Annotated in this window: 56 protein-coding genes and 5 pseudogenes (2 of these 61 only partly in view); 40 read left to right on the forward strand and 21 right to left on the reverse strand. The window is 74.7% G+C overall.

The genetic code is table 11. The features are described from left to right. Nucleotides 1-791 carry the 5' portion of an FAD-binding oxidoreductase gene (locus tag BJF81_RS13200; protein ID WP_075958730.1) on the reverse strand. Its footprint begins 580 nt before the window's first position, so the window shows 791 of its 1371 coding nt (coding positions 1-791); it begins with the start codon at nucleotides 789-791; the stop codon falls past the left edge of the window. A gap of 522 nt (nucleotides 792-1313) precedes the next feature. Between BJF81_RS13200 and BJF81_RS13205 the strand changes: the two genes are divergently transcribed. The 3 genes from BJF81_RS13205 to BJF81_RS13215 all read left to right on the forward strand — a co-directional run bounded on the left by BJF81_RS13205 (nucleotide 1314) and on the right by BJF81_RS13215 (nucleotide 7127). After that, entirely contained in the window at nucleotides 1314-1862 is a 549-nt protein-coding gene (locus tag BJF81_RS13205) for a DUF559 domain-containing protein (protein ID WP_075958731.1), read from the forward strand. A gap of 409 nt (nucleotides 1863-2271) precedes the next feature. Then, nucleotides 2272-5667, forward strand: a complete 3396-nt coding sequence (gene ileS / locus BJF81_RS13210) for an isoleucine--tRNA ligase (protein WP_075958732.1) — start codon at nucleotides 2272-2274, stop codon at nucleotides 5665-5667. Next, nucleotides 5664-7127 carry a bifunctional folylpolyglutamate synthase/dihydrofolate synthase gene (locus BJF81_RS13215; RefSeq protein WP_075958733.1) on the forward strand — a complete coding sequence of 488 codons (1464 nt, stop codon included), beginning with the start codon at nucleotides 5664-5666 and terminating at the stop codon, nucleotides 7125-7127. Before ileS ends, BJF81_RS13215 begins: the two co-directional genes overlap by 4 nt. Nucleotides 7128-7169: 42 nt before the next feature. Here BJF81_RS13215 and BJF81_RS13220 read toward each other — a convergent pair whose 3' ends face one another. Together BJF81_RS13220 and BJF81_RS13225 are read right to left on the reverse strand one after the other, a co-directional pair. After that, entirely contained in the window at nucleotides 7170-7991 is an 822-nt protein-coding gene (locus BJF81_RS13220; protein ID WP_075958734.1) for a DUF305 domain-containing protein, read from the reverse strand. After that, entirely contained in the window at nucleotides 7988-8599 is a 612-nt protein-coding gene (locus BJF81_RS13225) for a DUF3105 domain-containing protein (RefSeq protein ID WP_075958735.1), read from the reverse strand. The genes BJF81_RS13220 and BJF81_RS13225 overlap by 4 nt, the downstream gene beginning before the upstream one ends. A 268-nt stretch (nucleotides 8600-8867) precedes the next feature. On the opposite strand from BJF81_RS13225, the gene BJF81_RS18120 reads away from it, so the two are divergent. The 15 genes and pseudogenes from BJF81_RS18120 to BJF81_RS13305 all read left to right on the forward strand — a co-directional run bounded on the left by BJF81_RS18120 (nucleotide 8868) and on the right by BJF81_RS13305 (nucleotide 23795). After that, the gene (locus tag BJF81_RS18120; protein WP_158068694.1) at nucleotides 8868-9194 is read left to right on the forward strand and encodes a DUF4233 domain-containing protein; all 327 of its coding nucleotides are present in this window, start codon (nucleotides 8868-8870) and stop codon (nucleotides 9192-9194) included. A gap of 79 nt (nucleotides 9195-9273) precedes the next feature. Further along, nucleotides 9274-10104, forward strand: a complete 831-nt coding sequence (locus BJF81_RS13235; RefSeq protein ID WP_075958736.1) for an undecaprenyl-diphosphate phosphatase — start codon at nucleotides 9274-9276, stop codon at nucleotides 10102-10104. A gap of 42 nt (nucleotides 10105-10146) precedes the next feature. Next, complete coding sequence (ndk, locus tag BJF81_RS13240) at nucleotides 10147-10584, forward strand: nucleoside-diphosphate kinase (RefSeq protein ID WP_075958737.1); 438 nt, start codon at nucleotides 10147-10149, stop codon at nucleotides 10582-10584. A gap of 7 nt (nucleotides 10585-10591) precedes the next feature. Beyond that, nucleotides 10592-11614, forward strand: coding sequence for a sucrase ferredoxin (locus BJF81_RS13245; RefSeq protein WP_083664226.1), 1023 nt, complete (start codon nucleotides 10592-10594; stop codon nucleotides 11612-11614). A 70-nt stretch (nucleotides 11615-11684) separates the two neighbouring features. Continuing rightward, entirely contained in the window at nucleotides 11685-12740 is a 1056-nt protein-coding gene (mreB, locus tag BJF81_RS13250; protein ID WP_075958738.1) for a rod shape-determining protein, read from the forward strand. Continuing rightward, nucleotides 12737-13582, forward strand: a complete 846-nt coding sequence (gene mreC, locus BJF81_RS13255; RefSeq protein WP_075958739.1) for a rod shape-determining protein MreC — start codon at nucleotides 12737-12739, stop codon at nucleotides 13580-13582. The genes mreB and mreC overlap by 4 nt, the downstream gene beginning before the upstream one ends. 225 nt (nucleotides 13583-13807) lie before the next feature. After that, a complete protein-coding gene (locus BJF81_RS13260) occupies nucleotides 13808-14113 on the forward strand; it encodes a hypothetical protein (protein WP_075958740.1) in 306 nt (101 codons plus the stop codon). A gap of 140 nt (nucleotides 14114-14253) precedes the next feature. After that, nucleotides 14254-15513: pseudogene (locus BJF81_RS20415) on the forward strand (penicillin-binding transpeptidase domain-containing protein); the annotation flags it as partial. A gap of 248 nt (nucleotides 15514-15761) precedes the next feature. Beyond that, a complete protein-coding gene (locus BJF81_RS20420; RefSeq protein ID WP_269087343.1) occupies nucleotides 15762-16208 on the forward strand; it encodes a penicillin-binding transpeptidase domain-containing protein in 447 nt (148 codons plus the stop codon). Nucleotides 16209-16290: 82 nt separating this feature from the next. Continuing rightward, nucleotides 16291-17697: an MBL fold metallo-hydrolase gene (locus BJF81_RS18700; RefSeq protein WP_075958836.1), complete on the forward strand. Its 1407-nt coding sequence runs from the start codon at nucleotides 16291-16293 to the stop codon at nucleotides 17695-17697. Nucleotides 17698-17820: 123 nt separating this feature from the next. Continuing rightward, nucleotides 17821-18414, forward strand: a complete 594-nt coding sequence (locus BJF81_RS13285; protein WP_075958741.1) for a rhodanese-like domain-containing protein — start codon at nucleotides 17821-17823, stop codon at nucleotides 18412-18414. A gap of 59 nt (nucleotides 18415-18473) precedes the next feature. Next, nucleotides 18474-19382, forward strand: a pseudogene (locus BJF81_RS13290) (sulfite exporter TauE/SafE family protein). Between the two features lie 64 nt (nucleotides 19383-19446). Next, nucleotides 19447-22218: a phosphoenolpyruvate carboxylase gene (gene ppc, locus BJF81_RS13295; RefSeq protein ID WP_075958742.1), complete on the forward strand. Its 2772-nt coding sequence runs from the start codon at nucleotides 19447-19449 to the stop codon at nucleotides 22216-22218. A 60-nt stretch (nucleotides 22219-22278) separates the two neighbouring features. Next, nucleotides 22279-22890 carry a PepSY domain-containing protein gene (locus BJF81_RS13300; protein ID WP_075958743.1) on the forward strand — a complete coding sequence of 204 codons (612 nt, stop codon included), beginning with the start codon at nucleotides 22279-22281 and terminating at the stop codon, nucleotides 22888-22890. Nucleotides 22891-22955: 65 nt separating this feature from the next. Next, nucleotides 22956-23795 (forward strand): Fpg/Nei family DNA glycosylase, encoded by an 840-nt coding sequence (locus BJF81_RS13305; protein WP_075958744.1) that lies wholly within the window; start codon nucleotides 22956-22958, stop codon nucleotides 23793-23795. Nucleotides 23796-23813: 18 nt separating this feature from the next. On the opposite strand, the gene BJF81_RS13310 is transcribed toward BJF81_RS13305, so the two are convergent. Beyond that, nucleotides 23814-24578 carry a PIG-L deacetylase family protein gene (locus BJF81_RS13310; RefSeq protein ID WP_075958745.1) on the reverse strand — a complete coding sequence of 255 codons (765 nt, stop codon included), beginning with the start codon at nucleotides 24576-24578 and terminating at the stop codon, nucleotides 23814-23816. 139 nt (nucleotides 24579-24717) lie between these two features. Here BJF81_RS13310 and rpsO point away from each other — a divergent pair, with 139 nt between their 5' ends. Further along, nucleotides 24718-24987 (forward strand): 30S ribosomal protein S15, encoded by a 270-nt coding sequence (gene rpsO / locus BJF81_RS13315; protein WP_075958746.1) that lies wholly within the window; start codon nucleotides 24718-24720, stop codon nucleotides 24985-24987. A 167-nt stretch (nucleotides 24988-25154) separates the two neighbouring features. Next, a pseudogene (locus BJF81_RS13320) lies at nucleotides 25155-27712 on the forward strand (polyribonucleotide nucleotidyltransferase). Nucleotides 27713-27794: 82 nt separating this feature from the next. On the opposite strand, the gene BJF81_RS18125 reads toward BJF81_RS13320, so the two are convergent. From BJF81_RS18125 to BJF81_RS13345, 6 genes are all read right to left on the reverse strand, one after another. Beyond that, nucleotides 27795-27956 carry a hypothetical protein gene (locus BJF81_RS18125; protein ID WP_158068695.1) on the reverse strand — a complete coding sequence of 54 codons (162 nt, stop codon included), beginning with the start codon at nucleotides 27954-27956 and terminating at the stop codon, nucleotides 27795-27797. Nucleotides 27957-28135: 179 nt separating this feature from the next. After that, the gene (locus tag BJF81_RS13325) at nucleotides 28136-28489 is read right to left on the reverse strand and encodes a GntR family transcriptional regulator (RefSeq protein ID WP_075958747.1); all 354 of its coding nucleotides are present in this window, start codon (nucleotides 28487-28489) and stop codon (nucleotides 28136-28138) included. 25 nt (nucleotides 28490-28514) lie between these two features. Then, the gene (locus BJF81_RS13330) at nucleotides 28515-29684 is read right to left on the reverse strand and encodes a heparan-alpha-glucosaminide N-acetyltransferase domain-containing protein (RefSeq protein WP_075958748.1); all 1170 of its coding nucleotides are present in this window, start codon (nucleotides 29682-29684) and stop codon (nucleotides 28515-28517) included. Continuing rightward, complete coding sequence (locus tag BJF81_RS13335; protein WP_075958749.1) at nucleotides 29675-29980, reverse strand: AzlD domain-containing protein; 306 nt, start codon at nucleotides 29978-29980, stop codon at nucleotides 29675-29677. Before BJF81_RS13335 ends, BJF81_RS13330 begins: the two co-directional genes overlap by 10 nt. Next, a complete protein-coding gene (locus BJF81_RS13340; RefSeq protein WP_075958750.1) occupies nucleotides 29977-30783 on the reverse strand; it encodes an AzlC family ABC transporter permease in 807 nt (268 codons plus the stop codon). The genes BJF81_RS13335 and BJF81_RS13340 overlap by 4 nt, the downstream gene beginning before the upstream one ends. Further along, nucleotides 30780-31388: a GNAT family N-acetyltransferase gene (locus tag BJF81_RS13345; RefSeq protein WP_075958751.1), complete on the reverse strand. Its 609-nt coding sequence runs from the start codon at nucleotides 31386-31388 to the stop codon at nucleotides 30780-30782. Before BJF81_RS13345 ends, BJF81_RS13340 begins: the two co-directional genes overlap by 4 nt. 271 nt (nucleotides 31389-31659) lie before the next feature. Between BJF81_RS13345 and paaA the strand changes: the two are divergent. The 6 genes and pseudogenes from paaA to paaE form a co-directional block, all read left to right on the forward strand. Continuing rightward, nucleotides 31660-32279: pseudogene (paaA, locus tag BJF81_RS13350) on the forward strand (1,2-phenylacetyl-CoA epoxidase subunit PaaA); the annotation flags it as partial. Nucleotides 32280-32401: 122 nt separating this feature from the next. Further along, nucleotides 32402-32545: a hypothetical protein gene (locus BJF81_RS21620; RefSeq protein WP_446740562.1), complete on the forward strand. Its 144-nt coding sequence runs from the start codon at nucleotides 32402-32404 to the stop codon at nucleotides 32543-32545. Next, nucleotides 32542-32826, forward strand: a complete 285-nt coding sequence (paaB, locus tag BJF81_RS13355) for a 1,2-phenylacetyl-CoA epoxidase subunit PaaB (protein WP_075958752.1) — start codon at nucleotides 32542-32544, stop codon at nucleotides 32824-32826. The genes BJF81_RS21620 and paaB overlap by 4 nt, the downstream gene beginning before the upstream one ends. Further along, complete coding sequence (paaC, locus tag BJF81_RS13360) at nucleotides 32823-33584, forward strand: 1,2-phenylacetyl-CoA epoxidase subunit PaaC (protein WP_075958753.1); 762 nt, start codon at nucleotides 32823-32825, stop codon at nucleotides 33582-33584. The genes paaB and paaC overlap by 4 nt, the downstream gene beginning before the upstream one ends. Nucleotides 33585-33601: 17 nt before the next feature. After that, nucleotides 33602-34141 (forward strand): 1,2-phenylacetyl-CoA epoxidase subunit PaaD, encoded by a 540-nt coding sequence (gene paaD / locus BJF81_RS13365; RefSeq protein ID WP_075958754.1) that lies wholly within the window; start codon nucleotides 33602-33604, stop codon nucleotides 34139-34141. An 8-nt stretch (nucleotides 34142-34149) separates the two neighbouring features. Further along, nucleotides 34150-35271, forward strand: coding sequence for a 1,2-phenylacetyl-CoA epoxidase subunit PaaE (gene paaE / locus BJF81_RS13370; protein ID WP_075958755.1), 1122 nt, complete (start codon nucleotides 34150-34152; stop codon nucleotides 35269-35271). On the opposite strand, the gene BJF81_RS13375 is transcribed toward paaE, so the two are convergent. The 3 genes from BJF81_RS13375 to BJF81_RS13385 all read right to left on the reverse strand — a co-directional run bounded on the left by BJF81_RS13375 (nucleotide 35259) and on the right by BJF81_RS13385 (nucleotide 38970). Next, complete coding sequence (locus BJF81_RS13375) at nucleotides 35259-36641, reverse strand: NAD(P)/FAD-dependent oxidoreductase (RefSeq protein WP_237770239.1); 1383 nt, start codon at nucleotides 36639-36641, stop codon at nucleotides 35259-35261. The genes paaE and BJF81_RS13375 overlap by 13 nt on opposite strands. Nucleotides 36642-36760: 119 nt before the next feature. Then, nucleotides 36761-37393, reverse strand: coding sequence for a Maf family protein (locus BJF81_RS13380; RefSeq protein WP_075958757.1), 633 nt, complete (start codon nucleotides 37391-37393; stop codon nucleotides 36761-36763). Further along, nucleotides 37390-38970 carry a DUF885 domain-containing protein gene (locus tag BJF81_RS13385; RefSeq protein ID WP_342447146.1) on the reverse strand — a complete coding sequence of 527 codons (1581 nt, stop codon included), beginning with the start codon at nucleotides 38968-38970 and terminating at the stop codon, nucleotides 37390-37392. Before BJF81_RS13385 ends, BJF81_RS13380 begins: the two co-directional genes overlap by 4 nt. 167 nt (nucleotides 38971-39137) lie before the next feature. On the opposite strand from BJF81_RS13385, the gene BJF81_RS13390 reads away from it, so the two are divergent. Beyond that, entirely contained in the window at nucleotides 39138-39917 is a 780-nt protein-coding gene (locus BJF81_RS13390; protein ID WP_075958837.1) for a methyltransferase domain-containing protein, read from the forward strand. A gap of 56 nt (nucleotides 39918-39973) precedes the next feature. Beyond that, nucleotides 39974-40633 (forward strand): MOSC domain-containing protein, encoded by a 660-nt coding sequence (locus BJF81_RS13395; protein WP_075958758.1) that lies wholly within the window; start codon nucleotides 39974-39976, stop codon nucleotides 40631-40633. 12 nt (nucleotides 40634-40645) lie between these two features. On the opposite strand, the gene BJF81_RS13400 is transcribed toward BJF81_RS13395, so the two are convergent. Together BJF81_RS13400 and BJF81_RS13405 are read right to left on the reverse strand one after the other, a co-directional pair. Beyond that, a complete protein-coding gene (locus tag BJF81_RS13400; RefSeq protein WP_075958759.1) occupies nucleotides 40646-40906 on the reverse strand; it encodes an acyl-CoA carboxylase subunit epsilon in 261 nt (86 codons plus the stop codon). Then, nucleotides 40903-42531, reverse strand: coding sequence for an acyl-CoA carboxylase subunit beta (locus tag BJF81_RS13405; protein WP_075958760.1), 1629 nt, complete (start codon nucleotides 42529-42531; stop codon nucleotides 40903-40905). The genes BJF81_RS13400 and BJF81_RS13405 overlap by 4 nt, the downstream gene beginning before the upstream one ends. Before the next feature lie 24 nt (nucleotides 42532-42555). On the opposite strand from BJF81_RS13405, the gene BJF81_RS13410 reads away from it, so the two are divergent. The 5 genes and pseudogenes from BJF81_RS13410 (at nucleotide 42556) to BJF81_RS13430 (ending at nucleotide 46030) form a co-directional block, all read left to right on the forward strand. After that, nucleotides 42556-43368 (forward strand): biotin--[acetyl-CoA-carboxylase] ligase, encoded by an 813-nt coding sequence (locus tag BJF81_RS13410; protein ID WP_075958761.1) that lies wholly within the window; start codon nucleotides 42556-42558, stop codon nucleotides 43366-43368. A 38-nt stretch (nucleotides 43369-43406) separates the two neighbouring features. Continuing rightward, nucleotides 43407-43655, forward strand: a complete 249-nt coding sequence (locus tag BJF81_RS21140; RefSeq protein ID WP_342447147.1) for an enoyl-CoA hydratase/isomerase family protein — start codon at nucleotides 43407-43409, stop codon at nucleotides 43653-43655. A gap of 53 nt (nucleotides 43656-43708) precedes the next feature. After that, a pseudogene (locus BJF81_RS21145) lies at nucleotides 43709-44134 on the forward strand (enoyl-CoA hydratase-related protein); the annotation flags it as partial. Nucleotides 44135-44287: 153 nt separating this feature from the next. Further along, entirely contained in the window at nucleotides 44288-44962 is a 675-nt protein-coding gene (locus BJF81_RS13425; RefSeq protein ID WP_274703403.1) for a response regulator transcription factor, read from the forward strand. Between the two features lie 6 nt (nucleotides 44963-44968). Next, nucleotides 44969-46030, forward strand: a complete 1062-nt coding sequence (locus tag BJF81_RS13430) for a sensor histidine kinase (protein ID WP_075958763.1) — start codon at nucleotides 44969-44971, stop codon at nucleotides 46028-46030. Here BJF81_RS13430 and BJF81_RS13435 read toward each other — a convergent pair. Beyond that, the gene (locus tag BJF81_RS13435) at nucleotides 46003-46539 is read right to left on the reverse strand and encodes a GtrA family protein (RefSeq protein ID WP_075958764.1); all 537 of its coding nucleotides are present in this window, start codon (nucleotides 46537-46539) and stop codon (nucleotides 46003-46005) included. The two genes, BJF81_RS13430 and BJF81_RS13435, sit on opposite strands and share 28 nt — an antisense overlap. A gap of 41 nt (nucleotides 46540-46580) precedes the next feature. On the opposite strand from BJF81_RS13435, the gene BJF81_RS13440 reads away from it, so the two are divergent. The 6 genes from BJF81_RS13440 (at nucleotide 46581) to BJF81_RS13465 (ending at nucleotide 51757) form a co-directional block, all read left to right on the forward strand. Beyond that, nucleotides 46581-47813: a 5-(carboxyamino)imidazole ribonucleotide synthase gene (locus tag BJF81_RS13440; protein WP_075958765.1), complete on the forward strand. Its 1233-nt coding sequence runs from the start codon at nucleotides 46581-46583 to the stop codon at nucleotides 47811-47813. Between the two features lie 41 nt (nucleotides 47814-47854). Then, on the forward strand, nucleotides 47855-48337 hold the full coding sequence (gene purE, locus BJF81_RS13445) for a 5-(carboxyamino)imidazole ribonucleotide mutase (RefSeq protein WP_075958839.1): 483 nt from the start codon (nucleotides 47855-47857) through the stop codon (nucleotides 48335-48337). A gap of 47 nt (nucleotides 48338-48384) precedes the next feature. Next, entirely contained in the window at nucleotides 48385-49404 is a 1020-nt protein-coding gene (locus tag BJF81_RS13450) for an LLM class F420-dependent oxidoreductase (RefSeq protein ID WP_075958766.1), read from the forward strand. A gap of 55 nt (nucleotides 49405-49459) precedes the next feature. After that, nucleotides 49460-50617 (forward strand): acyl-CoA dehydrogenase family protein, encoded by a 1158-nt coding sequence (locus BJF81_RS13455; RefSeq protein WP_075958767.1) that lies wholly within the window; start codon nucleotides 49460-49462, stop codon nucleotides 50615-50617. Nucleotides 50618-50696: 79 nt separating this feature from the next. After that, nucleotides 50697-50993 (forward strand): serine hydrolase, encoded by a 297-nt coding sequence (locus BJF81_RS20425; protein ID WP_075958768.1) that lies wholly within the window; start codon nucleotides 50697-50699, stop codon nucleotides 50991-50993. Continuing rightward, nucleotides 50990-51757, forward strand: a complete 768-nt coding sequence (locus BJF81_RS13465; RefSeq protein WP_083664232.1) for a serine hydrolase — start codon at nucleotides 50990-50992, stop codon at nucleotides 51755-51757. The genes BJF81_RS20425 and BJF81_RS13465 overlap by 4 nt, the downstream gene beginning before the upstream one ends. Nucleotides 51758-51799: 42 nt before the next feature. Here BJF81_RS13465 and BJF81_RS17660 read toward each other — a convergent pair whose 3' ends face one another. The 4 genes from BJF81_RS17660 to BJF81_RS13475 are packed head-to-tail and all read right to left on the reverse strand — an operon-like array spanning nucleotide 51800 to nucleotide 54934. Further along, nucleotides 51800-52456, reverse strand: coding sequence for a hypothetical protein (locus BJF81_RS17660; RefSeq protein WP_143780855.1), 657 nt, complete (start codon nucleotides 52454-52456; stop codon nucleotides 51800-51802). Then, the gene (locus BJF81_RS13470) at nucleotides 52441-53595 is read right to left on the reverse strand and encodes a serine/threonine-protein kinase (RefSeq protein ID WP_075958770.1); all 1155 of its coding nucleotides are present in this window, start codon (nucleotides 53593-53595) and stop codon (nucleotides 52441-52443) included. The genes BJF81_RS17660 and BJF81_RS13470 overlap by 16 nt, the downstream gene beginning before the upstream one ends. Further along, complete coding sequence (locus BJF81_RS19860; RefSeq protein ID WP_237770240.1) at nucleotides 53592-53783, reverse strand: hypothetical protein; 192 nt, start codon at nucleotides 53781-53783, stop codon at nucleotides 53592-53594. The genes BJF81_RS13470 and BJF81_RS19860 overlap by 4 nt, the downstream gene beginning before the upstream one ends. Beyond that, the gene (locus BJF81_RS13475; RefSeq protein WP_237770241.1) at nucleotides 53717-54934 is read right to left on the reverse strand and encodes an LCP family protein; all 1218 of its coding nucleotides are present in this window, start codon (nucleotides 54932-54934) and stop codon (nucleotides 53717-53719) included. The genes BJF81_RS19860 and BJF81_RS13475 overlap by 67 nt, the downstream gene beginning before the upstream one ends. Before the next feature lie 91 nt (nucleotides 54935-55025). Between BJF81_RS13475 and BJF81_RS13480 the strand changes: the two genes are divergently transcribed. Beyond that, nucleotides 55026-56009, forward strand: coding sequence for a glycosyltransferase family 2 protein (locus BJF81_RS13480; RefSeq protein WP_269087340.1), 984 nt, complete (start codon nucleotides 55026-55028; stop codon nucleotides 56007-56009). Between the two features lie 13 nt (nucleotides 56010-56022). Here the strand turns inward: BJF81_RS13480 and BJF81_RS13485 are convergent, their stop codons facing one another. Continuing rightward, a protein-coding gene (locus BJF81_RS13485) for a 3-oxoacid CoA-transferase subunit B (RefSeq protein ID WP_075958772.1) crosses the window boundary here: on the reverse strand, nucleotides 56023-56194 show its 3' end. 503 nt of this gene lie beyond the right edge of the window; the window shows 172 of its 675 coding nt (coding positions 504-675); the start codon falls outside the window, past its right edge; the stop codon is at nucleotides 56023-56025.

The raw sequence follows: 56194 nt of genomic DNA on the forward strand, positions 1-56194 counted from the left end.
CCGTAGGCCTGGACCGCGGCGACGCTCGGCCCGTCCAGCAGCTCCACCAGGCTGGGGGTATGGCGCTGCTCCCGCAGGGCGGCGACGCCCGCCACGGTGCGCTCCAGGGTGGGGAAGACCGCGAGCACGGTCAGCGCCGGGTCGCCGAGCGGGACGAGTCGCAGCACCGCCTCGGTGACCACGCCGAGGGTCCCCTCCGAGCCGACGAACAGCCCGGTGAGGTCGTAGCCGGCGACCCCCTTGGCCGTGCGGCGGCCGGTGCGCAGCACCTCGCCCCCCGGCAGCACGACCTCCAGGCCGCGGACGTAGTCGGCCGTCACGCCGTACTTGACGCAGCACAGGCCCCCGGCGTTGGTCGCGACGTTGCCGCCGATGGTGCACATCGAGGCGCTCGCCGGGTCCGGCGGGTAGGCCAGGCCGTGCTCGGCCGCCGCCAGCTTCAGGTCCGCGTTGACCACGCCCGGGCCGACGACCGCGATCCGCTCGACGGGGTCGACCAGCAGGTCGGTCATCGCCGCGGTCGAGAGCACGATGCCGCCGGCCAGCGCCTCGGCCGCCCCCGTCGTGGCGGTGCGCGCCCCCTGGGGCACGACCGGCACCCGGTGCTGCGCGGCATACCGGAGCGTGGTGGCGACGTCGTCCCTGGAGCGGGCCCGCACCACGGTGAACCGGTCACCGGGCAGCGCCTCCGCCTGCGGCGACGCGTCGACGGCGAAGCCGGCCGCGATCTGCGGGTCGCTCACCACGCGGTCGCCCAGCAGCTCCCGGAGGGCGTCGGGGGAGGAGGTCATGCACTCGAGCCTACGAGGCGGGCGCGGCCGGGGGCGGCGCCGACCGACGGTCGGCCGGCAGGGGCCGGCCTGTGGACGACCGCTCCCGCCGGACCCGGTCCGGGAGCATCCTGGGCCGATGACGGTGGATGCCTGGAGCGAGGTCGCCCTGCCCCTGCTGACGGGCCAGGAGGGCGTGGCCACGAGCGCCCAGCTGCGGGAGCGGGGCGTGCGGGCACCGACCCTCAGTGCCTGGGTGGCCGACGGGCGGCTCGTCCGTCTCCGCCGGAACGTGCTCGTGGACGGGCAACGGTGGCAGGAGTCACCGCCGTGGGAGCGTCACCGGCTCCGGGCCCACGGGGTGATGATGGCCTGGTCCGGCGTCGAGGTCGCCCTCAGCCACCAGAGCGCCCTCGCCGTCCTCGACCTGGCGATCTACGGCACGGACGACCTGGTCCACGTCGTCGGCGTCGGCCCTCGCCGGTGGAAGACGCGCACGGGGATCATCCAGCACGCGGGCTTGCTCCCGGGCGGCTCGTGCGCGTGGACGGCGTCCCGTGCGTGCGGCCCGAGGTGGCCTGCCTCCAGGTGGCGTCGACCTTCGGCGTCGAGGCCGGTCTGGTCGCGGCGGACTCGGCGCTGCGCGAGGGCGCGTGCAACCGGGCCGACCTCGAGGGCCTGCGCTGCTGGTCGGCGCTGGGCCGGGGCCGTCCGGCCGCCGGGGTCGTCGTCGACCGGGCCGACGGACGTCACGAGTCGGCCGGCGAGTCCAGGACCGGCTGGCTGCTGCACCGCCTGGGCCTGGTGGCGGTTCCGCAGGTCAGGATCACCGACGAGCGTGGCGGGTTCGTGGCGCGGGTGGACTTCCTGCTGGAGGGGGACAGGGTGGTCGTGGAGTTCGACGGGCTGGCCAAGTACGGCCGGGCCGGGGACCTGGCCGCCGAGAAGCTGCGGGAGGACCGGCTGCGGGAGCTCGGCTACGAGGTGGTCCGGCTGACCTGGGCGGACCTGGACCGGCCCGACGTCGTCCGGGCGAAGGTGGAGGCGGCCTGCCGACGGGCACGGGCCCGCCGCACCGCGGGCTCCCGCTGAGCAGACCCCCCGAACTGCGGCCAGACACCCCAAATATCTAGGGTCTCGCCTCCGTTTCGGGGGTCTCACGCGCGGGGAGTCCCTCCGGGCGACGAGATCCCACCGCCTGCCGGTCCGGAGGCAGGCCTCGCCGGGCCGAGCCGCTACCATGGGGCGAACAGGCGTCCGAGCCGTCATCAGCGGCGAGCCTCCGGCAGAACAGCCCCGGCACCCCGGCCGGGAGCCCACTAGACCCGGACGGGTAGGCCCGTCACAGCCGTCACGAAGCGGCGCGTCACGACCCGGCAGGACCGGGGCGGCGCGCAAGCGAGTGGTACCGCGGTGCCGACCGGGCGCATCCCCGGACGGGCGTCGTCCTCGGACTTGGACCGACACGACGACCCGCCGCACCACCAAGGAGCCACGACCCATGGCCTACCCGCTCACCAGCACCTCCGGAGCCGCGCTGACCAGCTCGCCGAGCTTCCCGGAGATCGAGCAGGCCGTCCTGGCCTACTGGCGCGAGCACGACACCTTCGTCCGCAGCGTCGAGCAGCGCGACGCGGGGGAGAACGGCGAGAACGAGTTCGTCTTCTACGACGGGCCCCCGTTCGCCAACGGGCTGCCGCACTACGGCCACCTGCTCACCGGCTACGTCAAGGACGTCGTCCCCCGCTACCAGACGATGCGCGGCCGCCGGGTCGAGCGCCGCTTCGGCTGGGACACCCACGGGCTGCCGGCCGAGCTGGAGGCGATGAGCCAGCTGGGCATCAAGACCAAGGACGAGATCCTCGAGCTGGGCATCGAGACCTTCAACGACAAGTGCCGCGAGTCGGTGCTGAAGTACACCAACGACTGGCAGGACTACGTCACCCGCCAGGCCCGCTGGGTCGACTTCGACAACGACTACAAGACGCTCAACGTCGACTACATGGAGTCGGTGCTGTGGGCGTTCAAGAGCCTGCACGACAAGGGCCTGGTCTACGAGGGCTTCCGGGTGCTGCCCTACTGCTGGAACGACCAGACCCCGCTGTCCAACCACGAGCTGCGGATGGACGAGGAGGTCTACCAGGTGCGCCGGGACCCGGCCGTCACCGTCGGCCTGCGGATCCTGCCGCAGGAGGGGTATGCCGCGTCCGCCGCTGCGGGCGGGGACGTCGCCGAGGACGTCCTCGCCGGGGCCCTGGCCCTGGTGTGGACGACGACCCCGTGGACCCTGCCGTCCAACCTGGCGATCATGGTCGGCGAGGACATCGACTACGTCGTCGTCGAGAGCGACTTCACCGGACGGCCCGAGCGCTACGTCCTCGCCGAGGCGAGGCTGGCGGCATACGCCCGCGAGCTGGGGGAGGAGCCGACCGTCGTCGCCCGGACGACCGGCGCCGAGCTGGCCGGCCGCTCCTACGTGCCCCCGTTCTCCTACTACCAGGGCTGGACGAACGCCCACCGGCTCGTCACCGCCGAGTTCGTCACCACCACCGACGGCTCCGGGCTGGTGCACACCGCCGGGGCGTTCGGCGAGGACGACAAGGTGGTCACCGACCGCGAGGACATCGAGGCGGTCATGCCGGTCGGCGCCGACGGGTGCTTCACCGCCCCGGTGGAGGAGTACGCCGGGATGCTGGTCTTCGACGCCAACGCCCCGATCATCGACCACCTCAAGGCGGCCACCCGCAACCAGGCGCCCGGGGCCGAGCAGCACGACCGGGGCGCGGTCACCGAGGGCACCGTCCTGCTGCGCCGCGAGGCCTACGACCACTCCTACCCGCACTGCTGGCGCTGCCGCGAGCCCCTGATCTACAAGGGCGTCTCCTCCTGGTTCGTGGAGGTGACGAAGTTCAAGGACGACATGCTGCGCACCAACGAGCAGATCACCTGGGTGCCCGAGCACGTCAAGCACGGCCAGTTCGGCAAGTGGCTGGAGAACGCCCGTGACTGGTCGATCTCGCGCAACCGGTTCTGGGGCAGCCCGATCCCGGTGTGGGTCTCCGACGACCCGGCCCACCCCCGGGTCGACGTCTACGGCTCGCTCGCCGAGCTGGAGGCCGACTTCGGCCGCCTGCCGCGCAACCGGGCCGGCGAGGTCGACCTGCACCGGCCGTTCATCGACGAGCTGACCCGGCCCAACCCGGACGACCCGACGGGGCACAGCACCATGCGCCGGGTCGAGGACGTGCTCGACGTCTGGTTCGACTCCGGCTCAATGTCCTACGCCCAGGTGCACCACCCGTTCGAGAACGCCGACTGGTTCGAGCACCACTTCCCGGCCGACTTCATCGTGGAGTACATCGGCCAGACCCGCGGCTGGTTCTACACCCTGCACATCCTGGCCACGGCGCTGTTCGACCGCCCTGCGTTCAGCGCCTGCATCAGCCACGGCATCGTGCTGGGCAACGACGGGCAGAAGATGTCCAAGTCGCTGAAGAACTACCCCGACGTGCGCGACGTGTTCAACCGCGACGGCGCCGACGCGATGCGCTGGTTCCTCATGTCCAGCCCGATCCTGCGCGGCGGCAACCTCGTCGTCACCGAGGAGGGTATCCGCGACGGGGTGCGCCAGGTGCTCATCCCGCTGTGGAACGCGTGGTACTTCTTCGGGCTCTACGCGAACGCCGCCGGCTACGAGGCCCGCTGGTCCACGGCCTCGACCGACCCGATGGACCGCTACATCCTGGCCAAGACCCGCGACCTGGTCGTCGAGGTGGAGACCGCCCAGGACCGGTTCGACATCGCCGGGGCCGCCGACGCGGTCCGTGCGTTCGTCGACGTGCTGACCAACTGGTACATCCGCCGCTCCCGCGACCGTTTCTGGTCCGACGACCAGGCCGCTTTCGACACGCTCTACACCGTGCTCGAGGTGCTCTGCCGCGTCGCCGCGCCCCTGCTGCCGCTCACCACCGAGGAGGTATGGCGTGGGCTCACCGGGGGCGAGTCGGTCCACCTCACCGACTGGCCCGCGGCGTCGGACCTGCCCGAGGACTCCGAGCTGGTGCAGTCGATGGACACCGTCCGCGAGGTGTGCTCGGCGACCCTGTCCCTGCGCAAGGCCGAGCAGCTGCGGGTGCGCCTGCCGCTGGCGTCGCTGACCGTGGCGACCGCGCACGCCGAGGGGCTGCGCGACCTGGCCGGGATCGTGCGGGACGAGGTCAACGTGCGCGAGGTGCAGGTCCTGGACGTCGCGGACCCGGCGACGGATCTGTCGACCTTCGGCGTCGAGCAGCGGCTGACCGTCAACGCCCGGGCGGCCGGGCCCCGGCTGGGGCGCGACGTGCAGACTGCCATCAAGGGGTCCAAGTCCGGCGACTGGTCGGTCGCCGAGGACGGCACCGTCACCGCCGGCGGGCTGCCGCTGGTCGAGGGGGAGTACACCCTGGAGACCGTCGTCGACGAGGCCGCCGACGGGGGCTCGAGGGCGACGGCGATGCTGCGCGGCCACGGCGGCGGCTTCGTCGTGCTCGACACCGGCGTCACCGAGGACCTGGCCCGCGAGGGCCTGGCCCGCGACCTGGTCCGGGCGGTCCAGGGCGCCCGCAAGGACGCCGGCCTGCAGATCACCGACCGGATCAGCCTGACCGTCGTCGGCGACGACGACGTCTGGGCCGCCGCGACCGAGCACCAGCGCCTCGTCATGGACGAGACCCTGGCGGTCCAGTTCGGTGCGGCCGGTGCGGGGACGCCGTTGCCCCGTCCGCCGAAGCACGGCCTCGGCGGTGGCAGCGACCCCGACGGGGGCACCCAGCCGCGGATCGTGTCGCACACGGCCGAGGCCACCCTCGATGGCGGCCGCACCGTCGAGCTGCTCATCACCAAGGTGGAGGCGCGATGACCGGCGACGACCAGTTCTTCGAGGGCAACGAGCTGCCGCTCGACCCCGGTGCCGCGGCGCCCCGCACCGCCGCCCGCCGGCCCGGTGCCGCCGAGCCGGTCGACCCCGAGCTGACCGCGCGCTACGCGCAGGTGGTCGAGGAGATCCTCGCCCGCACCCCCGAGCACATGCCCGAGCCGACCCTGCACCGGGTCGCACGCGTGATGGAGCTGATGGGCGACCCGCAGCGGGCCTACCCGATGATTCACCTCACCGGCACCAACGGGAAGACCTCCACCACCCGGATCATCGAGCGGATCCTGCGGGAGATGGGGCTGCGCACCGGCCGGTTCACCAGCCCGCACCTGCACGACATGCGCGAGCGGATCTCCCTGGACGGGGAGCCGATCGGGATCGAGGCCTTCCTCGCCGCCTACGACGACGTCATGCCGTTCGTGGAGATGGTGGACCGGGAGAGCATGGGGTCGACGGCTCCCGAACGGCAGGTGCGGATGACCTACTTCGAGGTCGTCGTCTGCCTGGCGTTCGCCGCCTTCGCCGACGCACCGGTCGACGTGGCCGTCGTCGAGGTGGGCCTGGGCGGGGTGTGGGACGCCACCTCCGTGGCCGACGGGACCGTCGCGGTCGTCACCCCCATCTCGCTGGACCACACCCGCCTGCTCGGCTCCACGGTCGAGGAGATCGCCACCGAGAAGGCCGGCATCATCAAGCCCGGGGCGATCGCCGTCGTCGGCGTCCAGGAGCCCGAGGCGATGACCGTCCTCACCGACCGGGCCGAGGAGGTCGGGGCCGACCTGCGCACCGAGGGGGTCAGCTTCGGGGTGCTGGCCCGCGAGGTCGGCGTCGGCGGCCAGCAGGTCTCGCTGCGCGGTCTGGCGGGCGACTACCAGGACCTGTTCCTGCCGCTGTTCGGCGCCCACCAGGTGCACAACGCCGCGATGGCCGTCGCGGCCGTCGAGGCGTTCGTGGGCGGTGGCGAGCAGCACATCACCGACGAGGTGCTGCGGGGCGGGCTGGCCGGGGTGACCTCGCCCGGGCGGCTGGAGATCGTCCGGCGGTCCCCGACGGTCCTCGTCGACGCGGCGCACAACCCGGCGGGGGCGGCGGCGCTGGGCGAGGCCCTGCGGGAGTCGTTCACCTTCACCCGGCTCGTCGGGCTGCTGGCCGTCCTGGAGGACAAGGACGCCGAGGCGATGGTCCAGCAGCTCGAGCCGGTGCTCGACCACGTCGTCGTCACCCGCACCTCCTCGCCCCGGGCGATCCGGCCCGCCCGGCTCGGCGAGCTGGTCGCCGCCTACTTCGGCCAGGACCGGGTCACCGTCGTCGAGGACCTCCCCGAGGCCCTTGACGTGGCCGCCGGCCTGTCCGACGAGGGCGGCGTCGGCGGCGCGGTGCTGGCCACCGGGTCGGTGACGACCGCCGCGGAGGTGCGCGAGCTCCTGGGCGTCACCAGCAGCTGAGCCGGGAGCAGCTGAGCCGGGCCGACCCGGCGCGGCCGTGGGTCAGTGGTCCCCGCCGTGGTCGGCGTCCTCGGTGGACCCGTCCCCGCCGCCGTCCTGCTCCGCCGCACCGCCCTCGGCGCCCGCCAACCAGGCGGAGACGTCCTCGCGCGGCTCGGCGTCCCGCTCGGCCAGCATCCGTGTCATCAGCGTGATCTCGCCCGCCTGGGCGTCGACCATCCGCTGCGCGGCGGCCCGCACGTCCTCGTCCGCGGCCAGGTCGAGGGCGGCCTGCGCCATCTCGACACCGGCGATGTGGTGGGTGGTCATCAGCTGCAGGTAGAGCACCTCGGCCTCCTGCCCCTGCGCCCGGGTGAGCTCCTCGATCTCGCTGGGGGAGGCCATCCCGGGCATCGGGACCCCGGCCGGCAGGTCGGTCACGTCGTGACCGTCGCCGTGCCCGGCCATCCAGTCCATCCGCTCGCCCGGCCGCGCCCGGGGCAGGTCCCACTGCGCCAGCCAGCCGGCCATCATGCCGCGCTCGAAGTTCTGGTTGTTGTCGATGTCGACCGCCAGGCGGCGCACGTCCTCGTCCTCGGTGCGCTGCATGACCAGCTGCGACATCTGCACCGCCTGCGCGTGGTGCTCGCTCATGTCGCGGGCGAAGCCGGCCTCGGCGCTGCCCTCCCCGGGCCGGCCGGCGCCGAAGGCCAGCCATCCCAGCAGCACCCCCAGGCACAGGGCCGCCACGGTCACCGCGGCCAGGGCCGGCGCCCCGAAGGTGCGCCAGCGCTCGCGGGCAGCGGCCCGTCCACGGGCCGTCCCGCCCCCCGTGGCCGGCGCGGCCGGCTCCCCGGTCGTCGGCCCGCCCCCGGGGGTCGTCACGACCCGGCCACCAGGTTCTCGGTGGTGCCGCCGGTGCAGGCGGCGCCCGGCTCGGGGGTCTGCGGGCCCTGCTTGTAGTCGCCGATGAACCGCGTCAGGTCGCCCCGGTCGGCCTCCTCCAGCGTCATCTGGTGGCCCCAGGCCGTGGCGACCACGGCGGCGTCCTGGTCGGGGTTGGGCGAGACCAGCATGTAGTCCTGCCGGCCCAGGTCCGTGAGCACCTCGACCTGGTCCGCGGGCAGGTCGGGGGAGTAGGTCAGCCAGACCGCCCCGTGCTCCAGGGAGTGCACGGCGTGCTCGGCCGGCACCGGGTCGTCGTAGACGCCGCAGTTCCACCAGGCCGGGTGGTGCGGACCGCCGACGGGTGGCTGCTCCTCGTAGGTCACCGGCTCGGTGGTGTGGTCGGCCGCCTGGTACTCGTAGGCCTGCACGGGCAGCCGGTCGCCGACGATCGCCCAGGTCACCGCGCCCACGATGAGCGCCACCACGAGGGCCGCCGACCCCCAGATGACGGCGCCGCGACGACGCTCGGCCGAGGCGGTGGCCTGCTGGATCCTGGCCACCTTGGCGGCGCGGTCGGGAGAGCTGCTGCGGTCTGGTCTGGGCACGGTGGTCGCTCCTGGTCGGCGCGGGTCGGGCTGTCGGTGCACAGGGTAGGGGGTGTGCCTGACAACGGCCTGCGCGTCGCGGGCCCCAGCGCCTGGACGCCGTCCGGACCGTGCGCCGTGGAGAGGCACCCGTCCGGCTCTGGGAGAATCTCCCGGTGACCTCCCCCCGACCCAGCCTGCTGCGACCGCCCGTGCCCGGCCCGATGACCCGTCGGCTCTGCGGCGCCACCCTGGTCGCCCAGGCGGTCTCGGTGTTCTTCGGAGCCTCGTGGTCTGGCAGCTGGCCAGGGTCACCGGCGGGCCGCGTCCCGCGGACCCGGCCGTCCTCCTGGGCGGCGGGATCGGGCTGGCGCTGCTGTGCCTCGTGGCCGCCGGGGCGCTGCGCTCCAGGGCGGGCGTGTGGCTGGGCTGGGCCTGCCAGCTGCTCACCCTGGCCAGCGCCCTCGTCCTGCCCGCGATGGCCGTCGTCGCCGTGCTCTTCGGCGGGCTGTGGTGGCTCTGCCTGACCCAGGGCCAGCGGATCGACGCCGACCGGGCCCGCTGGGCCGCCGAGGCCGGGCAGGCCCCCGGGCCGGAGGGGACCGCCGCGGGATGACCGCCGCACCCTCCGCGCGACCGGCGCGCGCGCCGCATACCCCCTCGTCCGGCCCCGACCGACCCCGCCAGGAGCACCTGTGGACCTGCTGACCGCGATCGCCCTGGGCCTCGTCCAGGGCCTGACCGAGTTCCTCCCGATCTCCTCCAGCGCCCACGTCTCCATCGCCGGGCGGTTCCTGGGCGTGGACGACCCGGGCGCGGCGTTCACCGCGATCAGCCAGCTGGGCACCGAGGCGGCAGTGCTCATCTACTTCCGCCGCGACATCGTCCGGATCGTGCAGCGGTGGACCGCGTCGCTGCTGGGCCGGGTCCCGCGCAACGACCCCGACGCGCTGCTCGGCTGGTGGGTCATCCTCGGCACCGTGCCGATCAGCGTCCTCGGGCTGGCCTTCCAGGACCGGATCGAGACCGGCCTGCGCAGCCTGTGGATCACCGCCACCATGCTGCTCGTCTTCGCCCTGGTCATCCTGGCCGCCGAGCGGGTCGGGAGGCAGCGACGCGAGCTGCACGAGCTGACCTGGCGGCACGGGCTGGCGTTCGGCCTCTGGCAGGCGCTGGCCCTCGTGCCCGGCGTCTCCCGCAGCGGCGGCACCATCGCCGGCGGCCTGTTCATGGGCTACACCCGCGAGGCCGCCGCCCGCTACTCCTTCCTGCTGGCGATCCCGGCCGTGCTCGCCTCCGGCGGTCTGCAGCTGGTCAAGGTCCTCACCGGCGACGCCGTCGGGTCGGGCACCGCCTGGGGGCCGATCGTCGTGGCCACCCTCATCGCCTTCGGCGTGGGGTATGCCGTGATCGCCTGGTTCATGCGCTACATCACCACGCACACCTTCACCCCGTTCATGGTCTACCGGATCGTGCTGGCGCTCGTGCTCTTCGCGCTCCTGGGGACGGGCGTCCTCCAGCCCTGACGGGGGGCCGGGGCGGCCGGTGCGCGCCGTTAGGCTGGGCGCGTGACCGAGACTCCGCAGACCGAACGCTCCCTCGTCCTCGTCAAGCCCGACGGCTACCGCCGCGGCCTCACCGGCGAGGTGCTGCGCCGGATCGAGGCCAAGGGCTACGCGCTGACGGCGCTCGCCGTCCTCACCCCGACCCGGGAGCAGCTGGCCGCCCACTACGCCGAGCACGAGGGCAAGCCGTTCTACGAGCCGCTGCTGGAGTTCATGTCCTCCGGCCCGGTGGCCGCCGCCGTCGTCGAGGGGCACGGCTGCATCGCCGGTTTCCGGTCCCTCGCCGGGGCCACCGACCCCACCGCCGCCGCGCCCGGCACGATCCGCGGGGACCTGGGCCGCGACTGGGGCACCCGCGTGCAGCAGAACATCGTGCACGGCTCGGACTCCCCGGAGTCGGCCGCCCGAGAGATCGACATCTGGTTCCCCGGGCTGGGCTGAGCCGGCCGTGCCCGCGTCCCCGCCCGACCCCGCGCGCGACTCCGCGTCCGAGGCCCTGAGCGACCTCGACCTGTCCGGGGCGCGCTGCAGCGACGCCGCCCGGGAGCGGCACGACCCGATGCTGGGCACCGCGCCCCCGCAGCGGCGGTTCCTGCTCGTCGAGCAGGAGGGCGGCTGGGCCTTCGACGGGTTCCCGTCCATGTCCCTGCCCGAGGACCTCAAGGCCGAGATCGTCGCCCGCGCCGAGGCCGCCGGGGCCCGGATCATGCTCATCCGGCGCCCCGGGCGGCACAGCTCGGCCGTCTGCCTCTCCCGCGCCTGGTGCGTCGTCGACCCCGCCGCGCCGTCGGACCGGCGGGTGACGTGGGGGACGTGGGCCTACCCGGCCGAGCTGCTCGGAGCGGTCGACCGGGTCGAGGAGCTGCACGCGGCGCAGGCGGCCGACGACGCCGGTCGTGTCGTCGTCCCGGACGAGGACCGGCTGATCCTCGTGTGCACCCACGGCCGCAAGGACGTGTGCTGCGCCCTCCGCGGCCGCCCGGTCGCCCTCGACCTCGCCCGGCGCTGGCCCGAGCAGGTGTGGGAGTGCACGCACACCGGCGGCGACCGGTTCGCGGCCAACGTCGTGCTGCTGCCCGACGGCGCGACCTACGGCGGGCTGGACACCCCGACGGCGGCCGACGTCGTGCAGGCCCACCTGGACGGTCGACCGGACACCGCCCACCTGCGCGGCGCCACCGGCCACCCCCGGGCCGTGCAGGCCGCCCTGGTCGCCGTCCACGAGCAGCTCGGGCCGTTCCCGTGGGGCTCGGTCGCGGTCGAGGACGCCACGGCGGTGGAGCCGACCGGGCAGGAGGTCGCCGCCCACCGGGTGACGCTGCGCCTGCCCGACGGGCGGCGCGCCCAGGTCGAGGTCGGCGAGCACCGCCGCCCCGCCGCCCGGCTCACCTGCCGCGCCACCGCGCCCAAGGAGTCCCAGGTCCCCGTGGCCGGTCCGGTCCGGGTCCTCGACGGCCCCGACGCCTCCTGACCCGGCCCTGTCTGCCGACCCGGCCACGCCTGCCGACCCGTCCGGCGGTCCCGCTGTCTACGATCCAACGGTGACCCCCGCCGCCGACCCCGCCGTCCGGACCCGGGGCCGCTGGGCGCCAGGGCGCGACCTGGCGGTCGACCTGGGCACGGCCACGACGCAGGTCCACGTGCGGGGCCGGGGCGTCGTGCTCGACGAGCCCACCGTCGCGGCCGTCGACGGCACGACCGGCCGGCTCGTCGCCGCGGGCGAGGACGCGCTGCGGATGCACGGGCGCACCCCCCAGGGCGTGCTGACGGTCCGCCCCCTCTCCGACGGCGTCGTCGCCGACGCCGAGGTCGCCGAGCAGCTGCTGCGCCACTTCGTCGACCGGGTCCGGCCCGGACGGCTGGTCCGGCCACGGGTCGTGGTCTGCGTGCCGTCGGCGGTGACCGGGGTGGAGCGCCGCGCCCTGGAGGACGCGGCCCTGCGGTGCGGCGCCCGCTCGGTGCACGTCGTCGAGGAGGTGGTCGCCGCCGCCATCGGCGCCGGGCTGCCGGTCGAGGACGCGCACGCCTCCATGGTGGTGGACATCGGCGGCGGCACCACCGACGTGGCCGTGCTCAGCCTCGGCGGCGTCGTCAACGCGCGCAGCGCCCGGATCGGCGGCGACGAGGTGGAGGAGGCCGTGGTCCGCGGCGTCCGCGAGACCTACGACCTGCTCCTGGGCGAACGCTCGGCGGCCGACGTCGTCCACCGCGTGGGCTCGGTGTGGCCCCTGGCCACCGAGCTCACCACCCGCGTGCGCGGCCGCGACCTCGGGACGGGGCTGCCCCGCACCGTCGAGCTGGGCAGCACCCAGGTGCGCCGGATGGTCGAACCGGTCACGGTGCAGACCGTCGAGGTGGTCCGCCAGGTGCTCGACGTCTGCCCGCCGGAGCTGGCCGGGGACCTCGTCGACGCCGGGGTCGTGCTCACCGGCGGCGGTGCACTGCTGCGCGGCTGGGCCGAGCGGCTGCGCCACGAGCTGGGCGTCCCCGTCCGGGTCGCCGACGAGCCCCGGCACGCCGTCGTGCGTGGTGCCGGGGCGTGCGTCGACGACCTCGCCGTCCTGCGCCGGGTGCTCGCCCGCGCCCCGGGCACGTGAGCCGCCGCAGGCGCGCGCCCGGGCAGGGGACACGTCCGCGGTCGGGTCGTCTCCTTCCGGCCACCGCGCTCGCCGCGACGCTGCTGACCGCGGGGGCCCTCGTCGTCGACCTCGCCCGGCCCCAGGCCCTGGAGTCGGTGCGCGACGTCGTCGCCGGGGCGACCGCGCCCGTGCGGCAGCTGGTGGCGGGCGAGGAGGGACGGGTCCGCACCCTGACGGCCGAGCGGGACGCGCTCGCGGCCGAGGTGGCCCGGCTGCGGGAGCAGGTGCGGCGCCACGAGCAGCTCGGCGAGCTGGACGACCGCGTCGTCGACGACGGCCACCGGCTGCTGCCCGCCCGGGTCGTCGGCTTCTCCCCGGCCACCTCCCCGGTCGGCGGGCGCACCGTGACGGTCGACGTCGGGCGCGACGACGGGGTGGGCACCGACCTGACGGTCGTGTCCGCCGACGGACTGGTCGGCCGGGTCCTGCGGGTCGCCGACGCCTCCGCCGACGTGCTCCTCGTCGCGACCCGGAGCGTCGTCGTCGGCGTGCGCTACGGCGCCGACGGGGCGCTGGGCAGCGTCACCGTCGACGCCCCGCCGGGTCTTCCCGCGCGGGAGCCCGGTCGGCTCACCCTCACCGCCCTCGGCGACCTCCCGCCGGTCGTCGGGGACGAGGTCAGCACGCTCGGCAGCCCGGACGACCGGCCCTACGTCGCCGGGGTGCCGCTCGGGGTCGTCGTGGCGGTGGACCCCGACCGGGGGCAGCTGGGCCGCACCGCGGTGGTGCGGCCGCACGTGGACACGGCCACCCTGGACCTCGTCGCGGTCGTGCTCCCCGACGGCGGAGGTCCGCGGTGAGCGCCACGGCGGACCAGGCCCAGGGCGCCCGGGCGGCCCGACCGCGCGGGCTGGCGGTCCCGGTGCGGGCGGTGCTGCTCCTGGTCGCCGCCCTCGTGGCCTCGAGCTGGCCCGCCGGCACGGCCCGGCCGGACCTGGTCGTGCTCGTCGTCGCGGCGGCCGCCCTGACGCGGGGGCCCGCCGCGGGGGTGCTCGTCGGCCTCGCCGGCGGCTGCTGCTCGACTGGTGCCGCCCGGGGCCGCCCCCGCCGGGGCCAGCGCCCTGGTGCTCGCCGCGGCCGGGGCGCTGGTCGGTCTGCTGCGGCCGTGTACGCGGCTGTCGCCGGTCGTGCCGTGGCTGCTCGCCGTGCTCGCCGCCGCGGTGCCGCCGCTGGTCCGCGGGGTGGCGGCCGCCGCCGGTGCGGGCGTCGCCCGGCCCCTGGACCTGCTCTCCTCGTGGTTCTGGACCGCCGCGGCCGCGGTCCTCCTCGTCCCCGCCCTCCTGGCGCTCGAGCGGCGCCTGGCCCCGGTCGAGGACGGGAGGGCCCGGTGAGCACCCCGGGCCGGCCGCCGGAGCCCGTCCGCCGGCGACGGCCCACGGTCCCGGTGCCCCGCCCCCAGGTCGCCCCGCCCCGGGTGCGTCGCCCGCCGACGACGGCCGGCGTCTGGGCGGTCGGGGCCGTCGTCGTGCTCATGGGCCTGGTGCTGCTCCTGCGGCTGGCCCAGCTGCAGCTCGCGGCGCCGGAGGAGGCCGCCGAGGCAGCCGCGGTCAGCACCCGTGAGGTGCACGTCCCCGCGGTCCGTGGCCGGATCCTCGCGGCCGACGGCACCCCGCTGGTCCGCAACGCCCCCTCGACGGTGGTCACGGTGGACCCGGCGATGCTGCTGGGGTCCGAGGACGAGGGCCGGGGGCTGGTCGTCGAGGTGGCCCGGGCGCTGGACCTGCCGGCCGACCAGCTGTGGGGCCGGACCCGCCTGTGCGGGACCGCCGACGCACCGCCCGTCCCGGCCTGCTTCTCGGGGTCCCCCTACCAGCCCGTCCCGCTCGCGCACGACGTCGACCCGGTGGCGGCGCTGGCGCTCCTGGAACGGCCCGAGGACTTCCCCGGCGTCGAGGTGCAGACGCTGCCGCTGCGCGACCATCCCGCGCCGGAGGGGGTCGGGGCGGCCCACGTGCTGGGCTACCTGGGCCGTCCGACCCAGGAGGAGGTGGACGCCTCGGACGGCCGGGTCGCCCCGGAGGACCGCGTCGGCCGCGCCGGGCTGGAGGCCGCCTACGACGAGGCCCTGCGGGGGGTCCCCGGCACCGTCACGGTCGCGGTCGACGCGCGCGGGGTGGTGACCGAGCAGCTGTCCCGCACCGACCCCGAGCCCGGGGCGGACGTGCGCACCCACCTGGACGTCGACGTCCAGGCGGCCGCCGAGCAGGCCCTGGCGGACGCGGTCGAGCAGGCCCGCGCGGACGGTGCCCCCGCCCGCTCGGCGGCCGCGGTGGTCATGGACCCCCGGGACGGGGCCGTGCGCGCGGCGGCGAGCTGGCCGACCTACGACCCGTCCGTGTGGACCCGCGACCTGTCCACCGCGGACTACCAGGCGCTCGTCGACCCCGAGCAGGGCGCACCCCTCGTCGACCGGACGCTGGCGCGGACCTTCCCGCCGGCGTCGACCTTCAAGGCCTTCACCCTCCTCGCCGCCCTGCAGACGGGGGTCGACGCCGACGCCCGGCACGCCTGCCCGGGGGCGGTGACCATCGCGGGCCAGCGGTTCACCAACTACCAGGCCGAGGAGTTCGGCCGGCTGACGCTGCCCGAGGTGGTCGAGGTCTCCTGCGACACCAGCTTCTACCGGTGGGCCTACGAGCACTGGCAGCAGCTCGGCGGGCTGGGGGCGGCCCCGGGGGAGGACCTCGACGCGGACGCCGCCGACCGGTTCCTCGCCGTCGCGCGCGGGTTCGGCATCGGGCGGCCGACCGGCGTGGACCTGCCGGGGGAGGCGACGGGCAACCTGCCTCGCGGGCCTGGAAGCAGCAGTACTGGGAGGCGACCCGGGAGGAGTCGTGCCGCCGGGCCGAGGACGGCTACCCCGAGGTGTCCGACCGCGAGCGCCGCGACTTCCTGGAGCAGCTGGCCCGGGAGAGCTGCACCGACGGCTGGCAGTGGCGCCCCGGCGACGCGGCCAACCTCTCGATCGGGCAGGGCGACGTGGCGGTCACCCCGCTCCAGCTGGCCGTCGGCTACGCGGCCGTCGCCAACGGGGGCCGGCTGGTCGCCCCCCGGGTGGGTGCCTCGCTCACCACGCCGGACGGGGAGGTGCTCGAGACCGTCGAGCCGGAGCGGACCGGCGCGGTCTCGGTCCCGGCGGCCGACCTGGCGGTCCTGCGGGAGGGGCTCGCCCGGGTGCCGGTCCGCGGGACCGCAGCGCAGGCCTTCCGCGGGTGGCCGCACGAGGACTATCCGGTCGCCGGCAAGACCGGGTCGGCGGAGGTCGTCGGGCAGACCTCGACCAGCTGGTTCGCCTCCTACGGGCCGGTGGAGGACCCCCGCCACGTCGTCGTGGTCCTCGTCGAGGAGGGTGGCCTGGGCGGCGACGCCGCGGCCCCGGCCGCCCGCCGGATCTGGGAGGCCCTGCGCCTGCGCGACGACGGGTGACGCGTCCCACGGTTTGCGACGGCATACCCCTGGGGGTATATTTGACGTATCGCACACCCACCCCCTTCCAAGGAGTGAACGCATGCTGCTCGAGCGCATCTACGACGAGGACCTCTCCCAGGCCAGCTACGTCATCGGCTGCCAGGCCCGCGGCGAGGCCATCGTCGTCGACGCCCGTCGCGACATCCAGACCTACCTCGACCTGGCCGCCAAGAACGGCATGACCATCGTGGCGGTCGCCGAGACCCACATCCACGCCGACTACCTGTCCGGCACCCGTGAGCTGGCCGCCGCCACCGGCGCCCAGATCTACGTCTCCGGCGAGGGCGGGGAGGACTGGCAGTACGGCTTCGAGGGGACCCGCCTGCACGACGGCGACACCATCACCCTCGGCAACATCACCGTCAAGGCCCTGCACACCCCCGGCCACACCCCGGAGCACCTGGTCTTCCTCGTGACCGACGGGGCCTTCACCGACCAGCCCGGCTACCTGCTCTCCGGCGACTTCGTCTTCTCCGGCGACCTGGGTCGCCCGGACCTGCTCGACGAGGCCGCCGGCGGCGTCGACACCCGCTTCGAGGGGGCCAGGCAGCTGTTCCGGTCCCTGCGGGAGAAGTTCCTCACCCTGCCCGACCACGTCCAGGTCTACCCGGCGCACGGCGCGGGCTCGGCCTGCGGCAAGGCCCTGGGCGCGCTGCCCTCGACCACGGTCGGCTACGAGCGTCTGTACGCCTGGTGGGCCCCCTACCTGGCCACCGACGACGAGCAGGGCTTCATCGACGAGCTGCTCGACGGGCAGCCCGACGCGCACGCCTACTTCGGCCGGATGAAGCGGCAGAACAAGCTCGGCCCGGCCGTCATGGGCGAGCGGGCCCCGCTGACCGAGCTGAGCACCGGGACCGTCCGCGCCGACCTCGAGGCCGACCGGATCACCCTGGTCGACACCCGCCCGGTCGAGGAGATCCTCGGCGGCACCGTGCCCGGCGCGCTGGCCATCCCGGCCCCGGACAAGGCCGCGACCTACGGCGGCTGGGCCTACGACCCCGAGTCCGACACCCGCCCGCTCGTCCTCCTCGCCCCCGACCAGGAGACGGCCCAGGGCATCTGGGACCACCTCGTGCGGGTCGGCGTCGACGACGTGACCGGCTACGTCACCTCCTTCGACGGGCTGCCCGTCGAGAAGCCGGCGACCGTGTCCCCGGCCGACCTGGACGGGATCGAGCCCGCGCTGCTCCTGGACGTGCGCAACCGCACCGAGCACTCCGAGGGCACCATCCCCGGGGCCGAGCAGCTGTCGGCCGGCAAGGTGCTCTGGCACCAGGACCGGCTGCCCCAGGACGGCACCATCGTGACGTTCTGCCAGTCGGGCGTGCGCAACTGCGTCGCGGCCTCCGCCCTGCGCCGCGCCGGGTTCGACGTCGTCGAGCTCGAGGGCAGCTACCAGGGCTGGCTGGACGAGCAGGCCCGCCGCGCCACGGTCGCCGGCTGACCCCGGAGGACCTCCCCCCTGCGCGCCGACCCGGCCGGGACCAGCTCCCGGCCGGGTCCGGCACGTGACCACCCAGAACACCCCGACCCGGGGCACCGTCCCCGGACCCACGGAAGGATCTTCGTGACCACCACCACCGACCAGACCACGACCGTCATCGACGCCGACACCCTCAAGGCGTGGTTCGACCGGCACGACGACGTCGTCGTCATCGACGTCCGCTCGGCCGCCGAGTTCGAGTCCCTGCACATCCGCGGCTCCTACAACGTGCCGCTCCAGCTGCTGTCCGAGCACACCCAGGACGTCGCCCAGCGCGTCGGCCGCCGCGTCGTGCTCGTCTGCCACTCCGGCGTGCGCGCCGAGCAGGCCCGGCAGCGCCTGCACGAGGTCGGCATGGACTCGGCGCTCGTGCTCGACGGCGGTGCGCCCGCCTTCGCCGCCGCCGGCGGCGACGTCGTCCGCGGCGAGCAGCGCTGGGCGATGGACCGCCAGGTGCGCATGGTCGACGGCACCCTGGTGACCACCGGCCTGCTGGCCGGCGAGCTGGTCTCGCCCAAGCTGCGCATGGTCGCCGGGGCCGTCGGCGCCGGCCTGGCCTTCTCGGCCGCCACCAACACCTGCGCCATGGGCGCGGCCCTGGCCAAGATGCCGTGGAACCGCGGCGCCCAGGACCCGGCGGCCCACGAGGCCATCGGCCAGCTGCCGACCCTCGGCTGACGACCCCGCCCGACCACCACCGGCCCCGCCCCCGCCGGTAGCCTGCCCCAGGAGGAACCGTGTCCGCCATCCTCGCGATCACGCTGCTGCTGTCCGTCGTCATCGGAGTGTCCCTCGGGCTGCTCGGCGGCGGAGGCTCCATCCTGACCGTCCCGATCCTGGCCTACGTGGCCGGGATGGACGCCAAGGAGGCGATCGCGGCGTCGCTGTTCGTCGTGGGCGTCACCTCCGCGGTGAGCGTGGTCTCCCACGCCCGGCACGGGCGGGTCCGGTGGCGCACCGGCCTGGTCTTCGGCGCGGCCGGCATGGCCGGTGCCTTCGCCGGCGGGATCCTGGGGGGCTACGTCCCCGGGCAGGTCCTCATGATCGCGTTCGCGCTCATGATGCTGGCGACGGCCGTGGCGATGATCCGCGGCCGTCGCCAGGTGGACCGCGAGCCGACCACCGGCGAGCTGCCCGTCGGCAAGGTGATCGTCGAGGGCCTCGTGGTCGGCCTGGTCACCGGCATCGTCGGCGCCGGCGGCGGGTTCCTCGTCGTCCCGGCCCTGGCGCTGCTCGGCGGTCTGTCCATGCCGGTGGCCGTGGCCACCTCGCTGCTGGTCGTCGCGATGAAGTCCTTCGCCGGGCTGGCCGGCTACCTCACCAGCGTCCAGCTCGACTGGCCGCTCGTGCTGGGCGTCACCGCCGCCGCCGTGGCCGGCTCCTTCGTCGGGGCCCGCCTGGCCGGGATCATCCCCGAGCAGGTCCTGCGCAAGGGCTTCGGCGTGTTCGTCCTGGCGATGGCCTTCTTCATCCTGGCCCAGGAGCTGCCGTAGCCCTACGGCCTGTGGGTCGGCGGGGCCGCGGCCGTCGCCGCCCCGGCCGCCGTCGTCTGCTGGTTCGCCACCCCGTCCTGCCCCGTCCGGCGGTGGCTGGGAGCCCCCGCACCCCGGACGGACGCCGCCGCCGACGGGGCCCCTGCCGCCTGAGTCCGGCCCCCGGTCCGGGCCTGCGGGCGGCTGCCGTCGGTCCCGGCCAGTAGGCTCGGGCAGCGTGACCGAGCAGCCCGACCTCCACGACCCCATCAGCCCCGAGCTGCGCGCCGACGTCCGGCGCGTGTCCACCCTCCTGGGCCAGGCACTCGTGCGCCACCACGGGCAGGAGCTGCTGGACGCCGTCGAGCAGGTCCGGCTCACCACCAAGGCCAGCAAGGCCGGCGACGAGGGGGCGGCCGAGCAGGTCCGGGCCGTCCTGGCCGACCTGCCCCTGGAGCGCGCCAGCGCGCTGGTGCGCGCGTTCTCGGCATACTTCCACCTGGCCAACGCCGCCGAGCAGGTGCACCGCGTGCGCACCCTCACCTCCCGGGCCGAGGCCGACGGCTGGCTCACCTCGGCGGTGCGCGACGTCGTCGAGGCCGGAGGACCGCAGCTGCTGGCCGACACCGTCGCCGAGCTCGACGTGCGCCCCGTCTTCACCGCCCACCCGACCGAGGCGTCCCGGCGCAGCGTGCTCACCAAGATCCGCCACCTGGCCGACGTCCTCGCCGTGCCCACCGAGCCGGACACCGTCGCCCGTCGCCGGCAGGACCGTGACCTCGCCGAGCTGGTCGACCTCATCTGGCAGACCGACGAGCTCCGGCAGACGCGGCCCACGCCCATGGACGAGGCCCGCAACGCGATGTACTACCTCGACGAGGTGCTCACCGCGACCATGCCCGACCTGCTGGGGGACCTGGGGGACCTGCTGGCCGAGCACGGGGTCGAGGTCGACGTCACCCGCCCGCCGCTGCGCTTCGGCTCCTGGATCGGCGGCGACCGCGACGGCAACCCGTTCGTCACCCCCGAGGTGACCCGCGAGATCCTGCACCTGCAGGGGCGGCACGCCGTCAACGTCGCGCTGGCGCTCGTCGACGTGCTCATCTCCCAGCTGTCCTCCTCGACCGAGATCGTCGAGGTCGCCCCGGAGCTCACCGCGTCCCTCGAAGAGGACCTGGAGCACCTGCCCGGCCTGGACCCGCGCGTGCTCGAGCTCAACGCCCAGGAGCCCTACCGGCTCAAGCTCACCTGCGTGCGGGCCAAGCTGCTCAACACCGCCACCCGCCTGGACCGCGCGACCGAGCACGAGCCGGGCCGCGACTACGCCGACGGCCACGAGCTCGTCGCCGACCTGCAGGTCGTGGCCGACTCGCTGCGGGCGCACGGCGGTGACCTGGTCGCCGACGGGCGGGTCGCCCGGGCCGCGCAGACCCTCGCCGGGACGGGGCTGCACCTGGCCACGCTCGACGTGCGCGAGCACGCCGAGAAGCACCACGCCGAGCTCGGTCCCCTGCTCGACGCGGTGGGTGCCGCGGGGCAGGAGGGGTATGCCGCGCTCGACGGACCCGGGCGCACCCGGGTCCTGGCCGAGGAGCTCGCCTCCCGTCGGCCGCTGCTGACCCGGGCGGCCCCGCGCGGTCCGGTGCTGGCGATCTTCGACGAGATCCGGCACGCGGTCGCGACCTACGGCGAGGAGGTCGTGGAGACCTACATCGTCTCGATGACCCAGGGTCCCGACGACGTGCTGGCCCCGGCGGTGCTGGCCCGGGAGGCCGGCCTGGTCGACCTGGGCGGCAGCGGCGGCGAGGGGGCCTTCGCCCGGGTCGGCTTCGCGCCCCTGCTGGAGACGATCGACGAGCTCCGGGGCGCGGCCGAGCTCGTCGACACCCTGCTGTCCACGCCCGCCTACCGCGAGCTGGTCCGCCTGCGCGGCGACGTGCAGGAGGTCATGCTGGGCTACTCCGACTCCAACAAGCAGGCCGGGGTGCTGACCAGCCAGTGGGCGATCCACCAGGCGCAGCGCGCGCTGCGCGACGTGGCCGCCCGGCACGGCGTGCGGCTGCGGCTCTTCCACGGCCGCGGCGGGTCGGTCGGCCGGGGCGGCGGGCCCACCTACGACGCGATCCTGGCCCAGCCCAACGGGGTCCTCGAGGGGGAGATCAAGTTCACCGAGCAGGGCGAGGTCATCTCCGACAAGTACTCCCTGCCCGCCCTGGCCAAGGAGAACCTCGAGCTGTCCCTGGCCGCGGTGCTGCGCGCCTCGGCCCTGCACCGCGACCCGCGGACGACCGCCGACGAGCGCGAGCGCTACGGCGCCGTCATGGACGTGGCCAGCGACGCGGCGTTCGCGGCCTACCGGCGGCTCATCGACGACCCGGACCTGCCCGCCTACTTCGTCGCCGCCACGCCCGTGGACCAGCTGGGCGCGCTCAACATCGGCTCCCGGCCCGCCAAGCGGCCCGACACCGGGGCGGGCCTGGAGGGGCTGCGGGCCATCCCCTGGGTGTTCGGCTGGACCCAGACGCGGCAGATCGTCCCGGGCTGGTTCGGCGTCGGGTCCGGCCTGAAGGCCGCCCGCGAGGCCGGGCACGGCGACACCCTTCGCGAGATGCTGCGGCGCTGGCACTTCTTCGCCGCCGTGCTGTCCAACGTGGAGATGACGGTGGCCAAGACCGACCTCGAGATCGCCGCCCACTACGTCGAGACGCTCGTGCCCGCCGAGCTGCGCCACGTCTTCGAGACGGTCCGGGCCGAGTTCGAGCTCACCGTGGCCGAGCTCAAGGCGTTGACCGGCGAGGAGGACCTCCTCGACGACCAGCCGGTGCTCAAGCGCACCCTCGCCGTGCGCGACAACTACCTGGACCCGATCTCCTACCTGCAGGTCGAGCTGCTGCGCCGCCTCCGGGAGGACGCCGCCGGCGAGGTCGCGGAGGAGCAGACCCAGCAGCTCCAGCGGGTGCTGCTGGCCACGGTCAACGGCGTCGCCGCCGGCCTGCGCAACACGGGCTGACCGGGGCCTCGCGGCGGCCGGATGAGAGGACGTCTCATCCCGGAGGAGCATGATGGGGCCATGAGGAAGACACGGACGACCACCCTGGCCACGGTCCTCGCCCTCGGGCTCACGCTGGCCGCCTGCGGTGGCGCCGACGACGCGGCCGACAGCCCGACCGCGGACAGCAGCCCGTCCGCGGTCCCGGCGCCCGCGCCGACCGACGAGGACGCCACCGACGACGACCGGGCGACGGACGAGGACACCGACGACGGCGGCTCCTTCGACCCCACGGCGTCCGGGCTCGCCGCCGTCGACGTCGCCGAGACGGAGGCGGGCGGCACCGCATACCAGCTCGACGACGAGGACGGCGACGGCGGCTGGGAGGTCGACGTCGCCCTCGAGGACCGCTCCGTCGAGGTGACCGTCGGACCTGACAGTCAGGTCCTCGGGACCGAGGACGACGACCTCGACGACGAGGACCGGGCCGCCCTGGACGCGGCCACCGTCCCGCTCGCCGAGGCGGTCCAGACGGCCGTCGCGGAGGTCGGCGGTCAGCTCGACGGCGTCGAGCTCGACGACGAGGACGGCACCTGGGTCTGGGAGGTCTCCCTGGACGACACCGACGGCGGTGACGACGTCGAGGTCACGGTCAGCACCACCACCGGCGAGGTCGTCTCGGCCGACGCCTGAACCGCGGGTCGCCACCCGGGGTCGGACGCCGGAGGCTGCGCCCCGCCGGTGAGAGGATGGCGCGCATGCCCGAGGGACACACGCTGCACCGGCTGGCCGGTGCCCTGGACGCCGCCTTCGCCGGCGCCGCCCCGCACGTCACCAGCCCGCAGGGACGGTTCGCCGAGGGCGCCGCGCTGCTCGACGGCACCCTGCTGGAGCGGTCCTGGGCGCACGGCAAGCTGCTCTTCGTCGACTTCGAGGAGGGACGGACCCTCTACGTGCACCTCGGCCTCATCGGCAAGTGGTTCGTCCTGCCGGTCGCCGAGGCCCACCGGGAGACCGGCCCGCCGGTCGTCGGCGAGGTCCGGCTCCGGATCGAGGACGGGGCCCACGTCGCCGACCTCCGCGGCCCGATGGCCTGCCAGGTCGTCGACGAGCAGGAGGTCGACCGCCTCGTCGCCCGCCAGGGCCCGGACCCGCTGCAGCCCGACGACGGCACGGCCGCGGACGCGGCATACCGGAGGATCTCCCGCTCGGGCAAGTCCCTCGCCGAGCTGCTCATGGACCAGACCGTGGTGGCCGGGGTGGGCAACATCTACCGGTGCGAGGTGCTCTGGCGGCACCGCCTGCACCCGCTCCGCCCGGGCCGGTCGCTGAAGCGCGCCTCCTGGCAGCTGGTCTGGGACGACCTGGTCCGGCTGATGCCCTGGGGCGTGCGGACCGGCACGATCATCACCCTCGACGACGTCCTCGAGGACACCGTCGCCGCGCTGGGCCGCGGGGAGACCCCGGTCGTGCCGCGCGAGTTCGCCGTCTACCAGCGGACCGGGATGCCGTGCCTGCGCTGCGGGGCGACCGTGCGGCACAAGGTGGTGGCCGGCCGGAACCTGTTCTGGTGCGGCAACTGCCAGCGGCGCACCTGAGCCGGCCCGGAGGCCCGGTCAGCGCTCCACGAGGTCGACGGTCCAGCGGTAGCGGGCGGGCCGGTCGGCACCGTCCCCCGCGACGTCAGCGGTCCCCGTGGCTGCGTCGTCGCCGTGGTCGACGCCCAGGATCATGGTCAGCAGCTCCCGCGGCGCGGGGAAGTCGTCGGGGAGCGCGGCGTTGTACTCCCGGTGCGCCTCGAGCGAGCGGACGGCCGCCTCGAAGTGGTCGGTGACGTCGAGCGCGTGGGTGGCGTCCGCGCCGACCCAGCCGAGCCAGCGCACCCCCGACCACGGGTCCAGGCCCTCGTGGAGCAGGTCGCGGAAGATCCACCGGTTGCCGGCGGCGGCGACCGCGTCGAGCACCTCCCGGCCCACGACCCGGTGGTCGGCCTGGTTGAGCGCACCGCCGGCGAACCGGTCGGCGTAGGTCTGCGTGATGACGACGTCGGGGCGGACCCGCCGGATCTCCCGGGCCAGGGCGCGCCGCAGCTCCAGCCCGCCCACGAGCACGCCGTCGGCGAACCCCTCGAGGAAGCGCACGTCGTCGACGCCCACCTCCCGGGCACCGGCACGCTCCTCCTGCTCCCGGACCTCGGCGGCCTCCTCCGGCGGCATGGTGTCGATGCCGGCCTCGCCCCGGGTGACGAGCAGGTAGGTCACCTCCTTGCCCGCCGCGGTCCAGGCGGCGACGGCCGCCGCGGTGCCGTACTCGATGTCGTCGGGGTGGGCGACCACGACGAGCGCGGACCGCCAGTCCGTCGGGAAGGGGAGCAGCTCCATACCGGCCCACCCTAGGACGATTAGGGCGGCGTCGTGGCCCGCTGATAACCTGAACGATGCCGTCAGGACGGCCGCGGATCCAGAGTGCCCCGGTGAACAGGCCCGGGTTGCGCCGCGCAACGACACGAAGGAGTCGCCCATGGCGAACGAGACTGCCGCGAAGCAGGAGATCATCAAGGAGTACGCCACGACCGAGGGCGACACCGGCTCGCCCGAGGTGCAGGTCGCGCTGCTGACGCACCGCATCAAGGAGCTCACCGAGCACTCGCGCGAGCACAAGCACGACCACCACTCCCGCCGGGGTCTGCTGCTGCTCGTCGGCAAGCGCAAGCGTCTGCTGCGCTACCTCGAGCAGACCGACATCGAGCGCTACCGGTCGCTGATCAAGCGCCTCGGCCTGCGCCGCTGAACGTCGCAGGGGAGCGGTTCCCGATCGATCGGGGACCGCTCCTCCTGCGTAGGGCCGGGCTCTCGCTAGCCTGACCCGGGGGACGCGGGACGCGTCCCCACCCAGAAGGACACAGCCGGGCACAACGACGATGCCCCGTGCTGAGGAAGAGATGCAAAGGAGGGCCCATGGAGGGTCCAGAGATCACGTTCGCCGAAGCCACGATCGACAACGGCAGCTTCGGCACCCGCACCGTCCGGTTCGAGACCGGGCGTCTGGCCAGGCAGGCCGGCGGCTCCGTCACCGCCTACCTCGACGACGACACCATGCTCCTGTCGACCACGACGGCGGGCAAGTACCCCAAGGACCACTTCGACTTCTTCCCGCTGACGGTGGACGTCGAGGAGCGCATGTATGCCGCGGGCAAGATCCCGGGCAGCTTCTTCCGGCGTGAGGGCCGGCCGTCGACCGACGCCATCCTCACCTGCCGGCTCATCGACCGCCCGCTGCGCCCGACCTTCGCCAAGGGCCTGCGCAACGAGGTCCAGGTCGTCATCACCGTCCTGTCGCTCAACCCCGACCACCAGTACGACGTGCTGGCGATCAACGCGGCGAGCGCCTCGACGCAGATCTCGGGCCTGCCCTTCAGCGGCCCGATCGGCGCCACCCGCGTCTCGCTCATCGACGGCCAGTGGGTCGCCTTCCCCAACTTCTCCGACAGCGAGCGGTCGACCTTCGACATGGTCGTCGCCGGTCGCGTGGTCGGCGACGACGTCGCGATCATGATGGTCGAGGCCGAGTCGACCGACGCCACCTGGGACCTGGTGAAGAACGAGGGCAAGCAGGCTCCGACCGAGGAGGTCGTCGCCGAGGGCCTGGAGGCGTCCAAGACGTTCATCAAGGCCCTGTGCGAGGCCCAGGCCCAGCTGGCCGCCGGCTCCGCCAAGGAGGTCCAGGAGTTCCCGCGCTTCCTCGACTACGAGGACGACGCGTACGCCGCCGTCGAGGAGGCCACCGCGGCCGACCTCGCCGAGGCGCTGCAGATATCCGGCAAGCAGGAGCGGGAGGCCCGCATCGACGAGATCAAGATCGCGATGAAGAGCAAGCTCCTGGGCCTGCACTGGGACGCCGCCGGCGACAGCGACGTGACCGAGGAGGCGCCCTTCGCCGGGCGCGACAAGGAGCTGAACGCCGCCTACCGCGCCGTGCAGAAGAAGCTCATCCGCGAGCGCATCCTGCGCGACGAGGTCCGCATCGACGGGCGTGGCCTGCGGGACATCCGCGCGCTCAGCGCCGAGGTCGAGGTCATCCCGCGGGCGCACGGCTCGGCTATCTTCGAGCGGGGCGAGACCCAGATCATGGGCGTCACCACGCTGAACATGCTCCGGATGGAGCAGCAGTTGGACACCCTCTCGCCGGTGAGCCGCAAGCGCTACATGCACAACTACAACTTCCCGCCCTACAGCACCGGTGAGACCGGGCGCGTGGGCTCCCCGAAGCGTCGCGAGATCGGGCACGGTGCGCTCGCCGAGCGTGCCCTCATGCCGGTCCTGCCGACCCGCGAGGAGTTCCCGTACGCCATCCGCCAGGTGTCCGAGGCGCTCGGCTCCAACGGGTCGACCTCGATGGGCTCGGTCTGCGCGTCCACGATGTCGCTGCTCAACGCCGGTGTGCCGCTGCGCGCCCCGGTCGCGGGCATCGCGATGGGCCTGGTGTCGGCGGAGGTGGACGGTCAGATGCGCTATGCCGCGCTGACCGACATCCTCGGCGCCGAGGACGCCTTCGGCGACATGGACTTCAAGGTCGCCGGCACCAAGGAGTTCGTCACCGCGATCCAGCTGGACACCAAGCTCGACGGCATCCCCGCCGACGTGCTCGGCGGTGCGCTGACCCAGGCGCGCGACGCCCGGTTGCACATCCTCGACGTGATGAACGAGGCCATCGACGCCCCGGACGAGATGAGCCCCTACGCCCCGCGCGTCATCTCGGTCAAGGTCCCGGTCGACAAGATCGGCGAGGTCATCGGCCCGAAGGGCAAGATGATCAACCAGATCCAGGAGGACACCGGCGCGACATCTCGATCGAGGACGACGGCACCGTCTACATCGGCGCGACCGACGGCCCGTCGGCCGAGGCGGCCCGGGCCGCGGTCAACGCGATCGCCAACCCGCAGATGCCCGAGGTGGGCGAGCGCTTCCTGGGGACCGTGGTCAAGACCACGACCTTCGGGGCGTTCATCTCCCTGCTCCCCGGCAAGGACGGGCTGCTGCACATCTCCGAGATCCGCAAGCTCGTCGGCGGCCGGCGCATCGACGCCGTGGAGGACGTGCTGTCCGTGGGCCAGAAGGTCCAGGTGGAGCTCAAGGAGATCGACCCGCGCGGCAAGCTCTCCCTCGCGGCCGTCGTCGCCGAGGACGCCGAGGGCACCGGAGCGGACGCGGGCGCGTCGGGGGCCGAGCAGGTCACCACGGCCGCCGCCGAGGCCGAGGCCCCGCAGCTGCCGGGCGCCGAGACCGAGGCCCCCGTGGCCGACGCCCCGGCGGCGGACGCCCCGGCCGCGCAGGACGCGGACGGAGCGGAGTCGGACGACCAGGCCGGAGCCGGTGACGCGGGCGGGTCCTCCGCCGACGGCGAGGGCGGCGACCGCCCCCGGCGTCAGCGTCGCCGTCGTGGCGGCCGCGGACGCGGTGGCAACGGCACCGGTGAGGGTGGCGGCGAGTCCGAGGGCGGCTCCTCCGAGAGCTGACCCTCCCGCCTGAACGACAGAGGGCGGGCCCGGACCAATCGTCCGGGCCCGCCCTTCGTCGTGCCGTGGTCCGTGGGCCGCCTCAGGCGGCCGAGCGCGTGGTGCGCGGGGCGCGGTCGACCCGCGCCGCCTCACCGACGTGCCAGCGCATCTCCATCCGGGTTCGGCCGTGCGCGTCGGTCACGGGGACCCACGACATCAAGGCCGTGCCGGGTGTCCTGCGCAGTTGTCGTACCTGGGTCATGGTTCCCACCTCCTGCCGGTCGTCGTCGACCAGGCTCGTTCATCTTCTGTTCACCTACCGTACATGAAAAGATGAACGGAAGATAGACGGCAAGGGGTTCGACGGCGCGTCCTGGCCGGTGGGCGGCCCGTCGGAGGCTGCCGGTCAGGTGAACGAAAGGTGAACGGGGCGGCCCCGGCTCACCACCGGGCGCGCAGCACGCCTACGGCCTCCTCGAGGCCGAGACCGCCGCTCCGGGCCTCGCGGACGAACCGGGCGGCGGCCGCGTCGAGCTCCGCGCCCGCCCCGCTCCCGGGAGGGGCGAGCACGACGGTGCCGTTCCGACCCCGGGTCTCCACGTGTCCCTCCGCCTCGAGCTGGCGGTAGGCCTTGGCGACGGTGTTGGCCGCGACGCCGAGGTCGGCGGCGAGCCGGCGCACGGTCGGCAGCCGGGTCCCGGGCAGGAGCAGCCCGTCCCGGACCGATCCGACCACCTGGTCGCAGAGCTGCTGGAAGACCGGGGTCCGGATCCCCGGGTCGACGGTGAACCTCACCGGCCCAGCATGACAGCCGGCCGGGTCAGCGGAGGGGAACCTGCCGGGTGAGGGCGGCGACCCCGGCCTCCAGCGGGCCGCGGACCCCGGCCCGGGCGAAGGCCGCACCCACCACGAGGGCGGCCAGGGCGTGCAGGGCCAGTGCCCCGGGTCCGCCCACGCCCAGCGGGCTGGCCATGACGAGCACGTGGGTGGTGTAGAGCGTCAGCGTCGTCGAACCCGCACCCGCGAGGACCACCCACGGCGCGCGGGGCAGGAGCCGGACGAGCACGAGCACCAGCCCCAGGACGAGCAGCGCGGTGCCGGCCGTGTGGGCCAGGTCCGCGACGCTGCCGCTGTGCGGCGACCACACGCCCAGCCACCAGGGCGAGCCGGTCGGGTGCACGCCGTACATCCCGCGCCGGAGCTCCACCACCAGCTCGGGCCAGGGGGTGCCCGGCCGCCACCAGCTGGCCACCAGGTCGGCACGCGGACCCTCGGCGCGGGTGAGGCCGGCCGAGACGGCGAGGGCGAGCGCGGCCGTCCACGCCCCGACGAGCGCCAGCCTCGGCCCCCAGGCCGCCCGGCGCAGGTCCAGACGGCCCACCGCCAGGCCCACGAACAGGTAGGTCGCCCAGGTCAGCACGGGGTAGTAGCCGGTGAGCAGCAGTTCGCGCGCCAGCACGACCGGCTCGGTCAGGGACACCAGCGAGGGCACGACCGGCTGGGGCGGGCCCAGCTCGCGGCGCAGCAGGAGGCTGACCACGGGGGAGAGCAGGCCCCAGCCGACGGCCAGCGCGGCCAGCCGGCCCGGGCCCCAGTGCAGCACCGGCAGCGCGCAGCAGAACAGGACCCCGTAGAAGGTGAGGATGACCGCCAGGCCGGAGCCGAACAGGCCCAGCCACAGCCCCAGCACCGCGACGAGCAGCGCCCGGACGAGCAGCCGCCGCCGGTGGCCGGAGACGCCGCGCAGCACGTCCCGGGTGGCCAGGCCGATGCCCACCCCCGCGAGCACGGCGAACAACGCCGACGAGCGGCCCGCGACCAGCTCGAACAGCGGGTCGACCCCGCGGGCGGACCTCGGGTCCCGGGCCGGGACGAGGTGGGCGGCGAACATGCCGAGCAGGGCCAGCGCCCGGGCGACGTCGACGGCGACGACCCGGCCGCGCCCCGGCGCAGGGGTCCCTCGCGGCGCGACGACGCGGGTCAGGTCCACAGCCGCACCAGGGCGGCCGTGACCGCGGCGAGGGCCACGACCACGAGGAACGGGGCCCGCAGCACCAGCAGGACCACCGCCACCCCCACCCCGGCGGCGCGCGCGTCGAGGGTGGGCACCCCGTCGGCGAGGAACCCCTGGGTGATGATCAGCGAGCTGAGCAGCGCGACCGTCAGCAGCGGGACGACCCGGTCGATCCACGGCACCTCCAGCACCCGCTCGGGCACCAGGTAGCCCCCCAGCTTGAGCCCGTAGGCCAGGGCGCCGGCCGCCAGCACGGTGATCCACAGCGTCACGGCAGCTCCTCCGCCACGTGGCCGTCGTGCGGCCCGCCGTGCCGTCCCGGCGTCGCGTCGCGGGTCACCGGCAGCGGCGGCCCCGGGTCGTCCTCGCGGCCACCTCGACGGGGCAGCCCGACGACGAGGGCCGCGGTGGCCCCCACGAGCACCTCGACGCCGGTCGGCACGAACGGTGCGCTGACCAGCGTCAGGACCATGGCCAGCACGGCGGCGGCCAGCGGCCCGGTCCGCCCGCCGGGCCCGCGGCCCACCAGCCGCGGCCAGACGAGCGCGACGAAGGCGGCGGCGGCCGCGGCGTCGAGACCGTAGGCCCGGGGGTCGCCCATCGCCTCCCCGGCCAGCGCCCCCAGCAGCGTCGTGCCCTGCCAGACGACGAACAGCGTCACCCCGGTCGTGAAGAACCCCACCCGCGCCTGCTCGCGGGTGTCCTGCGCCAGGGCCACGGCCGTCGACTCGTCGATCGTCAGGTGGGCGGTGAGCGGGCGCACGAGCGGGCCCGGCCGCAGGACCCGGGACAGCTCCAGGCCGTAGAAGCCGTTGCGCAGGCCCAGCAGGGTGGAGGTGGCCACGGCCGCCGCCGCCCCTCCGCCGGAGCCGAGCACCCCGTAGAGGGCGAACTGCGAGCCCCCGCTGAAGATGAGCAGGGAGGTCAGGACGGTCTGCCACACGCTCAGCCCGGCGGCCACCCCCAGTGCCCCGGCGCTGACCCCGTAGAGCCCGACCAGCCCCACGGCCAGCCCCTGCCGGGCGGCAGGCGTGCGCCACCAGGGGAGGGGGTATGCCGTGGGGCCCGCCGTCACAGCCCCGCCACCAGGCGCACCTCGCGGGCCGTGCGTCCGTCGTCGTCGACGACCCGGTCGCGCCAGGCGCCGTCCGGGGCGAACCCGGCGCCCTGCAGGAAGGCGCGGGTGCCGCCCGCGTCGGCCAGGACCCAGGCGACCACGGCCTCCAGGTCGTCCGACCCCGCCCGCAGGGTGTCCACGGCCGCGTTGAGCAGGCGGGACCCGTGCCCGGCCCGTCGGGCCTCGGGGTGGACGCCGCCCTCCAGCACCGTGCCGGTCCGGTCCGGCTCGTGGCCGGGCTCGTCCTCCGCCGGGCCGACCGCGACGTAGCCGACGACCTGGGGGCCGGCCGTGGCCACGAGCAGCCGGTGGCGCGGCGACGGGGGCGACTCGAGCGAGCGACGCCATACCCCCGCGAAGCGCGGGCCGGTGAGCGCGTCCAGCACCTCCGCCGAGAGCAGGTCGCGCAGCTCGTGCTGCCAGACGAAGGCCTGGACCAGCCCGACCGCGGGGGCGTCGCTGGGGCGGGCGGTGCGCACGGCGGCGTCGGCCAGCGGCCCAGGGGCGCCGTGGCCGTGGCCGCGGGCGTGCGGCAGGTCGGGGGGAGGGTCCTGGGAAGTCATCGGGCACAGTCTCCCACCTGCCGGGGACAGGCCCCCGGCCCCGGCCCGGTATGACACCGATCCCGGCGGGCGACGGAACATCTGTCACAGGGCCGGGGGTGATCTCTGGCACACTGGAGGCATGTACGGCAACGACTTCGGCGAGGGCGCCGACCAGCAGGCGCCGCTGAACGCCACCGAGACCGAGGACTACCAGCAGGCGCTGGCCGAGCACATGGCCTACTTCGACCGGCTCGTGGCCGACGACCAGCGGATCGAGCCGCGCGACGCCATGCCGGAGGCCTACCGCAAGACGCTGATCCGGCAGATCGCCCAGCACGCGCACTCGGAGATCATCGGGATGCAGCCGGAGGGGAACTGGATCAGCCGGGCCCCCAGCCTGCGCCGCAAGGCGATCCTCATGGCCAAGGTGCAGGACGAGGCCGGGCACGGGCTCTACCTCTACTCGGCGGCCGAGACCCTCGGCGTGGACCGGTCCGAGCTGCTCGACAAGTTGCACTCCGGGCAGCAGAAGTACTCCTCCATCTTCAACTACCCCACCCTGACCTGGGCCGACGTGGCGCGATCGGCTGGCTCGTCGACGGCGCGGCGATCATGAACCAGGTGCCGCTGTGCCGCTGCTCCTACGGCCCCTACGCCCGCGCGATGGTCCGGGTGTGCAAGGAGGAGTCCTTCCACCAGCGGCAGGGCTTCGAGATCCTCTGGACGTTGTCCAAGGGGACCGACGCCCAGCGCGCGATGCTGCAGGACGCCGCGGACCGCTGGTGGTGGCCGGCCCTGATGATGTTCGGGCCGCCGGACTCGGGCGAGAAGGCCACCGAGGGCCACACCGCCCAGTCGATGGCGTGGGGCATCAAGCGGTTCACCAACGACGACCTGCGCCAGAAGTTCGTCGACATGACCGTCCCCCAGGCGCACAAGCTCGGCATCACCCTGCCGACCCGGACCTGCGCTGGAACGAGGAGCGGGGGCACTGGGACTTCGGTCAGATCGACTGGGACGAGTTCTGGCGGGTGCTCAAGGGCGACGGACCCTGCAACGCCCAGCGGATCGCCACCCGGGTCGCCGCCCACGAGGACGGTGCCTGGGTCCGGGAGGCCGCCGCCGCCCACGCCGAGAAGGTCGTCGCCCGGGCGGCCCAGGGGGCGGTGGCATGAGCTCGACCTGGCCCCTGTGGGAGGTCTTCGTGCGGACCCGGCGCGGCCTGTCCCACGGGCACGTGGGGTCCCTGCACGCCCCCGACGCCGAGATGGCCCTGCGCAACGCCCGGGACCTCTACACCCGCCGGCAGGAGGGCGTCTCGATCTGGGTCGTGGCCTCCGAGGACATCACCGCCTCCAGCCCCGACGAGCGCGACAGCTTCTTCGACCCCGCCGCCGACAAGGTCTACCGGCACCCGACGTTCTACGACGTGCCCGAGGACGTGGAGTACCTGTGACCGGCCTGCACACCGCCTACCTGCTGGGGCTGGGCGACGACGCGCTGATCTACGCCCAGCGGCTGGGGGAGTGGCTCACCCACGCCCCCCAGATCGAGGAGGACATGGCCCTGGGCAACGTGGGCCTGGACCTGCTCGGCCAGGCGCGGGCGCTGCTGACCCGGGCCGGCGAGGTCGAGGGCGCGGACCCGCCCCGGGACGAGGACGCGCTGGCGATGCTGCGGGACGAGCGGGAGTTCCGCAACGTGCAGCTCGTCGAGCAGCCGCGCGGCGACTTCGCGCACGAGATGGCCCGGCTGCTGTGGTTCTCGACCTACCAGGCCGAGCTCTACGCCCGCCTGGTCGACTCCGCCGACGAGACCCTCGCCGGCGTGGCCCGCAAGGCGGTCAAGGAGGTCGACTACCACCGCGACCACGCCACCCAGTGGGTGCTGCGGCTCGGCGACGGCACCGAGGAGAGCCATGCCCGCATGCAGGCGGCGCTCGAGGCGGTCCAGCCCTACGTCGCCGAGCTGGGCGAGGACCACGACGCCGCCCGGTGGGCCGCGGACCAGGGCATCGGCGTCCTGCCCTCCACCCTCGTCGAGCCGGTGACCACGGCCGTGCACGACGTGCTCGCCCGCGCGACGCTGACCGTGCCCGACGCGCCCCGCTGGCACGCCCGCGGGGGACGGGAAGGCCTGCACTCCGAGGCCCTGGGCTACCTCCTGGCCGAGATGCAGCACATCGCGCGCAGCCATCCCGGCGCCACCTGGTGAGGGGAGGCGCCGCGGGTATGACGTCTCGCACCGGCACCGGCACCGGCACCGGCACCGCCCGCCCGGACCTCGACGAGGTCGAACGGGCCGTCCGCGCCGTGCCCGACCCCGAGATCCCGGTCATCACCATCGACGACCTGGGCGTCGTCCGGGAGGTCGAGCGCGTGGACACCCCCGAGGGCCCGGGGCTGCGGGTGACGATCACCCCGACCTACTCCGGGTGCCCCGCGATGCGGGTCATGGAGGAGGACGTGGTCGCCGCCGGCCGGCGCGCGGGCGTCCCCGTCGAGGTGGTCACCCGGCTCTCGCCGGCCTGGACGACCGACTGGATGAGCGAGCGGGGCCGCGAGCAGCTCCTGCGCTTCGGCATCGCCCCGCCCACCGGCCAGCGGGCGCACGGGCCGGTGCCCGTCGGGCTGTCCGTGCGCCAGGTCGCCTGCCCCCGGTGCGGGTCGACCGACACCGAGGAGGTGGCCCGCTTCGGGTCGACCGCCTGCAAGGCCCTGCGGCGTTGCCTGGCCTGCCGCGAGCCGTTCGACGAGTTCAAGACCCTCTAGGAGCCTGCGTGTCCCTCCTGCAGCAGCCGACCCGTCGGCGTGCCACCTTCCACGACCTGACCGTCACCCGGGTCGACCGGCTCACCGACGACGCCGTCGCGATCAGCTTCGCCGTGCCCGAGGAGCTGCGCGAGGAGTTCGACTTCAAGCCCGGGCAGCACCTGACCGTGCGGGCGACCGTCGACGGGGAGGACGTGCGGCGGTCCTACTCGTGCTGCATCTCCCGCGGCGAGTCCCGCCGACGCGGCGAGGTCCGGGTGGCCTCCGCCCGCGTCCCCGGCGGGGTGATGTCCACCTGGCTCAACGAGCACGTGCAGCCCGGGGACACCCTGCAGGTGATGAGCCCGCTCGGCTCGTTCGTGTGCCCGACCGACCCGACGGCCGCCCGGCACCACGTGGCGGTCGCCGCCGGCTCGGGCATCACCCCGGTGCTGTCGCTGCTGACCACGGCGCTGGAGGAGGAGCCGCACTCCCGCGCCACCTTGATCTTCGGCAACCGGCGCACCGACTCGATCATGTTCCTCGAGGAGCTCATGGAGCTGAAGAACCGCTTCCCCGGCCGGTTCAGCCTCTTCACCGTGCTCTCCCGGGAGCGGCAGGACCTCGAGCTGTTCACCGGCCGGATCGACCGGGACAAGCTGGAGACGATGCTGGCCACGTTCGTCCCCGAGGACGAGGTGGACGAGTGGTACCTCTGCGGTCCCTTCGGCATGGTCGAGGCCGCCCGCACCGTCCTGGCCGAGCGGGAGGTGCCGCCCGAGCACGTGCACCACGAGATCTTCCACGTCGACGACAGCGGCGGCATCGCGCCGCCGCCGGTCGCCGAGCCGGTCGACCCGGGGGCCCCGCCGGAGGCCGTCGTGACCGTGACCCTCGACGGGCGGACGACGACGGTGCCCATGTCGACGCGGGCGGAGTCGATCCTGGACGCCACCCTGCGGGAGCGGCCGGACGCGCCGTTCTCCTGCACCGGCGGCGTCTGCGGCACCTGCCGGGCCAAGGTCGTCGACGGCGAGGTCCGGATGGACCGCAACTACGCGCTGGAGCCCGACGAGGTCGAGCGCGGCTACCGGCTCATGTGCCAGTCGCACCCGGTGTCGGACACGGTGACCATCGACTACGACGCCTGAGCCGGCGGCACCGGTCGGCCGCCCCCGGGGGCCGGGCGCCGGCGGAGGCGTGACGGCGTCCAGTCGACCCGCCGCAGCGGGTCCAGCGGGGCCAGCTCGGGCGGGGTCGACCCGCCGACGATCGTCTCGGCGAGCAGCTGCCCCGTGACCGGCCCCAGGGTGATCCCCCACATGCCGTGGCCCCCGGCGACGAAGACCCGCTCGGAGGTCGTGCGGCCCACGAGCGGCAGCCCGTCGGCGGTGACCGGGCGGGACCCGACCCACTCGTCCCGACGCTCGTCGAGCGGGATGCCCTGCAGCATCGGCCGGACGGAGTCGACGATGGCCCGGATGCGGCGGGTGTCGAGGGGCTCGTCGGGCCGGCGGAACTCCATCATCCCCGCCACCCGCAGGCGGTCGCCGAGGGGCGTGAGGGCGACCCGGGCCTCGGGCAGGTAGAGCGGGCCCACCGGCATCCGCTCCGGGGTCACGCTGAAGGAGTAGCCCCGGCCGGCCTGGACGACGTGGCGGACCCCGAACGGTGCCACGAGGTCGCCCAGCCACGCCCCCGTCGCGACGACCACCGCGTCGTAGGGGGCTGCGTCGCCCGGCCCGGCGTCCCCGTCCTGCCCGGTGTGCCCACCGGTGTGCCCGCCCCGCCCCGAGGCGTCGGTCCTGCGGGCGCGCACCTCGACCGCGCCGCCGCGGTCGACCAGGTCGGTGACCTCGGCGCCCGTCACCACGGTGCCGCCCCGCTGCCGGACGGCGTCGGCCAGGGCGGCGACGAAGCGGACCGGGTCCAGGTAGCGCTGGCCACGGATGAGCACCGCCGCCTCCACCGCCTCGGAGACCGCCGGCTCACGGCGGCGGGCCTCGTCGCCGGAGACGAGCTCGTGGTCCACCTCACCGCCGGCGGAGGCGATGTGCCGGAACTCCTCCAGCAGCACCTTGACGTTGCGGACGTCGGTGTAGCAGGCGACGAGCGGGTCGGCCTGGTGGACGGTGCCGTCGACACCGTGCCGGACCAGGTGGGAGAAGGAGTCCAGCGACCGGTCGTTGAGGGGCAGCAGGGCCCGCATGGCCTTCTCCCAGCGGCCCATCGTGCTGTGCCGGACGAAACCCCCGACGAAGCGGATCAGCCGAGGGTCCGCCCGGGGCGGGAGGTAGACCGGTGACCCGGGGTTGACGAGCGCCCTGACCCCGTAGCGCAGCACGGCCGGCTCGGGCAGCGGCGTGGCGATCGCCGGGGTCAGCCACCCCGCGTTGCCCCAGGAGGCGCCCGCAGCGACCCCCTCGCGGTCGAGCACGGTGACGTCCACCCCGTGCTCCTGCAGGTGCCAGGCCGTCGCCAGCCCGACCATCCCGGCGCCGACGACGGCGACCCTGCGCATGCCCGACATCCGACCTCCCTGTCGACGTGTTGGGCCCATGGTGGCACCCGCCTGCCGCCGGCGCCGAGCCGGGTCTCACCGGGAGGCCGGGCCCTCACCGGTCGGCCGGCGGGCGGTCCTCAGCCGCGGAGCGTGTGCCAGGCCACCCCGATCTCGTCGAGCAGCTCGCGCAGCAGCGGCAGGCTGACCCCGACCACCGCGTGGTAGTCGCCCTCGATGCCACGCACGTAGGGCCCTCCGAGGCCGTCCACGGTGAACGCCCCCGCGACGGTCAGCGGTTCACCCGTCGCCACGTAGGCCTCGATCTCCTCGTCGGTCAGGTCGGCGAAGTGGACCACCGTCGAGGCCGTCGCGCCGAGGGTCGCCCCCGTCCCGCCCTCCCGGTTGTCGATCACCCAGTGGCCCGTGTGCAGCGTCCCGGAGCGACCACGCATGAGCCGCCACCGTTCGGTGGCCGTGGCCGCGTCCCTGGGCTTGCCGTACATCCGCCCGTCCAGCTCGAGCACCGAGTCGCAGCCCAGCACGAGGGAGTCGGGCTCCTCCTGGCCCACCACCGCCTCGCACTTGGCCCGCGCCAGGGTGAGCGCGACGTCGGCGGGCGGGAGCACGCCATACCTGTCCTGTGCGCGGGTCAGCGCCGCCTCCTCGTCCACGCCCGAGACGACGACCTCCGGCTCCACCCCGGCGCTGGTGAGCGAGGCGAGGCGGGCGGGGGAGGCGGAGGCCAGGACGAGGGGAACCGGCCCGTTCACAGCTCGCCCAGGACGGCCGCGCGCAGGGTGTCCAGCCCGACGCCGCCGATGTCGAGGGCACGACGGTGGAAGGCCTTGAGGTCGAAGGCCTCGCCCTCCCGGCTGCGTGCGCCGTCCCGCAGCTCCAGCCACAGGCGCTCGCCCACCTTGTAGGAGGGCGCCTGTCCCGGCCAGCCCAGGTAGCGGTCCAGCTCGAACCGGACGAACCCCTCGTCCATGTTGACGTGGCGGTTGAGGAACTCCCAGGCCTTGTCGTAGGTCCACTCGCCGCCGCCGACCTCCTCGGGGGCCTCGAACCCGCAGTGCACGCCGATGTCGAGCACGACGCGGGCGGCCCGCAGCGACTGGCCGTCGAGCAGGCCGAGGCGGTCGCCCGGATCGTCCATGTAGCCCAGGTCGGCCATCAGCCACTCGCTGTAGAGCGCCCAGCCCTCGGCGTGCCCGGAGGTCCCCGACGCCAGCCGGCGCCACCGGTTGAGCAGCTCGGAGCGGTAGACGGTCTGGGCGATCTGCAGGTGGTGGCCGGGGACCCCCTCGTGGTAGACGGTGGTCAGCTCGCGCCAGGTGGAGAACCGGGTCACGCCCTTGGGCACCGACCACCACATCCGCCCGGGACGGGAGAAGTCCTCGGACGGGCCGGTGTAGTAGATCCCGCCCGTCTGGCTGGGGGCGATCATGCACTCGATGCGGCGGACCGGCTCGGGGACGTCGAAGTGGGTCCCGGCCAGGTTGGCGACCGCCTCGTCGGCCTTGACCTGCATCCACCCGCGCAGGGCGTCGGTGCCCTCCAGCTGGTAGGCCGGGTCGTCGTCGAGGATCTGGACGGCCTCCTTGACCGAGGCGCCGGGGCGGATCTGCTCGGCCGTCTCCGCCATCATCCGGGTGATGCGGGCCAGCTCCTCCTGCCCCCAGCGGTAGGTCTCCTCCAGGTCGATCACGGCACCGAGGAAGCTGCGGGAGCGCAGGGCGTACAGCTCGCGGCCGCAGGCGTCGGACTCCGGCGCGGTGGGGGCGAGCTCGTCGAGGAAGGTCGCCAGCGCGCCGAAGGCCGCCTTGGCCGAGGTGGCGGCCGCGGCCAGCAGGCCGCGGACCTCCTCGGACTGCCCGGCGGCCTCCTCGAGCAGGGCGTCGAAGGTGCTCGTCCCGTCGCCGGCCTGGTCGCGGCACTGCTCGGCCACCTTGACGACCTGCCGGCGGGGAGCCACCTGGCCCCGCTCGGCAGACCAGGTCAGGGCGGAGGCGTACTGCTCCAGGGCCCGCGGGACGTTGTCCAGGCGCGCGGCGACGGTGCGCCAGTGCTCCTCGGTGTCCTTGGCCATCAGGTCGAAGATGTCCCGGACGGCCTGGGGCGCGGACGCGATGACGTTGAGGTCGACGGGCGCGCGCCCGTCCAGCACCAGGTCGAGCTCCTCGACCTCCAGGCCCAGCCGCTCACGCAGCGCGGCGGCCGTGACCTTGTCGGTGTCGTCCTGCGGCTCGAGCCGGTCGAGCTGCTCCAGGGTGTCGGCGCACAGGTCGCGGTGGGCCCGGAGCCCCTCGACCGACAGGTCGTCGATCCGGTCGTCGGCGCCGGGCACGCCAGGTAGGTCGCCTCGAGGGGGCTGAGGGCCACCGAGGCGTCCAGGTGGGCCTCTGCGAGGCGGTCGATGTCGGTCCAGGAACGGGTCTGCTGCGGGGTCGTCGTCACGGGCCGACGCTACCTCGCAGGACCGACGAGGTGCAGGGCAGGCACTACCCTGCCCCGATGGGCCAGGACTGGGACCCGGAGCACTACTCGCGGTTCGCCGACGAACGGGACCGGCCGTTCGTCGAGCTGCTGGCGCGGGTGCCGGACACCGCCCCCGCCAGGGTGGTCGACCTCGGCTGCGGTCCCGGGCGGGGACTGCTCGCGATGGCCCGCCGGTGGCCGCACGCCGAGATCCTCGGGGTCGACGCCAGCCCGGCGATGGTCCAGGCCGCCCGCGCCGCCGGTGCGTCGGCCGAGGTGGGGGACCTGCGGGCGTGGGCGTCCGTTGACCGGTCGGTGGTGGACCTGCTGGTGACGACCGCGACGCTGCAGTGGGTGCCCGGCCACCTCGAGATGCTGCCGGCCCTGCTGCGCAGGGTCCGGCCAGGAGGCGCCCTGGCCATGTCCGTCCCCGGCAACTTCGGGGAGCCCAGCCACACCCTGCGCCGGGAGATCGCCGCCCGCCCGGACTACGCCCGGCACCTGGCAGGGGTCGCCGAACCGGCCGCCCACGACCCCGTGGACTACCTGGCGGTGCTGGCCGGGGCCGGTGCCGAGGTGGACGCGTGGGAGACGACGTACCTCCACGTCCTGGACCCCGAGGGCCGCGACCCCGACCCCGTCCTCACCTGGGTGTCCGCCACCGGTGCCAGGCCCACCCTGGAGGCCCTGCCCGAGGACCTGCGCGCGCGGTTCGTCGAGGAGTTCGCCGCCGCCCTGCGCCTCGCCTACCCCCGGACCTCCCTGGGGGTGGTGCTGCCCTTCCGGCGGGTGTTCGCGGTGGCCCGCCGCCGCTGACCCCGTCCGTGGCGCGGGGGCCGCAGGAGGTGCCGGCACCGCATACCGTGTCGTCCATGCCCGCACGCGTCCGCTCGACCAACCTGGCCAGTCCCAAGCCCGAGCCGGGCGGCAAGCCCTACGCGACGGGCATCGACAAACGACCGGTGCCCTCGATCGAGGTCTTCGCCCCCGGCCCGTCCTACGGCGACGGGCCCGGCGTGGTCGCCGACCACGTGGGCGACGAGCAGCACCACGGCGGCGCGCACAAGGCCGTCTACGCCTACGCCCGCGAGGAGCTGGACCACTGGGAGCGCGAGCTCTCCCGGGGGCTGTCGGACGGCACCTTCGGCGAGAACCTCACCACCGAGGGGATCGACCTGGAGGCCCTGCTCGTCAATCAGCGGATCAGGGTCGGCGACGACGTCGTGCTCGAGGTGTCGGTGGCGCGCACGCCCTGCTCGACCTTCGCCGGTCACCTGGGGGAGCGGGGCTGGCTGAGGAGGTTCACCGAGCGGGGGCGGTGCGGCGTCTACCTGCGCGTCGTCGCGCCCGGGACGGTGCGTGCGGGCGACGCGGTCGAGGTGCTGGAGCCGCCGGACCACGACGTCGACATGCGGGTGGCCTTCGCCGCAGCGATGGGTGACGACGAGGCCGCCGCCAGGGTGGTGGCCGCCGGCTGCCTGCCGAGGATGTACCACGACCGGCTGGCCGCGCGCCTGCGCGCGCGGGGCTGAACGACCCGCCGCTCAGCGGGGCAGCGCCGAGGCCCTCCACCCGTCGGGGCCGACCGCCGGCCGCGGGCGGGCGAACCGGGCACGGGCCGTCCACAGGGTCCGGCGCCGGGCGTCGCCGCCCGCCCCGCCACCGTCGGAGCCGACGGCGCTGAGCACCACGGCCAGCGCGGCGATCTGCTCGGGGCTGGGGTTGCCCCGCTCCACCCGGATCACCGGCGCGTCCGCGGCCGCACCCTCGGCCGCGGCGCCCTCCGCCGGGGTCGTGGCGCTCACAGCGGGATGTTCCCGTGCTTGCGGGGCGCGCGGCTGGAGCGCTTGGAGCGCAGGTGGCGCAGCGCCCGGGCGACCTGGACCCGGGTCTCGGAGGGCTCGATGACGGCGTCGACGTAGCCGCGTTCGGCGGCCACGTAGGGGTTGGCGAGGGTGTCCTCGTACTCCTGGATCCGGCGCTGCCGCTCGGCCTCGACGTCGCCGCCCTCGGCGGCGACCGCGGCCAGCTCGCGGCGGTAGAGGATGTTGGCCGCGCCCTGGGCGCCCATGACGGCGATCTGCGCGGTCGGCCAGGCCAGGTTGACGTCGGCGCCGAGGTGCTTGGAGCCCATGACGTCGTAGGCGCCGCCGTAGGCCTTGCGGGTGATGACCGTGACGAGCGGGACGGTGGCCTCGGCGTAGGCGTAGAGCAGCTTGGCCCCGCGCCGGATGATGCCGCCGAACTCCTGGTCGGTGCCGGGCAGGAAGCCCGGGACGTCGACGAAGGTGAGGATCGGCAGGTTGAACGCGTCGCAGGTGCGCACGAACCGGGCGGCCTTCTCCGAGGCGTCGATGTCCAGGGTGCCGGCCAGCTGCATCGGCTGGTTGGCCACGACGCCGACGGACCGGCCCTCGACCCGGCCGAACCCGACCACGATGTTGGGGGCGAAGAGCTCCTGGACCTCCAGGAAGTCGCCGTCGTCGACCACCGTCTGGATCGCGGTCCTGATGTCGTAGGGCACGTTGGGGGAGTCGGGGACCAGGGTGTTGAGGGCCTCGTCCTGCTCGTCGACCTCCTCGTCCACGTCGGCGTCGAAGGCCGGCGGGTCCTCGAGGTTGTTCTGCGGCAGGAACCCCAGCAGCTCCTTGACGTAGTCGAGCGCGTCGTCCTCGTCGCTGGCCATGTAGTGCGCCACGCCGGAGGTCGAGTTGTGCGTGCGCGCCCCGCCGAGCTCCTCGAAGGTCACGTCCTCCCCGGTGACGGTCTTGATGACGTCGGGGCCGGTGATGAACATGTGCGAGGTCTGGTCGACCATGACCACGAAGTCGGTGATCGCCGGGGAGTAGACCGCCCCGCCCGCGCACGGGCCCATGACCAGGGAGATCTGCGGGATGACCCCGGAGGCGTCGACGTTGCGGCGGAAGATCTCGGCGTAGAGGCCCAGGGCGACCACGCCCTCCTGGATGCGGGCGCCGCCGGAGTCGTTGATCCCGATCACCGGGCAGCCGATCTTCATCGCCAGGTCCATGACCTTGACGATCTTCTCGCCGAAGACCTCGCCCAGCGACCCGCCGAAGACGGTGAAGTCCTGGGAGAAGACCGCGACCGGGCGGCCGTCGACCGTGCCGTAGCCGGTGACGACCCCGTCGCCGTAGGGCCGGTTGCGCTCCTGCCCGAACGCGGTCGAGCGGTGCCGCGCCAGGGCGTCCAGCTCGGTGAAGCTGCCCTCGTCGAGCAGGGCCTCGACCCGTTCGCGGGCGGTCTTCTTGCCACGGGCGTGCTGCTTCTCCACGGCCTTGGCCGACCCGGCGTGCACGGCCTCGTCCACCCGGGCCCGCAGGTCGGCCAGCCGGCCGGCGGTCGTGCGCATGTCCGGGCCCTCGCCGCTGCTGTCGGCGGGCGGTCCGGCGCTGACGGTCTCACTCATGGGTCCGAACTTACCCTTGACCGCATGACCGTCGTGCGATGGGCCGCGCCCGAGCGGCACGAGTCGATAGGCTCGACCAACACCGAGGCGCTGGGCGACCCCCGGCCCGGCCGGGTCGTCGTCGCCGACCACCAGACCGGGGGTCTGGGGCGGCGCGGGCGCCGGTGGGAGTCGCCGCCGGGCCGGGGACTGGCGGTCAGCGCCGTGGTGCCGGCCGTGGCCCCCGAGGTCATGGGCTGGCTCCCGCTCGCCGCCGGCCTCGCCCTCGTCCGCGCCCTCACCGGGAGCCGCTGGCCGGTGCCGGTCGCCCTCAAGTGGCCCAACGACGTGCTCGCGGTGCTGCGGGCCCCGTCCCCGCACCAGGAACCGGTCCTGACGACCGGGGACGGCCGGGACTGGGGAAAGGTCGCCGGGATCCTGGCCCAGGTGGCCGACGCCCGGGCCGACACGGTGGTCCTCGGTGCCGGTCTCAACGTGGACCACGGGCCGGACGAGCTGCCCGTGCCCACGGCGACCTCCTGGCGGCTGGCGCGCGGTGGTGCGCCGCTGCCCCCCGGGGCGCGGGAGGACCTGCTGCCGCTGTACCTGCACCACCTGGGCTCCCTCCACGCCCGGCTCGCCGGGGGTGCGGCCGGGGCCGTGCGCACGGCATACCTCCAGCGGTGCGTCACGGTCGGGCTGCCGGTGGTGGTGCACCGGCCCGACGGCGGCCGCACCGGGGGCACGGCCGTGGACGTGGACGCGGACGGGGCGCTCGTGGTGGAGGGGCCCGCGGGCCGGACCGTGCACCACGCGGGGGACGTCGCGCACGTCCGGCCGCCGCCGGGGGACGGGTGAGCACCGGCGCGGCCCGGCCGGACGCTACCCTGCCAGCCATGGACGCACCCACGATGCTGCAGGTCACCCGGCACGGAGACGACGGTCACGTGGTCGAGGTGGCGCTGGACCGCCCGGCGTCGATGAACGCCGTCAGCACCGACTTCGCCCGCGAAATCACGGCCACGATGACCGCGCTGTCGGCCGACGAGGGCGTCCGGGCGGTCGTGGTCACCAGCACCTCCCCGCGGGCCTTCTGCGTCGGCGCGGACCTCAAGGAGCGCAACGGCTTCACCGACGCCAGATGATGGACCACCGGCTCGTCACCCGGAAGGCCTACCGCGCCGTCCTCGACCTGCCGATGCCGGCCGTGGCGGCGGTCGAGGGCTTCGCCCTCGGCGGAGGTATGGAGATCGCGCTCAGCTGCGACCTCGTCGTCGCCGGGACGGAGGCGACCGTCGGCCTGCCGGAGGTGGGCGTCGGGGTGGTCCCCGGCGGTGGCGGGACCCAGCTGGTGACCCGCAGGGTCGGCTGGTCGCGGGCCGCGTCGATGATCTTCACCGGCCGCCGGATGACGGCGAAGGAGGCGCACCGGCTGGGCGTCCTCGACGAGCTCGTGGAGGCCGGCACGGCCCGGGACCGCGCCCTGGAGATCGCCGCGCAGATCGCGGGCAACTCCCCGGTGGCCGTCCGCAACGCCAAGCGCGCGATGCGCCTGGGCATGGGGGTCGACCTGGCCGCCGGCCTGGAGATCGAGGACGGAGCCTGGCGGGCGACCGCCTTCAGCGGGGACCGCAAGGAGGGTGTCGCCGCCTTCGCCGAGAAGCGCGCGCCGCGGTGGCCCGGACGTGAGGAGTCACGGGGGCGCATACTGTGTGGTCGGTATCGCCGGTACCGACCGGGCCCCGGACCACGTGAGGAGGACGAGGTGAGCACCAAGGTGCTGCTGGCCGAGGACGACCCGGCCATCTCCGAACCCCTGGCCCGGGCCTTCCGGCGGGAGGGCTACGAGGTGACCGTCGCCGAGGACGGGCGCGCCGCCCTCGCCGAGGGGTCCCGCAACGGGGTCTACGACCTGCTCGTGCTCGACCTGGGCCTGCCCCGGCTCGACGGCCTCGCCGTCTGCCGGGGGCTGCGGGACGCCGGCGTGGGCATCCCCGTCCTCATGCTCACCGCCCGCACCGACGAGATCGACACCGTCGTCGGGCTGGACGCGGGCGCCGACGACTACGTCACCAAGCCGTTCCGCCTCGGGGAGCTGCTCGCCCGGGTCCGGGCGTTGCTGCGCCGGGGCCCCGAGCCGCCGCTGCGTCCCTCTCCCGGGTCGCTGCGCATCGACGTCGACGCCCGTCGGGTCTTCCTCCACGACGAGGAGGTGCGGCTGACGACCAAGGAGTTCGACCTGCTGCGCGTGCTCATGCGCGAGGAGGGACGGGTCGTCCCGCGCGAGGTGCTCATGCGCGAGGTCTGGGACAGCTGGTACGGCTCGACCAAGACGCTCGACATGCACGTCTCGGTGCTGCGCCGCAAGATCGGCGACGACGCCCACGACCCGCGGTACATCGTCACCGTCCGCGGGGTCGGCTTCCGGTTCCAGAACGACCCGCAGGACTAACCCGCCGTGCGGGCGGTCTTCCGCGATCTGGCCCGGCGGGTCACCCTGTCGGTGCTCGGGGTGGTCGTGGGGGTGCTGCTGACGATCGGCTGGATCCTGGCGCAGGTGCAGGCCGCCCTGGGCCCCGAGGCGGAGGGGCTGCCGTGGTGGGGCCTGCTGATCGCGTCGGTGGCGGGGGCCCTGGGCGTGGTCGCCATCGTCTTCCCCCTGGCCCGGCACCAGGCCGACCAGATGGGGGAGACGGTGATCGAGCCGCTGCGCCGGCTGGCGCACCGCGCCGACGAGATGGCCTCCGGCGGGTTCGCCCTCGACCCCGAGGCGCGCCCGGGCCGGTTCGTCGAGCCTGGCCCCTGGCCGCAGAGCGTCCCGGAGATCGACGCGATCGTGCGCGAGGTCGACCGGCACCACACCACCTTCGCCCGGGCGCTGGTCTCGGAACGCTCGTTCGCCGCGGACGCCTCCCACCAGCTGCGCACCCCGCTGGCCGCGCTGCTCCTGCGGCTGGAGGAGATCGCCCAGGCCGACGACGCGGGCGTGGCCCGGCAGGAGGCCGAGATCGCCATCGGCCAGGTCGAACGGCTCACCGGGGTGGTGGACGAGCTGCTCCGCCGCACCCGGGTCGGCCACGCCTCCGGCGGGGGCCTGTGCTCGGTGGACCAGGTGCTCGCCGGGCTGGACGCGGAGTGGTCGCCGGCCCTGGCCGAGGAGGGCCGGGAGATCGACCTGTGGAGCGAGCGGGGGATGATCGTGGAGTCCAGCGCGTCGTCCCTGTCCCAGGTGCTCAACACGCTGGTCGAGAACGCGCTCGTGCACGGGGCGGGCACGGTCCGCGTGCACGCCGGCCGGTCCGGTCCCTCCGCGGTGTTCACCGTCTCCGACGAGGGCCCCGGGATCCCGGTCCGGCTGTCCCGGTCGGTCTTCGACCGGGCGGTGACCACCGGCGGCGGGACCGGCCTGGGGCTGGCCGTGGCCCGGGAGACGGCGGAGTCCCTGGGCGGGCGGATCGAGCTGACCCACCTGAGCCCCCCGGTCTTCTCGCTCTACCTGACCCTCGCCGAGAGGCCCTGAGCGGCCGCCCGCCGCGCCTCGCGCTCCTCCTCGGCCAGCTCCTCGCGGAAGACGAAGGTCCGGTAGGCCCAGAAGCGGAACAGCGTGCCCAGCGCGAGCCCGATCCCGTTCGCGGCGACGTTGTCGGCCAGCTGGCTGTCCAGCCCCAGCACGTAGCGGGAGAAGGCCAGGCAGGCCAGCGCGATGCCCAGGCCGACGGCGTTGAAGAAGAGGAACAGGACCAGCTCGCGGCCCATCGCCTCGCTGCGGCGCCGGCGGAAGGTCCACCACCGGTTGCCCGTCCAGGAGAAGAGCGTGGCGACGCTGGTGGAGACGACCTTGCCGAGCAGCGGGGACCCGGCCATCGGGCCCTCGACCAGGCCGGGCAGGCCGAAGACGAGCAGGTTGTACAGGGTCGTGTCCAGCACGAACGCGACCGCCCCGACGGTTCCGAACTTGGCCACCTCGGCCACCAACGTCCGCCACGCCCCGCGCAGGCGGGCGACCAGGGTCGGGCGGGGTGGGGGCACGGCGGGAGTGTACGCGCCAGGACTGGATAGGCTCGGCGTCCGTGAGCACTCCACCCACCTCATCCCCCTCCCCGCCGCTGCGCGCCGAGGGCGGGTTCCCGGTCGTCGGCATCGTCGGCGGCGGGCAGCTCGCCCGGATGTGCCAGCCCCCCGCGGTCGGGCTCTCGCTGACCCTCTCGGTGCTCGCCGAGGCCGAGGACGCCAGCGCCGCCCTCGTGGTCCCGCACAGCCCCGTCGGCGCGCACACCGACGCCGGGACCGTGCTCGACTGGGCCCGGCACTGCGACGTGGTGACCTTCGACCACGAGCACGTGCCCGCCGAGGTGCTCGAGGAGCTGGTCCGCGCCGGGGTGCCCGTGCACCCCTCGCCGCAGGCCCTCGTGCACGCCCAGGACAAGCTGGTGATGCGCCGTCGGCTCAGCGAGCTCTGCATCCCCTGCCCGGCCTGGGCGACCGCCCGCACGGCCGGCGACGTGGAGGAGTTCGCCGCCCGGGCGGGCTGGCCGGTGGTGGCCAAGACGCCGCGCGGGGGCTACGACGGCAAGGGGGTGCGGGTATGCCGCAGCGTCGCCGACCTCGACGACTGGCTCGCCCAGGTGGGGCGGCCGGGGGCGCTCGCCGACGGGGTGCTGCTCGAGGAGGCGGTCGACTTCACCCGCGAGCTGGCCGTGCTCGTGGCCCGCAGCCCCTCCGGGCAGGCCGCGGCCTGGCCCGTCGTGGAGACCGTCCAGACCGGCGGGATCTGCACCGAGGTGCTGGCCCCGGCCCCCGGCCTGGACGACGACCTGGCGCGGGCGGCCACCGAGGGTGCGCTGCGGGTCGCCGGGGAGCTGGGGGTCACCGGGGTGCTGGCCGTGGAGATGTTCGAGGTGCGGGGTCAGGACGGGCGTCCCGGCTACGTCGTGAACGAGCTGGCGATGCGGCCGCACAACAGCGGGCATTGGACGATCGAGGGCGCGGTCACCGGCCAGTTCGAGCAGCACCTGCGGGCCGTGCTCGACCTGCCGCTCGGCGACCCGTCGGCCCGGTCCGGGTGGACCGTGATGGCCAACGTGCTCGGCGGCGAGCACCCCGACCTCTACCCGACCTACCGCCACCTCATGGCCCGGGACCCGGGGCTGAAGATCCACCTCTACGGCAAGGGGGTGCGGCCCGGGCGCAAGCTGGGCCACGTGACCGTCTTCGGCGACGACCTCGACCCCGACGCCCTGCCCGCGCTCCGGGAGCGGGCGCGGCACGCCGCCGACTACCTGCAGGGAGTGGTGACCGAGTGAGCCCCGACCAGAGCCCCGCCACGCCCCTCGTCGGCCTGGTCATGGGCAGCGACAGCGACTGGCCCGTCATGGAGGCGGCCGCCCAGGTGCTGGAGGAGTTCGGCGTGCCCTACGAGGCCGACGTCGTCTCGGCCCACCGGATGCCGGCCGAGATGATCGACTACGGCCGGTCGGCCGCCGACCGCGGGCTCCGCGTCATCGTCGCCGGGGCCGGCGGGGCCGCCCACCTGCCCGGGATGCTCGCCTCGGTGACGGTGCTGCCGGTGGTCGGCGTGCCCGTGCCGCTGAAGCACCTCGACGGCATGGACTCCCTGCTGTCCATCGTGCAGATGCCGGCCGGCATCCCCGTGGCGACCGTCTCGGTGGCCGGGGCGCGCAACGCCGGTCTGCTGGCGGTGCGCATGCTCGCCGCGGGCGAGGGGGAGCAGGCGGCGACCTGGCGACGGCAGCTGGCCCGGTTCGCCGACGACCTGCGCGACCAGGCGCACGCGAAAGGGGCCCGCCTGCGGCAGCGGCGCGGCTGACGGGCCCCGCGGGGGCGGGCGTGCCGTGGCGGGGCTACGTTGGGGCCATGCGCTTCGGAATTTTCGTCCCCCAGGGCTGGCGGATGGACCTCGTCGGCATCGCCCCCGAGCACCAGTGGGGAGTGATGCGCGACCTCGCCCAGCGGGCGGACGCCGAGGAGGCGTGGGAGTCGCTGTGGGTCTACGACCACTTCCACACGGTCCCCGAGCCCAGCCAGGAGGCCTGCCACGAGGCGTGGTCGCTGATGTCGGCCTTCGCGGCCGTCACCGGCCGGGTCCGGCTCGGCCAGATGTGCACGTGCATGAGCTACCGGGACCCGGCCTACCTGGCCAAGGTCGCCGCCACCGTCGACGTCGTCTCCGGCGGACGGCTGGAGATGGGCATCGGTGCCGGGTGGTACGAGCACGAGTGGCGCGCCTACGGCTACGGCTTCCCCACGGCGGGGGAGCGGCTGGCGCGCCTGCGCGAGGGGGTGGAGATCTTCCGGCAGATGTGGACGACCGGGTCGGCCACCCTCGACGGCGAGCACTACCAGGTCGACGGGGCGATGTGCTGGCCGCGCCCCCTCCAGGGGACCGTCTTCCCCGGGTCGGAGCGCAACGGCATACCCGTCTGGGTCGCCGGTGGCGGGGAGCGCAAGACGCTGCGGATCGCCGCGGAGCACGCCGACTACACCAACTTCGACGGGACGCCCGAGGTCTTCGCCCACAAGTCGGAGGTGCTGCGCGGCCACTGCCAGGACGTCGGGCGCGACGTCGACGAGATCGTCCGCAGCGCCAACTACAACGTCGTGATCGGGCGGGACGAGACCGAGGTCGAGGAACGGCTGGCCTTCGTCAAGGACCTGTTCCTGCGGGCGGGGGTGGCCGAGGAGAAGGCCCGGCAGCAGGTGGACGGGCTGCGGACGCAGCCCGCGGTCGGCACGCCCGAGCAGATCGTGGAGACCCTCCGTGGCCTGCAGGACATCGGGATGACCTACGCCATCACCTACTTCGCCGAGGCCGCCCACGACACCTCCGGGATCGAGCTGTTCGAGGACGAGGTGATCCCCGCGCTGGCGGGCTGAGCCCACGACGGACCGCGGCGTCGGCGGCTGCTGACCCGCGAGTAGGCTGCGGGCCATGAGCGACTTCGACCTGTTCCGGATCAGCGAGGACCACGAGGCGTTGCGCGAGGCGGTGCGCGAGGTCACCGCGGCCCAGATCGCGCCGCACGCCGCGGCCGTCGACGAGGAGGGCCGTTTCCCGGCCGAGGCGCTCACGGCGCTCGTCGCGACCGACTTCCACGCCCCGCACATCCCGGAGGAGTACGACGGGGTGGGCGCCGACGCCCTGGCCACCTGCATCGTCATCGAGGAGGTGGCCCGCGGCTGCGCCAGCTCCTCGCTCATCCCGGCCGTCAACAAGCTCGGCACCATGCCGCTGCTCATCGCCGCCAACGACGACCTCAAGCAGAAGTACCTGCCGCCGGTGGCCCGCGGCGAGGCGATGTTCTCCTACGGTCTCTCCGAGGCCGGTGCCGGGTCCGACACCGCGGGGATGAAGTGCAAGGCGATCAAGGACGGCGACCACTACGTCCTCAACGGGCAGAAGTCCTGGATCACCAACGCCGGGGAGTCGCAGTTCTACACGGTCATGGCCGTCACCGACCCCGACGGGCCGCGGGGACGCAACGTCAGCGCGTTCGTCGTGGAGAAGTCCGACGAGGGCTTCACCTTCGGCGCCCCCGAGAAGAAGATGGGCATCAAGGGCAGCCCCACCCGGGAGCTGCACTTCGACGACTGCCGCATCCCGGCCGACCGGATGGTCGGCGGGCCCGGCGAGGGCCTGAAGATCGCCCTGCGCACCCTCGACCACACCCGCGTCACCATCGGCGCCCAGGCCATCGGCATCGCCCAGGGTGCGCTGGACGCGGCGCTGGCCTACGTCAAGGAGCGCCAGCAGTTCGGCAGGGCCATCGCGGAGTTCCAGGGCGTGCAGTTCATGCTCGCGGACATGGGGATGAAGCTCGAGGCGGCGCGGCAGATGGTCTACGTGGCGGCGGCCAAGTCCGAGCGCGGCGACGACGACCTGACCTTCTTCGGGGCGGCCGCCAAGTGCTACGCCTCCGACGTGGCCATGGAGGTCACCACCGACGCGGTCCAGCTCTTCGGCGGCTACGGCTACACCAAGGACTTCCCGGTGGAGCGGATGATGCGCGACGCCAAGATCACCCAGATCTACGAGGGCACCAACGAGATCCAGCGCATCGTCATGGCGCGCCAGCTGCTCAAGGGGTAGGCCCCTCCCCGGGCCGCGGGCACCGTCCGCGGACAAAAACCCCTCGCCGTCCGTCACGGGGACCGGCCAGACTGGACCCATGAGCGCGCACCCCTGGCAGAGCGTCCTGGACGAGGCCCACCGCCTCGAGGCGGAGGACGGCTTCTCCGGGATCCTGCGGGTCTCCCGCGGCGAGGAGGTGCTGCTCGAGTCCTGCCACGGCCTCGCCGACCGCGCGAACGGCATTCCCGTGCACCCGGGGACCCGGTTCGCCACCGCGTCCCTGAGCAAGATGTTCACCGCCGTCGGGGTCCTCGACGCCGCCGGGCGGGGGGAGGTGGGCGTGCACGACCGGGTGGTGGACGTCCTGCCTCCCGAGCTGCGGCCCCGGACCTGAGCCCGGACGTCACGGTCCACCACCTGCTCTCCCACACGTCGGGCATCGCCGACTACTTCGAGGAGGACGAGGACCTGCCCGGGTACCGGGAGGACTACGGCGACATCTGGGACCGGATCCCCAACTACCGGGTCCGGGACTACGCGGCGCTGCTGCCGCTGTTCGCAGACCTGCCGCCGGTGTGCCCGCCGGGCACCACCTACCACTACAGCAACGCGGGCTACGTGCTGCTGGGGATCCTCCTGTCGCACGTCTCGGGGATGCCCTTCGCCGAGGCCGTGACGACGAGGGTGCTCGGGCCGGCCGGGATGGCGGACAGCGGCTACCCCGCCTTCGACGAGGTCCACCCGGACGTGGCGACCGGCTACCTGCCCCCGCTCGCCCCCGGGCTGCCGTGGCGTACGAACATCTACTCCGTCCACCCCGTCGGCGGCGGCGACGGGGGCGCGGTCGTCACCGCCGCGGACGTCGACCGGTTCCTGCGCGCGGTGCAGCAGGGAGGGGTATGGCGCGGGGTCTCCCCGGCGGACCTGCTCACCCCGCGCGTGCGGGCCGGAGGACGGTGGTCGGTCGGCTACGGGGTCGAGGTCCGCGACGACGGGGTGTTCGGCAAGGACGGCGGGGACCCCGGCGTGTTCTCCGTCTCGCTCCGCCGCCCGGAGGACGGCACGACGCTGGTGGTCCTGGCCAACGTGGACGAGGAGGCGGTCCCCGGGCTGCCCGACCTCACGAGGGCGTTCGTGGGTGCGGTGCTGGGACGCTGAGGCCGGGGGAGCGGCGCGGGCCCCGGGCCGTGCGGGGGCGGCTCAGCCGTCCCCGTCGCCTCCGGGGTCCGGGTCGGGGTCCGGGTCCGGGCCCCGACCCTCCTCGTCGGTGTCCCTCGTGTCCTCGTCCGTGCCGTCCTGGTCGTCCCCTGAGGTGTCCGGGTCGGTCACCGGACTCTCATCCTCGGCCGGGGCGTCCTCGGCCGGGGCCTCCTCGGCCGGCTGGTCCTGCGCCGGTTGGTCCTGCGTCTGGTCCTCGGCCGGGCCCTGCTCGGGCAGCCCCGAGATCGTCGTCGTGCTCCGCAGCACGATGAGCGGATCCAGCTCGGGGCGGGCCACCTGGAGGTTCTCCTGCTGCACGACGGGGGCAGGCCCGCCGTAGTCGTAGGCCACCGTCGTCACCAGGTCCACCCCGCCGTCCGGGCGCCCAGTGCCCACCACCTCCTGCACCTCCACCCGGTCCAGGCCCTCGGCGATCCGGTCGTCGACGGACACCCCGGGCAGGGTGAGCTCCCGCGCCTCGGCGAGCCCCTCGTCGGCGAGCCGGCGGTAGAACTCGCGGGCGGTCTCCTCGGCCTCCTCGACCGACACCGGCTGGCCGGCGGTGGCGGTGGGGCGCTCGGGCGTCCCGCCGAGCCCGCCCGTGGTCGCGATCGTCCACGCGAGCCAGCCCAGCAGCAGGATCAACGGGACGGCCACCAGCCAGGCCAGCAGGCGGCCCCGGCCCCGGCCTCGGCGGGCCGACGGTGCCGGGGCCCGGTCCGCCGGCGGGGCCGCGCCGTCGCCGCCACCCCCGGCGGTGGTCGCCCGGGGCGGGCCGTGCGCCACCACCCGGGTGCGGCGCGGCGTGCACCTGCCTGCGTGGCGGCCGCCTCCTCACGGGTGCGCGCGGCGGCCGCGGCGGCGGCAGCACCCGCCCCGGCCGCACCTGCCCCGGCCGCGAAGGCCGCGCCGCCCGTCTCCTGCCCTCCGCGGGCGACGGCCCGAAGCGCCTCCGCCGCCCGTCGGGCGGTCCACCTCGTGCGGGGATCGGGGTCCAGCATTCCCGCCAGTACCGGGGTCAGCGCACCGGCCCGCTGCGGGGGACGGGGTCGGTCGCGCACGATCGTGTGCAGCTGGGCCACGGGGTTGGCGGCGTCGGGGTAGGGGCGACGTCCCTCCACCGCGGCGTAGAGGGTCGCGCCCAGGGCCCACACGTCGGCCGCCGCCGACGGGTCCTCCCCGGCGGCGACCTCGGGCGAGAAGTAGGCGGCGGTGCCCGAGACCATCCCGGTGCGGGTGAGCTGGTGGTCCTCCTCGGCGCGCGCGATGCCGAAGTCGGTGAGCTTGGCCTCCTGCCCGGTCGCGTCCACGAGCAGCACGTTGCCCGGCTTGACGTCCCGGTGCACGACGCCGGCGCCGTGCGCCGCCGCGAGCGCGGTCGCCATCTGGGCGCCGATGGCGGCGACCTGGCGGACCGGCAGGGTGGCACCGCCCTCCAGGAGCGAGGCCAGCGAGGGGCCGGGCACGTACTCCATGACGATCCAGGGCGCCCCTTCGTGCTCGAAGGCGTCGTAGACGCGCACGACGTGCTCGTGGGCCAGCGCCGCGCTGGTCCGGGCCTCCCGCATGCCGCGGGTCAGCAGCACGTCGGCGTCGGCCTCGCCGGCCACCCGCTTGAGCGCCACCTCGCGCCCCAGGTGCTCGTCGCGGGCGTGCCAGACGGTCCCGCCGCCGCCGCGGCCCAGCGTGCCCAGGATCCGGTAGCGCCCCGCCACCACGTCCGGCCGGGCGCCCGCCGGCGTCTGCCGGGTGGTCTCCAGGTCCGGCCCCTCGTCCTGCCCGGGCACGTCGTTCACGGTTCGATGCTGACAGACTCGCCGCGCCGCAGGGCGCCGAAGAGCTCTGCGGCCCGCTGCTCGTCCCACAGCACGGCGCTGCCCACGGTCGTCTGGTAGTTCGCGTCGGCCACCGGGACGGTCACCGAGACGCCGCCCCCGGAGGCGATCCCCCGCATCGCCAGGGCCATCCGGGCGGCCTCGAGCACGCTGGTGTCCTCGCCCACGGCGACCGCCTCCCCGGTGGCACTGCCGACGTCGTAGAGCCGCACGGGGTTGAGCACGGTGGCGGGGGAGGCCATCCGGGCGACCAGCGCGGCGAGGAACTCCCGCTGGCGCTCCACCCGGCCGATGTCGCCCGCGGGTCGCTGTAGCGCATCCGGACGTAGCCGAGCGCCTCCGGCCCGGTGAGCTCCTGGCAGCCGGCGGCCAGGTCGATGTGCGCCTTCTCGTCCTGGATCGGCGCGTCGAGGCACATCCGGACGCCGCCGACCTCCTCGACGACGCCGACGAACCCGCCGAAGCCGATCTCCAGGTAGCCGTCGAGACGCAGCCCCGTGGCTCCCTCGACGGTCGCCGCGAGCAGCTCGGGACCTCCGATCGAGTGCGCCGCGTTGAGCTTGTCCAGACCGTGGCCGGGCACGTCCACGAAGGAGTCCCGGGGCAGGCTGACGAGCGTGGGCTCGCCGACGGTGGGCACGTGCAGCAGCATGACCGTGTCGGCCCGCGACCCCTCGGCGTAGCCGGTGCCGAACTCGCCGCGCTGCTCCTCGGTCAGCTGGTCGCGGCTGTCGGTGCCGACGAGCAGGTACGCCGAGCCCGCGGACCCCGCGGGTCGGGTGCCCTCGGGGGTGGCGTCCACCCGCACCAGGCCGTTCCACAGCAGGGCGAGGACGACGACCATCGACACCACGTAGGCCGTCAGCGCCAGCCCCAGGACGACGGCGAGGCGGCGCAGGCCGTAGCGGGGTCCCCGGCGACGGCGGGGCGGCCGGGAGGAGGCGGCGCGGCGACCGGTCGGCGGCCTCCCCGGGGGCCCGCCGCCGGACGCGGCCGGACGAGGACCCTGCCGGGGGCGCTCCCGCGGTCGCGGTTGCGGGACCCAGTCGCCGTTCTCGTCGTAGTGCCCCCGCGGCGGCTCCTGCCGCGGGACCGGACGGGTCGCCTCGTCCCCACCCCGGCGACCGTCGTACCCGTCGTACCCCGGGTCCCCTCCGAACCCGTCGTCCCCCTCGAACCCGTCGCCGCCCTCGTAGCCGTCGTACGCCGCGTCCCGGCCGACCGGGTCACCGGGCCGCCGTCCGGTCCGCGGGCGGCGCGGCAGGGGACGGGTCCAGTCATCCTCGGGGCGGTGGGGCACGACGACACAGACTAGGCCAGCGTCCTGTCCGGGTGCTGGGAACCCGCGCGCCCCGGCGATTCCCGCCCCGCGCGCCGGTAGCCTCTCCGGCGTGAGCACCCCCGCCCCGCCTGCTGCATACCCGCCCGTGTCCGTGGTCATGCCCGTGCGCAACGAGGAGGACCACCTCGCGGACGCGGTGGCGTCGGTCCTGGCGCAGGACTACCCGGGCGGGCTCGAGGTGGCGGTCGCGGTCGGTCCCAGCACGGACCGCACCCGCGAGGTGGCCGACCGGCTGGCCGCGGAGGACCCTCGGGTCGTCGTCGTCGACAACCCCACCGGGCGGACCCCCGACGGGCTGAACGCCGCCGTCCGGGCCTCCCGCCACGACGTCGTCGTGCGGATGGACGGGCACGGCGAGCTCTCGCCCGGCTACGTCCGGCGGGCGGTCGAGCTGCTCGAGGAGACCGGCGCGGCCAACGTCGGCGGGGTCATGCTGGCCGAGGGCACCGGCACCCTGCAGCAGGCGGTCGCCGTCGCGATGCGCTCCCCGCTGGGCATCGGGGCGGCCCGCTTCCACGTCGGGGGGCACGCCGGCCCGGCCGAGACGGTCTACCTGGGGGTCTTCCGGCGGGAGTGGCTGGAGCGGGTGGGCGGCTACGACCCGACGTTCGTCCGCGCCCAGGACTGGGAGCTCAACCACCGCATCCGGGAGGCCGGCGGGACGGTCTGGTTCAGCCCCGAGCTGAGGGTCAGCTACCGTCCCCGCTCGACGTGGCGCGACCTCGTCCGCCAGTTCTACACGACGGGCCAGTGGCGCCGTCAGGTCGTGCGGCACCACCCCGGCAGCGTCAACCTGCGCTACCTGGCACCCCCCACGGCGGTGGCCCTCGTCGCCGCCGGCACGGTGGGCGGCCTGGCCTGGCGGCCGCTGTGGGCGCTGCCCCTGGGGTATGCCGCCGCCGTCACCCTCGGCGGCGCCTGGATCGCCCGCGACCAGGCGCCCGGGGTGGTGGCCCGGATGCCGGGGGTGCTGGCGGTCATGCACCTGACGTGGGGCGCCGGGTTCCTCCGCGGACCCGACGCCCCCGCGTAGGCGCCGCCCGGGCTCAGCCCTGGGTCGGGGGCGTCGGCTCCGGGGTGGGCTCGTCGAGCGCGACGGTCAGCTCCGGACCGGTCTTCTCCACGACCTCCTCCACGGTGACGCCGTGGGCCACCTCACGCAGGACCAGGCCCTCGGGCGTGACGTCGATGACGGCCAGGTCGGTGATGATCCGCTGG

It is taken from the genome of Ornithinimicrobium sp. CNJ-824, assembly GCF_001942405.1.
Classification (GTDB): domain Bacteria; phylum Actinomycetota; class Actinomycetes; order Actinomycetales; family Dermatophilaceae; genus Ornithinicoccus; species Ornithinicoccus kibberensis.

What these genes read in the sequence shown, in the direction of transcription:
- ileS (WP_075958732.1), top strand. Translation starts at nt 2,272, where the DNA reads ATGGCCTACCCGCTCACCAGCACCTCCGGAGCCGCGCTGACCAGCTCG.
- BJF81_RS13215 (WP_075958733.1), top strand. Translation starts at nt 5,664, where the DNA reads ATGACCGGCGACGACCAGTTCTTCGAGGGCAACGAGCTGCCGCTCGAC.
- BJF81_RS18700 (WP_075958836.1), top strand. Translation starts at nt 16,291, where the DNA reads ATGCTGCTCGAGCGCATCTACGACGAGGACCTCTCCCAGGCCAGCTAC.
- BJF81_RS13300 (WP_075958743.1), top strand. Translation starts at nt 22,279, where the DNA reads ATGAGGAAGACACGGACGACCACCCTGGCCACGGTCCTCGCCCTCGGG.
- BJF81_RS13305 (WP_075958744.1), top strand. Translation starts at nt 22,956, where the DNA reads ATGCCCGAGGGACACACGCTGCACCGGCTGGCCGGTGCCCTGGACGCC.
- BJF81_RS13310 (WP_075958745.1), bottom strand. Translation starts at nt 24,578, where the DNA reads ATGGAGCTGCTCCCCTTCCCGACGGACTGGCGGTCCGCGCTCGTCGTG.
- rpsO (WP_075958746.1), top strand. Translation starts at nt 24,718, where the DNA reads ATGGCGAACGAGACTGCCGCGAAGCAGGAGATCATCAAGGAGTACGCC.
- BJF81_RS18125 (WP_158068695.1), bottom strand. Translation starts at nt 27,956, where the DNA reads ATGACCCAGGTACGACAACTGCGCAGGACACCCGGCACGGCCTTGATG.
- BJF81_RS13345 (WP_075958751.1), bottom strand. Translation starts at nt 31,388, where the DNA reads ATGACTTCCCAGGACCCTCCCCCCGACCTGCCGCACGCCCGCGGCCAC.
- paaB (WP_075958752.1), top strand. Translation starts at nt 32,542, where the DNA reads ATGAGCTCGACCTGGCCCCTGTGGGAGGTCTTCGTGCGGACCCGGCGC.
- paaD (WP_075958754.1), top strand. Translation starts at nt 33,602, where the DNA reads ATGACGTCTCGCACCGGCACCGGCACCGGCACCGGCACCGCCCGCCCG.
- BJF81_RS13375 (WP_237770239.1), bottom strand. Translation starts at nt 36,641, where the DNA reads ATGCGCAGGGTCGCCGTCGTCGGCGCCGGGATGGTCGGGCTGGCGACG.
- BJF81_RS13390 (WP_075958837.1), top strand. Translation starts at nt 39,138, where the DNA reads ATGGGCCAGGACTGGGACCCGGAGCACTACTCGCGGTTCGCCGACGAA.
- BJF81_RS13395 (WP_075958758.1), top strand. Translation starts at nt 39,974, where the DNA reads ATGCCCGCACGCGTCCGCTCGACCAACCTGGCCAGTCCCAAGCCCGAG.
- BJF81_RS13405 (WP_075958760.1), bottom strand. Translation starts at nt 42,531, where the DNA reads ATGAGTGAGACCGTCAGCGCCGGACCGCCCGCCGACAGCAGCGGCGAG.
- BJF81_RS13410 (WP_075958761.1), top strand. Translation starts at nt 42,556, where the DNA reads ATGACCGTCGTGCGATGGGCCGCGCCCGAGCGGCACGAGTCGATAGGC.
- BJF81_RS21140 (WP_342447147.1), top strand. Translation starts at nt 43,407, where the DNA reads ATGGACGCACCCACGATGCTGCAGGTCACCCGGCACGGAGACGACGGT.
- purE (WP_075958839.1), top strand. Translation starts at nt 47,855, where the DNA reads ATGGGCAGCGACAGCGACTGGCCCGTCATGGAGGCGGCCGCCCAGGTG.
- BJF81_RS13450 (WP_075958766.1), top strand. Translation starts at nt 48,385, where the DNA reads ATGCGCTTCGGAATTTTCGTCCCCCAGGGCTGGCGGATGGACCTCGTC.
- BJF81_RS13455 (WP_075958767.1), top strand. Translation starts at nt 49,460, where the DNA reads ATGAGCGACTTCGACCTGTTCCGGATCAGCGAGGACCACGAGGCGTTG.
- BJF81_RS20425 (WP_075958768.1), top strand. Translation starts at nt 50,697, where the DNA reads ATGAGCGCGCACCCCTGGCAGAGCGTCCTGGACGAGGCCCACCGCCTC.